Raw genomic sequence first — 54,658 nt, forward strand, 5'->3', positions numbered from 1 at the left:
GGAACAGCCAAAGCGTTGCGCTCTTTCATGGCAATAGGCATCAGGATAACGCTCAACATCTTCGAGCAGTGCCCGGGCGCTGATTTTGCGGGTTTTCCGTTGTTTTGGCGGGACTTGGGGAACCGGCGGGCGTCTCCAAAGCGTGATGGTGGAGATGGCGATGCCGAATTCTTTTGCGGCTCTACGAATCGTCCATCCTTGACGGAGTTTTTTGAGCACGAGTTGTTTGAAGTCTTGTGAATAGGCCATGGTGGAATTGTGTCGAATAATATGTTTATTTGCTATAAAAACCCTGAAGTGCAGACTTCAGGGTTTTTGCCGTTTAAACCATCTCTGTGTTTTTTATTTTCAAGCTTATTATATTTAACACAAAACAATCTTGTTTCTGATTTATTGGTTAATTATAATAATTCTTAATTGGTATTGATGAATATCAAAACAAATTTTCAAAAAAGAAGTTTTCAAAAAAGCAGTTGCCAAGCTGCCGATTTCCGAACCACTGCCCGTTATTTCAACAAAGCCGCATTCAGACGGCCTTTCCAAGCAGCTTCTTATGCTGCGTCTACGTTCGGGCTTACTTTTCCCTACGCAACCTTTATGCCTGCATCTTGCTTTGTCAGGCGGTTTTGCCGTATTTCGGGAAAACCTGCGGGCGATTTTCGGAGATCGGAATATGAATCCCACCAGCCACAAACTTACCGCCATTGCCGCCGGTATTGCCCTTGCTTTAAGCAGCAACCCGATTGCCGCTGAAACTTGGGAACCGGCCAAAACCGACAGCCGTGTCGAATTGGGTACGGTGGAAGTGAAAGGCCGCCGAGTCAACGCCCCGAAAGACAGCGGCAACAACTACACCGTGCGCGGCAGCAAGCAGGCGGCCAAGCTGGATTTGGAGCTGAAAGAAACGCCGCAGAGCATCAGCGTGATTACCCAGCAGCAGATGCAGGACCAAGGCTTGCAGGATGTGCAGCAGATTATGGAAGAAACCCCGGGCGTAACCGTGTTGCAGGATTCGCTTACCGGCATGGGCGATGCCACCTATTATTCGCGCGGTTTCGAAATCCAAAACTATCAGGTAGACGGCGTGATGGGCAACGCCAATATTCTCGGCGGCCGTCAGTTTGTGGGCATGCAGGACAGCTTTCTTTACGACCGCGCCGAAGTGGTACGCGGTTCGACGGGCTTAACCACGGGCACCGGCGACCCTGCCGCCAGCGTGAACTTTATCCGCAAACGCCCGCTGGCCGAAAGCAAAGGCGAGCTGAATCTGAAATACGGTTCATGGGCGAGCCGCCGCGTGGAGCTTGACCACAACCAAGTGCTGAACAAAAGCGGCACCCTGCGCGGCCGCATCGTCGGCACATTCAGCACGGGCAACAGCTTTCTTGACAGGGTAAAGCGCAACGGCCACACCTACGCCGCTTCATTGGAATGGCAGCCCACCGAAAAAGACACGGTTACGGTAGGCTTCAGCAACCAATACCGCCATACCAAAGGTGCGCCGAAGCGGGGGGTGGCAAGGCATGCGACTGTAACCAAAACAATTGATTCTACTATTTGGAAGCCTGCTTCTTATTGGTGTGAAAATCCGATTCCTGGTACAGATTGTGAAGAATATTCTTATATGCGTCCTACACCTGATGGTGGTTATATTTGGGGAGATTCGGAACAAAAAACTTACCATACCGTTACTATGCCGCGAAATTTTAATAATGCTGCACAATGGGCATATCTACAGGCTAGAACCCGTAACTTCTTTCTTGATTGGCAGCATCGCTTCAATAATCATTTGAATGTAAATGCCGCGTATAGCCAAACCAATTCCAGTCTCGATCATCTTTATGCCGATATAGGCAGCAATGGTTATTTTCCACAGCCCGAAGTGGATGGGGCTACATTTGATTTCGGCCGCAATAAGGAACGCCAGCGTACGCAGGCTTTCGATCTTAATTTTGATGGCCGTTTCAAATTGTTTGGCCAAGATCAACAGATTATCATCGGCTACAACGATATACGTTCCAAAACGAAGATATATGCTTACGATGATTATTATTCCTCTGATTTTGGGGGGGGGAGTTTTTCTCTCGATTGCCGACCTACTTTAGATTATATTGATTACTCTGGTGAAAACGGCCCATTTGATCCGGTAACAGGTGCTATCAACTGGGTAAAGGGCGAAGACAATAAAAGTTATTTCTATCAATGTGTTCCCCCCAGTATGTTTAACAACGGCGATATTCCGCGCACTGTCAATAATCCTGCATGGACTTTGCCGATTTCTTACGGCGGACGTTTGGTGGGCGAAAGTGTAAATCGTCATTCTTACCAGCGCGGCCCTTATTTTGCGATGAAGCTCAAACCTGCCTCATGGCTTACCGTGATTGCAGGTGGCCGTTGGGCACACTATTTGGCTTATAAGAACGGTTGGAGTAAAACATGGGCGAAAGGTAATCAATTGAAAGACTATTTGTTGCTGGATGATGTTCCTAATAATTCTTTCCCAACAATCGATAACAATGGTTTCCGCTCGTCAGAAGGCCGTCTGAAAAAATTCGTTCCCTACGGTGGCCTGATTTTTCAACTCAATAAAAACATCAATGCATATGCCAGCTACACCGGTATCCTGCGCGACAATGATGTAGTCAAACTCTATCCGCACAACTACCGCAAAGGTGGCGGCTGGATGCCGCCTTTGGAAGGCAATTCCAAAGAATTCGGTTTGAAAGGCGCATTTTATAAAGGCCGTCTGAATGCCGCCGTATCTTATTTCCATATGAAACAGAAAAATTACCCCTCGCTAGAACCTACGGGTTTGCGTTGTGATAAATGGCTGCCTAACGGCGAGTGTGGTGATGATCGCGGCGGCGATGTCGAATTTAGTCCTGTGGGTGGCTACACCAGTAAGGGTTGGGATATCAACCTTGCAGGGCAGCTTACTCCGAAATGGCGTATCAGTGCAGGTTATGTCAACCAGAAAATGATTCAGCCCTTTCCTGATAAGATGAGTTACAATGACCGTGGAGATAATTTAAATCTGGATTTTCAAGGCACCTACACCGCCCCGCGCCACAGCTTTAAGCTGTTTACCAGCTACGACTTTACTCCCAAATTCACTGCTGGTATTGGTGTACGTTGGAGTAGCCGTATCAAACCGAAACCTTTTGTAACAGGTCCGGATGGTTACGTTTTAGACAAGTCGGCAGTATATCACCAACCCTCGTTTGCCGTATGGCATGCGATGGCGCGCTGGAACTTCCGCAAAAACGCCAGCCTGGGCGTGAGCGTGAACAACCTGTTCGACAAAAAATATTGGAGCAACGACAGGGGCAATTTCTACGGCGCACCGAGAAATGCGACCGTGAATTTGAAGATGAAATGGTAAGGCCGTCTGAAATCGAAAGGGGAATCTGCCCTATTTGAAGCCCCGCTATTTCTGTGCATAACGGGAATAGTGGGATAGAGATTTTGAAATAATTATTTTTGAGAATTATCTTGACAATAATTCTTAATTATAGTTATTATTATGTATAAAAATAAACCTGATAAAATCATGCAGGTCGTAAAAATATTGCTTAGATAAAATTTCAACCCTGCATGAATGCAAACGGACACACGCTCTCACAATACCGCCAAAGCGGTAACTCACTACACAAACTCCGCTGTCGAACAAAACATCTGCCTGTTTGCAGGCAAAAAAATTTGGCCTACCGCCCGCCTTTCCAAAACTGAGCGGTAAGCCAAATGTAAAGACGGTGCATCCTTGATGCACTTTAACTAAAACGTATTGGAGTTTACCCTATGAAAACCAAATCCAAATTTGCCGTTGCGGCAATCGCCTTGTTTGTTTCCCAAGCTGCGTTGGCTGTGAATTGGAATGTCGATTTGAACAGCAAATCCCCAATCGACAATAAAAACGACGACCAGTATTTCGGATCGTTTACTTACGGTGGTCAAACTTATGGTCCGAAAACCGCAATAGCGGGTGAGAATAAGCGGAAAGTTACCCGTACCACGGTTAATTTGGCCATTTTTAAAGAAGGCCAGCTTTACAACCCGCCGCAAGCGAATCCGCAGAACAACGACAAAACCAAATTGGGCAATAACGGTTCGGCAGGTGTCAATACTAATGTTACCTACCGAATTTACCGTCAGAAGCATTCCGGCCTGATTGCCAATGTAACCAAAGACCGTAACAACGATACCGCCTACAAAAACCGCAATTTCGTGAAACACATTGTCGGCGACAGCACCAAGCTGGCGGCTTTACCTGCATCGGGTATCTACAAATATAAAGGCACGGCGTTTACCAATTTCCCCAAAGGTCATTTCAATTATCAAATTGATACGGCTAAGAAAGTCGGCCACGGCAGCTTTACGCTGCAAAGTATCTTGGTGCCGGGGGCTTGGCTCAAAACCAAAGACAATAAATTCTTAGATATTGCTGCAACACTACATACCGGTAAGATTACAGCTCAAAAAGACGGTACTTTGGGCGTGAGAAACGGAAATGTAACCGTAAATGGTGTTGCGGGTGCAAGCTTCAAAAATGTTGCGGATGCAAAAAAAGCTTATGCGGCTGTTGTGGCTAACCACAAAACTGCCAATTACGGCAGAGTCAACCCCAAATACAACATCAATCTCTATGGCCCGAAAGCCGAAGAAGTGGCGGGTTGGGTAAACGGTATGCCTGACCGCATCGGCGGCGTGGCGATTATCGGCAAACGTTAAGCCGTTATCACATGAGCGGGTTGCCTGTGCAATCCGCTTTTTTCTTAAGGCAGGCGGATTTTTTCAGACGGCCTGTTGCTGCGTCAGGCATCGGATGCCGTCTGAAAACAGCCTGCGCCTTGCCACCAATTATTCAGGTTACTTTCCCATGTATTCCAAACTATTCACCGCGCTGCTGGCCGGAGCAGCGTGTCAGGCTGCGTTCGCCGCACCGCCGGATTCTCCCCTGAAAGCCGCGCCTGTGCCCGAGCAGGATTTTGTTTTTCCGAACCGGTTCGATACGGAACGGCAGCAGCTGCTTGAGCGTAATTCGGAGCTGCGCAAAAAAACCGCCAAGCCGGACGACGAAAACGCGCCGCTGCCCGAGATGGGCGATGCGGATTTGAAAAACAATCTGGAACTCACCCACCACATTATCAACACCGCAATGATACGCGAAGATTGGCCGACCCTGCAACGGATTATGGCCTTTTACCGCGAAATTCCCAATCACGACCCGACGATGTACGATTTCGTGCAGGGCGCGCTGCTGCGTTCGCAGGGGAAACACGGCAAAGCGGTCAAGCTGTACCGCAATATGCTGGAAAAACAGCCCGACTTGAGTTATGTGCGGCTGGATTACGCGGGAATGTTGTTTGAAAACCGCGCTTACCGCGATGCCAGAAAACAGTTTGAGCGGGTGAAAAAAGAAGACATCGAACCGGAAGCGGCGGCTCAGGCCGAAGGCTATCTGATGGCGATTCGGGAAATGAACCCCTTGCAGGTAAAAATCCGTGCAGGCTGGCAATACAGCAATAATGTCAACAATGCCACGTCCAACGATTATTTCCTGTGGCCGTTTATGGAAGACGACGACAACGTCTATTATGACATCCTGCCGCGCGAAGTAACCAGCATGCCGCGCAGCGGCCACGGTTACAGCTACGGCGCGGAAGTGCAGAAAGACTTCAACATCAAAGGCAGCCACAATCTGAGTGCGGGCTTCAATGCAGACGGCGTGCATTACCCTTCTTCGCAGAGCGACAACGAATTCGGGCTGTCGTTAAACCCGGGCTACAAATTCCAAAACATCGACACCACGTTTGAAATCAACCCGATTATCCGCGCCGATTGGCAGGGCAACCGCCTTTACAGCCGCAATCTGGGTGCGAATGTCGCCGTCAGCCGTTGGATTTCGCCGAAAACGCAGCTTGCCGCATCCTATTTCGGCATCAAGAAAAAATACCACGACGAATCCTACGCAGGCTACGACAGCATCACGCACGGCGCCTCGACCACCGCGTTCCGCGCGCTCACCGACAAACTGTTCGCTTACGGCAGCGCAGGCTGGCAGAACGAAAAAACCGAAGACAGCGAAGAAACGTCCAACCGCCGCAGCGCAGGGCTGGGCATGGTTTATCAGGCCGACAACGGCATAGGCGTCCGCACCGATGCGCGTTTCGTCCACCGCCGCTTCAAAAATCCCGCATCGCTCTATGCCGGAGTCCGCCGCCGCGACAGGGAAATGTATTTCGACGTTTCGGTTTGGAAAGACAAATGGCTGCCCGGCGGCATCACGCCCAAGCTGGAATTCGGCTACACGAAAGTGAAAAGCAACATTTACGCCTTCCCGAGAGACAAAAAGCAGATTGCGGTAACGTTTGAAAAAGCGTTTTGACTCACGGATAAGGCCGTCTGAAAACCGTTCTGAACCAAGCAGGGCGGGTACGGCTTGTTTTTCAGACGGCCTTGAAACGGTTTGGGACGGGTGGCTTGGTCAGGCCGTCTGAAAACCCGCCGCCGTAAAATCCAAGCCTTCCTTGTATCCGCTCCTGAATCAGGCGATAATCGGGCGGTTATCCGACGACTCACACAAAAAGGTATCCGTTATGGCTTCACAACTGGCAAACGCCATCCGTTTCCTCTCCGCCGACGCGGTTCAAAAAGCGAATTCCGGCCACCCGGGCGCGCCGATGGGCATGGCCGAAATGGCCGAGGTGTTGTGGACGAAATTCCTCAACCACAACCCCGCCAACCCGAAATTCTACAACCGCGACCGTTTCGTGCTGTCGAACGGCCATGCATCGATGCTGATTTACAGCCTGCTGCACCTTACCGGCTACAACGTTTCCATCGACGACCTGAAAAACTTCCGCCAGCTGCACAGCAAAACCCCCGGCCATCCCGAATACGGCTACACCGACGGCGTGGAAACCACCACCGGCCCGTTGGGGCAGGGCATCGCCAACGCGGTGGGCATGGCCTTGGCCGAAAAAATCCTCGCCGCCGAGTTCAATAAAGACGGCCTGAACATCGTCGACCACCACACCTACGTTTTCATGGGCGACGGCTGCATGATGGAAGGCGTGGCGCAGGAAGCCTGCTCGCTGGCCGGCACGCTGGGTTTGGGCAAGCTGGTGGTGCTTTACGACGACAACAATATTTCCATCGACGGCAAAGTGGACGGCTGGTTTACCGAAAACGTGCCGATGCGCTTCGAAGCGATGGGCTGGCATGTGGTGCCGAACGTCAACGGCCACGACACCGCCGCGATTCAGACGGCCATCGAAGCGGCCAAAGCCGAAACGGGCAAACCCTCGCTTATCTGCTGCAAAACCTTAATCGGCAAAGGCGCGGCCAATAAAGAAGGCAGCCACAAAACCCACGGCGCGCCTTTGGGCGAAGACGAAATCGAAGCCACCCGCAAGCATTTGGGTTGGAATTACGGCGCGTTCGAAATCCCGCAGGAAATCTACGACGCGTGGAGCGCGAAAGAAAAAGGCGCGAAACTCGAAGCCGAATGGAATGCGCTGTTCGCACAATATCAAGCCAAATTCCCGGGCGAAGCCGCCGAATTCGTACGCCGCATGGACAAAAAGCTGCCTGAAAACTTCGATACCTACGTTCAGACGGCCTTGAAAGAAGTGTGCGCCAAAGCCGAAAAAATCGCCACCCGCAAAGCCAGCCAGAACAGCATCGAAATTCTCGCCAAAGTGCTGCCCGAATTCGTGGGCGGTTCGGCCGACCTCACGCCGTCGAACCTGACCGACTGGTCGGACAGCAAAACCGTTACCCGCGAAAACGGCGGCAACTACATCAGCTACGGCGTGCGCGAATTCGGCATGGGCGCCATCATGAACGGCATGTCGCTGCACGGCGGCGTGCGTCCGTTCGGCGCAACCTTCCTGATGTTCAGCGAATACGAGCGCAACGCCCTGCGCATGGCCGCGCTGATGAAAACCAACCCGATATTCGTGTTTACGCACGACTCCATCGGCCTCGGCGAAGACGGCCCCACCCACCAGCCCGTCGAACAAACCGCCACCCTGCGCCTGATTCCCAATATGGACGTATGGCGCCCGTGCGACACCGCCGAAAGCCTGGTGGCCTGGGCGGAAGCCGTGAAAGCCGCCGACCGGCCGTCCACCCTGATTTTCAGTCGCCAAAACCTGCCGTTCGTGCCGCGCAGCGGCGAGCAGCTTGAAAACATCAAACGCGGCGGCTACGTCGTGAGCGCGGCGGATAAGGCGCAGGCCGTGATTATCGCCACCGGCTCCGAAGTCGAGCTGGCGTTGAACGCGCAAAAAGCCTTGGCCGAACAAGGTATTGCCGTGAACGTGGTATCAATGCCGTCCACCAACGTGTTCGACCGCCAAGATGCCGCCTACAAAGCCGCCGTGCTGCCCGATGGCCTGCCGCGCGTGGCCGTGGAGGCGGGCGTGTCCGACGGCTGGTACAAATACGTCGGTTTGCAGGGAAAAGTGGTCGGCCTCGACCGCTTCGGCGAATCCGCTCCCGCCGAAGAGCTGTTCAAAGCGTTCGGCTTTACCGTGGAAAATGTGGCGGCTGCGGTGAAAGCGGTTTTGTAAATCCGAACGGATTGTGATGCAGGGCCGTCTGAAATTCAGACGGCCTTCTGATTTTTCGGATGCGGGTATTGAAAGGGCATCCGTCGGAAATCCATTCTGAATCTTGACGCACCCGCATACAGCCTTTTCCGTGCCGCCGTGCAATTATCTGTACCGTCAGGGCGGGGCGGCTTGCTATAATCCGCACCGGAATGCGGTGCCGTCTGAAAAAAACAGGCCGTCTGCGCCGAAGCATTTCAGACGGCGTTACGGTTCCGAACCGGACGATACAAGGCAGCATCGGGCATCACAGCGGGGAGAAACCGCCGTGATGTTTGGGAAGGCGGGAAATCCGGTTTTAACCGCAAAAACTTTTTCATTCGTGTGCCGGTGAAAATGAACGATGGATTCCGCCCGCGCGGGAATGACGGTTGGGAACGGTGCCGCACGAACCGACACGCCGTGCAAAGCCGCCGACACACCCGCACAACACAAACCGACACGCCGTACAAATACAATCAAAACAAATTGGGAGCAAACCATGTCCGTTAACCGGGATATGAAAAAAACAAGAATACTGTTCACATCTTTTCTGGTAGCGTTTGCCGCAACGGCGGCATTTCTGCCCGTCGGACGCTATTTCTATTTCATCGCCGCCGCCGTGGCCGTGCAGCTGCTGTATTTGTGGCAGGTGTTCGACTTGCAAGACAGCGATCCCGTTCGCCGTCTGAAAATCAGCCTGTGCGTGATGGTCGGCGCGGCTGCGGCGGTTACGCTGCTCGCCGCGTTTGAAACATGGCAGGACAACCGTTACAACGGCTACCAAGTGCCTTACGAATCGCTGCGCACCGCCAGCGGGCTGATACCCGAAAAACCCGAAGGCAAACGGCTGCCCCTGATGCGGGACAACGGCGGAATGCTGCTGCTCAGCTGTTCGGCCAATGCCGATTCCCCCTGCGAAAAAGTGTATGCCTATTCGGGCAAAAACGCCGATGTGCGCTACCAGCCTGCCGAATCGGTGCTGCTGCGCGACGTGGTTTATGAAATCCGCGTCGACGGCAAAGCGGTTTATTCTTATCAGGAACAGTCGGCGCACGTTGCCAAACCCGTTCGGGAAACCCGTTTTGCATTGATGCTGACGCTGCTGCTGTATCTGCCGGCAACGGTTTGGTTCGCCGTCCGCTACCGTGCGGCGGCACGTCTGACCACAGCCGTAAAAGGCGGGAACACCGCGCTTGGGATGTCGCTGCGGCAACGGTTGTGAGTGTCGGCATTTTTATGGAAAAGGCCGTCTGAAAACTTTTCAGACGGCCTTTATTTGGGAACAGGCTTAGGAGCGAACAGGTTATCCGGTTTGAATTAAGGACAAAAGAAGCGGTTTCAGACGGCCTTAATGTTTGGTTTAAGTTGGGGTTGGTACAGACATTCGGACGGCAGGATTACCGTAGGTACGGTTAGCCGCCCCAAGCGGCGTAACCGTACGCAAAACGGAACGGCCGTCTGAAAATTGCCGTCCGTCAGGCAGGTTCATCCAGCCATGGCGGTGATAAAGGCCGTCTGAAAAGTTTTTTCAGACGGCTTTAATGTTAGGTTTGGGTTAGACGCGGGTACGGTCATTAGGACGGCAGGATTACCGTAGGTACGGTTAGCCGCCCCAAGCGGCGTAACCGTACGCAGGACGGAACGGCCGTCTGAAAATTACCGTCCGTCAGGCAGGTTCATCCAGCCATGGCGGTAATAAGGCCGTCTGAAAAGTTTTTTCAGACGGCCTTAATGTTAGGTTTGGGTTAGGCGCGGGTACGGTCATTAGGACAGCAGGATTACCGTAGGTACGGTTAGCCGCCCTAAGCGGCGTAACCGTACGGAAGCAGGGCGAAGGGTGTAAGTCGCTGCAAACCGTACATCAACACTGTAACCATGCCGTCTGAAAAACGGTTTTTGGGCATCTGGTTATGCTGCGTACAGTTACGCCGCTTAGGGCGGCTAACCGTACTTACGTTTTTTATTACAGCAAGCAAATGCCGTCTGAAAATTTGTTTCAGACGGCATTTGCTGTTTTACGAACGGCGGTTAGGCGGGGCGGTTCAGCTTTGTTTGTCCAGCCAGCGTTCGGCGTCCAGCGCGGCTTGGCAGCCCGATGCCGCGCTGGTAATCGCTTGGCGGTAGGTGTGGTCTTTCACGTCGCCTGCCGCCCAAACGCCTTCGATGTTGGTGGCGCCGACGTTGTCGCCGCTGCCGCCTTTGGTTTTCAGGTAGCCGGTTTCGTCCATGTCGAGCTGGCCTTTGAACAGGTCGGTGTTCGGTTTGTGGCCGATGGCGATGAACACGCCGTTCACGGCGATTTCTTCGGCGGAGCCGTCGTTGTTTTTCAGGCGTGCGCCGATTACGCCGCTGTCGTCGCCGAGGATTTCGTCGAGTACGGCATTGGTTTTCAGGATGATTTTGCCTTCGGCCACGCGCTGCATGAGTTTGTCGACCATGATTTTTTCGGCGCGGAAGGTGTCGCGGCGGTGGATCAGGGTAACGGTTTGGGCGATGTTGGCCAGATACAGGGCTTCTTCGACGGCGGTGTTGCCGCCGCCGACCACGGCTACGGCTTGGTTTTTATAGAAAAAGCCGTCGCAGGTGGCGCAGGCAGATACGCCTTTGCCCGAGAATTTTTCTTCGGAGGGCAGGCCGAGGTATTTGGCGGATGCGCCGGTGGCGACAATCAGCGCGTCGCAGGTGTATTCGCCCATGTCGCCGATGAGTTTGAACGGGCGGCTTTGCAGTTCGGCGGTGTGGATTTGGTCGAACACGATTTCTGTGCCGAAGCGTTCGGCGTGGGCGAGAAAGCGCGCCATCAGTTCGGGACCCTGTACGCCGTCGGCATCGGCGGGCCAGTTGTCCACTTCGGTGGTGGTCATCAGCTGGCCGCCCTGCTGGATGCCGGTGATGATGACGGGGTTGAGGTTGGCGCGGGCGGCGTACACGGCGGCGGTGTAGCCTGCAGGGCCGGAACCGAGGATGATGAGTTTGTGGTGTTTGTTCATGATGTTTCCTTAAGATGCGTTTTCAGACGGCCTGCCTGCGGTAAGGCCGTCTGAAAAACGATTGCGGATGTCGTTTGTCCAAACGATGTATGGACACGGAAAACCGCGGAGCGTCAGCGTCGGCGGCCGAAACCGCGGGAGGGGCGGTAGTTGGACGGCGAGCGGGTGGTTTGGCGGTATTGCTGCTGGCGCGCGTTTTGCTGCTGCTGTGCGCGCTGCTGGGCGGGAACGCTGCGGGTGTTCAGCTGCTGGCTGGTGCGGGCGTTCGGGCGGGCCGATTGGAAATAGTTGGTGCGGGCGCGCTGGGCAACCGGGCTGTTTTGGTTTTTGGCCTGCATGAATTTGCTGGACAAGGCGTTGCCGATAAACGCGCCAGCCGCCGCACCGACCAGACTTTGCAGCAGCCAGCTTCCCGTGGATTGGTCGTAAATGTACTGCTGGCCGTCGGTGCCGGTTACGGGCTGGCCGTTGCCGTTGTTGGCCAGGGCATCGGCGGGAATGGTGTCTTTCACCGCGCTGGCGGCGAGCTGGTAAACGGTGTTGTCGGCAGGCTGCCCGCCGTTTTGCTGGGCAAGCTGCTGTTGCAGCGCTTCAATCTGTTTCTGCTGCTGTTCGATTTGGGCTTGGGTGTTGTCTTTACAGGCGGCCAGCGCGAAGGCGGACAGAGCGGTAAGGGCAATCAGTTTGCTGTTCATTGGGTGTCCATGTGGGTGGTTGGGAAAAGGTTTCAGACGGCCTGACGGTGCGGGCCGCCGGAACGGTGTTTAATATGGCGGACAAGCGGCGGATTTTCAACCGTTTTATAGGGTATCGTGCCGTTTTTTCGGACAAAGCCGTGGCGCGGATGGGCCGGTTCGGCGTGAGTCTGCGGTAGCGGCAGGTCTCAGCCGAATATCGGTCGTCACGCCGCATCCGCCCGAAAAAATGATGGCAGGCAAACGGCAATCAGGCGCGTTGTCCGCATCAAAGCTGGATGCTGCCCTGCACGGTGATGCTGACTTCTTCCGTGCCCGGCTGTGTGGTCTCGGGGGTGGGTACGTCTGCCGCTTTGGCAAGGGAGGCGACTTCTGCCGCTGCTGCTGCGCTGCGCATGCGTGCAGCGGCGGGCTGGGTGGTGTTGTGGCCGATATGGCCGAAATTCAGGCGCACGATTTTATAACCCTTTTTACCGAGTTCGGCGGCCAAAACGTCGGCTCGCTGGCGGAAGCGGCGCAGGGCGGTTTTGCTGACTTCGTCAACGGCGGCCTGACGCTGCTGTTGGGAAATGGAAAACGACATGTTTTCAAGGGAGGCATCGCGGGTGCTGTCGGCAATCAGGCGGTTGAGCGCTTCAAAATCGCGGCTTTCGATTTGCAGCGTGGCACTTTCTTCCCAGCCGTTTTTGATGTCTTTGCCGTTTTTGTATTCGTAGCGCGGCGAGGCGTTGCGGTAGAGCAGTTCGGTTTTGAAACCCGCCTGCTGCGCACGTTTGCTGACGCTGTCGTATTTGCGGACGAATTCGCGGCTGACGTCTTCGCGTTTTTTGCCTTCGGCGAAGATGCGCATCTGCACGGTCATGGTGTCGCGCTTGATTTCGACGCCTGCGGTTTCGGCAAACTCGATGACGTTGTAGTTGAGCCGTTCGGCATGAGCAAAGGGCAGGACGGTGCAGAGTAGGGCGGCGGCAAGGGTTTTTCGGTTCATGGGGAAATCCGTTTACGGTGGTTGGGGGAAATGGGGCGATTATACCGCCAAACGGCATAAAGGCCGTCTGAAAAGTATTTTTCAGACGGCCTGCGGTTTGGGGAACAGTGTTACCGGCCATGCCCTCTTTGGCTGTTTATTTCAACCAGTCTTCCTGCCGCATATGGAAGTCGATGCTTTCAATCAGTTTTTCCAAATCGTATTCGGCTTTCGACGCGCGCAGGCTGTCGGCAAGGCTTTGCAGCGACAGCATCAGCAGCCGCTGCTGTTCCAGTGCGCGGGCTTCGTCGCTGAAGATTTTGACGTTGTCGGGCAGCTCGAACGGGATGCCGGTGCCGTCGGCGGGAACAAACGGCTCGGGCCGCAGCAGTCCTGCGGGCACGGGCAGGGCGGAACAATAGCTGCCGTCGTTGACCGGCATCCATGTGCCGCGGCTTTCGTGCAGCATAAAGCGGCCTTCCAGTCCGAACAGGTGGTTGAAGCGTTTCATCGTTTCCAAGGCGTTTCCGGCGCAGGCCGTGTAATGCCGCCCGCCGTTGCCGTGCAGGCGCGTGATCCAATTGCGGTTCAACGGATTGTATGCCCGTGCGGACGGTGCGTCCAGCCGCCTTTGCCGCAGCAAAAATTAAGGTTTCTCAGAAACTGCGGGTTTGTTATAATCAAGCTGTGTTAAAAATCAGCGCAGCAATGCAAAATTACTGCAATTTCAACCCGCCAAAACGAGAGGAAAACCAAATGTTTCCGGAATACCGCGATTTAATTTCCAAACTGAAACAAGAAGATGCGCACTTCGCCCGCCTGTTCGACAAGCACAACGAGCTTGACGACAAAATTACCGGCCTGGAAAACAACCCCGTTACCAGCGGCTTGGCCGAAATCGAAGAGCTGAAAAAAGAAAAACTGCATCTGAAAGACGAGCTGTACACCATTCTGCGTAAAGCTTCGGCCGAATAAGCATCCGGTTTGCCGCACGTCAAAGGCCGTCTGAAAATCTGTTTCAGACGGCCTTTTCCCGCATCTGCGGACACCGTATAATTCAGGCCGTCCGAGAGCCGAAAAAACAGGGAAACCGACATGAACCTTACCGTTATCGACCATCCGCTCGTCAAGCACAAACTCACGCTGATGCGCGAAGCGGATTGCAGCACCTACAAATTCCGCACCCTGACCACCGAACTCGCCCGCCTGATGGCCTATGAGGCCAGCCGCGATTTCGAAACCGAAAAATACCTGATAGACGGCTGGTGCGGCCAAATCGAAGGCGACCGCATCAAGGGCAAAACGCTGACCGTCGTCCCGATTCTGCGTGCCGGTTTGGGCATGCTCGACGGCGTGCTCGACCTGATTCCCACCGCGAAAATCAGCGTTGTGGGTTTGCAGCGCGACGAAGAAACGCTCAAGCCCGTTTCCTATTTCGAAAAATTCGTCGACAGCATGGAAGAGCGCCCCGCGCTGATTATCGACCCCATGCTTGCCACCGGCGGTTCGATGGTTGCGACCATCGATTTGCTGAAAGCAAAAGGCTGCCGCAGTATCAAGGCGTTGGTGCTTGTTGCCGCACCCGAAGGCGTGAAAGTAGTGAACGACGCGCATCCTGACGTTACCGTCTATGCTGCCGCGCTCGACAGCCATCTCAACGAACACGGCTATATCATTCCGGGTTTGGGTGATGCGGGTGACAAGATTTTCGGTACGAAGTAACCCTGCCAGCCGTTTGGCCGGAAGGCCGTCTGAAACCCGCCGTTTGCCGACCGTTTTTTCAGACGGTTTTTGCGGGTACACAGGAAAGAAACGATGAATATCCCGTCCAAAGCCCTTATCCCTGCCGTTTTGCTGCTGGCCTTGTCCGCTGTGCCGCCCGCCCACGCGCGCGGCCATAAAAGTACACCGTTGGCGTTTGAAGAACTGCCGCCCGTTTGCCAAAAATATTTCAAGCGCGCCGAAGCCTGCTACGCCAAAGCAGGGGAAAAAGCATCGCTTTATCATGCCGGCAATACCAAAATGCTGTACCAGTCGCTGCCCGCCGCCACGCCGCAACAGCGCACGGAAATGTGTGCCATTGCTGCCGCATCGTTTACAGACAAAGCCAAGGCTTTGAAGTGCGAATAGCGTAAAAATCCCTGAGGCCGTCTGAAAACGCAGGGCTGCCGCTGCGCCGCCGGACGTAAGGGCGGTTCAAACAAACGGTGCGGGTTGTCCAATCAAGCCGCCTGTTTTTTCAGACGGCCTGTATGGTCTTGCGGAAATGGCCGGATGCCGCCGTGCAGAAGTTCCGCCTTTGCCGCGTTTCGGCCGCACCCGTTTTCCGGGCTAAGTCCGGATAATCATACGGCCTGCTTCTCCCCACCACCCGATACACACAGAAAGAACACATCATGAGTTTCCAAGACAATCTTGCCGCCATGCCCGACGTGGCCCATTTGAGCGGCCTGAACGTGCGTAACGCCCAAGGCGAAACGCTGCACCACATCCCCGCCGTTCAGGGCAAGCTCGGCTCGCTCAAACTCTACAACGCATTGGCCGCCGAATTCGGCGGAAAGCTCGATGCACGCGCCGCCGAACGCGGTTTGCTGCTGTTTGCCGAACACGTTGCCGATGCCGAGGCGAATCCGGGCAAACATCCGAACATCGACCTGCTGTTCAAAGTGAAAAACGAAGGGCTGGAACTCCTGCTCGAGCCTGTCGAGGCATAAGGACAGGGCACATCGGGAAGCCGTTGTGCCGTTTATCGGGCAGCCGTTCCGCGCCGTACCGTTCGGGATGCGGCGGGCAGAAAGGCCGTCTGAAACCGTTTCGGCAGCCCGCACCCTCGTTCATAAATCATGACTGCACACGCACACCGCATCAACCACCAGCCCGCCTTCCTGCTGACCGCCGCTCCGTGGCGCGAAAGCAGCCTGTGGCTGGAAATGTTCAGCCGCGACCACGGTCGCGTTGCCCTGCTTGCCCGCAGCGCGCGCAAACGCCAGAGCGAACTGCGCGGCGTGCTGGTGCCGTGTGTTCCTGTCAGCGCGTCGTGGTACGGCAGCGGCGAACTTAAAACCCTGCACCGCGCCGAATGGTTGGGCGGTTGGCCGCAGCCGCAGGGCAGGGCACTGTTCAGCGCGTTGTATGCCAACGAACTCGTGTTGAAGCTCACCGCCCGCGAAGACCCGCATCCTGCGCTTTACGATGCGCTGCATAAGCTGATGCGCGCCATTGCCGTTTCAGACGGCCATACCGCCGATTTGCGCCTGTTTGAATGGGCATTGCTGACCGAACTGGGCTTTGCGCCCGACTTGCGGTACGACGGCAGCGGCAATCCGATTGCCGCCGGCAGGCAGTATTGGCTGCGCCCCGAACACGCCGCCGAACCGCTCGATACCGCCGTTCTGCGTCCCGACAGCCACGGCATCGCCGTCAGCGGCGAAACGCTCGTGCAGTTGCGCGAAGCACATTTTACCGAACCTGCCGCTTTGCAGCAGGCCTTGCGGCTGAACCGGATGCTGCTCGATTTCCTGCTGCCCGAAGGCATCAAGTCGCGGCAGGTGTTGCAGCAGATGCAGGCGTTTCAAGGGATATGAACTGCTGTTGCGGGGAATTGCACGGCATGAAGACCGTCTGAAAATATATGGCGGCAGACGGTCTGACGGGAAAATAGAAACGTGCCAAGGGCGCACCGTCAGACAGGCCGCCGCTGCATTGCTCTGTTTGGCAGGCTATCCCAAACTTTTTTCAGACGGCCTTGTCCTGCGGCAGGCCGTCTGAAAACCACCGTAACAAACACAGCCGATCATGACTAAAGACTGTGTTCGGATATTGTGCTGATACTTGGTTTTTCGCCGTTTCCGCGCAGGGAATCCATCTTTAGATAGTTGCAAGGATAGTTACAAGACCTTGTTTAAAAAAGATACTGGATTTCGGGTTTTGGATTCCCGCCTGAGTGGGAACGACGGAAGTTTAGGCGAATCCGTCTTGCCAATATGCTGTGTTTAATCGGAAAACAGTCTAATCAAAAGGAACAAAAAATGCTTTTAGGCGTAAACATCGACCACGTTGCCACCCTGCGCAATGCGCGCGGCACGGCGTATCCCAGCCCGCTTGAAGCGGCCATGATTGCCGAAACCCACGGCGCCGACCTGATTACCCTGCATCTGCGCGAAGACCGCCGCCACATCAAAGACGCCGATGTGTTCGCCATCCGTCAGGCGGTGCGCACACGGATGAACCTTGAAATGGCGCTGACCGAAGAAATGTTGGCCAATGCCTTGGAGGTGATGCCGCACGATGTCTGCATTGTGCCCGAGCGGCGCGAAGAGGTAACCACCGAAGGCGGCTTGGACGTGCTTGCGCAGCAGAACAAAATCGCCGACTACACCCGCATCCTGACCGAAGCGGGTATCCGCGTTTCGCTCTTTATCGATGCCGAAGAAGCGCAAATCCAAGCCGCCCGTGATGTGGGTGCGCCCGTTATCGAAATCCACACGGGCGCGTATGCCGATGCGGAAACCCACGCCGCCCGCCAAGCCCAACTGCGCCGCATCGAAGAAGGCGCGTATTTCGCCAACGATTTGGGCTTGACCGTGAACGCGGGCCACGGCCTGACCATACATAATGTAACCCCGATCGCCCAAATCCTGTCCATCCGCGAACTCAACATCGGCCATTCCCTGATGGCGCAGGCCATATTCCTGGGACTGCCCGAAGCCATCCGCCAGATGAAGCAGGTGATGTATCAGGCACGCACTTTGGCGTGATGTGCGGCAAACAAAAAACAAGGCCGTCTGAAAACTTTTCAGACGGCCTTGTTTTTCGGCATTTGGCCGTATTCCGTGTTCAGACCGCTCCGCGGTGGCGGATGTGTACATGGCTGCCGCGCGTGGTGTGGCCTTCGTGGTCGTAATTGTCTTTGAAGCCTTTCAGGATGACTTCGATATTGTTTTCTTTGGCATAGATGTTGGCGAAGTCTTCGACCAGTTCCAATACGTCGATGGCGATGTAGGTGGAACGTTCGGCGTTGATGATTACGGTGGAGTCGGGACGGATGTTTTTCAGCGTTTTCTTAATCGCCGCTTTGTTGAGAAACGACACTTCCTCCGATAAAGCCAGCTCCACCACTTTGGCATCGGCCAACTGTTCGCGGCTGAGATAGTAGGCGCGTTTCATGTTGCCCTGAAGGATGAACAGGATACTGATGGCCAAGCCAAGACCCACGCCTTTGAGCAGGTCGAGTGCGACGACGGCGGCAAGCGTGGCGGCAAAGGGAATGAACTGGTAAACGCCTTTGTGCCAGAAGTGCATGATGGTGGCCGGTTTGGCCAGTTTGTAGCCCACCAGAATCAGCACGGCGGCGAGCGTGGCCAGCGGAATCATGTTCAGCACCACCGGAATCGCCAACACGCACACCAACAGCAGGATGCCGTGGATGACCGCAGCGGTTTTATGGGTTGCGCCCGCATTGGCGTTGGCGGAAGAGCGCACCACGACCGACGTAATCGGCAGGCCGCCCATCAGTCCGCTGACGATGTTGCCCAAGCCTTGGGCGCGCAATTCGCGGTTGGTGTCGGTAATGCGGCGACGAACGTCGAGACGGTCGGCCGCTTCGATGCTGAGCAGGGTTTCAATCGAAGCGACCACTGCCATGGTAATGCCCGTTATCCACACCAGGCTGTTGCCGAAACCCGAAAAATCGGGCAGGGTCAGCATGCCTTGGATTTCGCTCCAGTTGTCCGGTACGGGAAGCTGCACCAATTGGCTTGTAGGAATTTCCAGGCTGCTGCCCGAAGCCTTGAACCATGCGTTCAGACCGATGCCGGCGGCCACGGCAATCAGCGCGGCGGGCAGCATTTTGATTCTTTTCAACGCAGGTACCGCATCCCAACCCAGCAGAATCGCGACGGATACGACGGTAACGACCATCGAGCCGGTATGGACGCTGCCGAGCATGGCGGAAAATTCGTCGATGCCCTTGCTGCTGCCCAGCGCATAGGGGAGCTGTTTGGTGATGATGATGATGCCGATGCCCGCCAGCATGCCTTCAATTACGGCGGTGGGGATGTATTCGGCAATACTGCCCGCACGCAGGAAGCCCAATACAAGCTGGATCGCGCCCGAAATCAATACCGAACACAGAAACAGCTCGAACGCGCCGAGCTGCGTAACCGCCGCCAAAACAATCGCCGCCAAACCTGCGGCAGGGCCGGAAACGCTGATGTGCGACGTGCTGAATGTGCCGATGACGATGCCGCCGACCACGCCGGCGATGATGCCCGAAAGCGGCGGTGCGCCGGAAGCCAGTGCGATGCCCAGGCAAAGCGGCAACGCCACCAGAAACACCACCAAACCGGCGGCGAAGTTTGATTTTAACAGCGCGGAAAAGGGCTGCTTTTTCATTGCATTCATTTTTTGTTATCCGAATCTTGTATGTGTGTGTATGTAGGTGTGCTTGTGTGCTGCAGACGGTCATGCCGTTCGCAGCGGGGGTCAACATTCAGGCAGGGGCTTTTTCGCGTTGACCACCCATTCGTTGTCGGTAACGTCGTAGATTTTATGGATGTCTCCGGCCAGCGAAGTCAGATCCAGATGCAGATCTTTCAGACGGCCTGTATGCAGGTCGAACACCCAGCCGTGCACGATCGGGTAATGGTCTTCGCGGAAACGTTCCTGCACGCAGGGCATCTTGATGACGTTCAGGCATTGTTCCTGAATGTTCAGCTCGACCAAACGGTCGTAACGCACCTTATCGTCGGCGATGGCATCCAATTCTTCCTGATGGATGCGGTACACATCGCGGATGCCGCGCAGCCACGGGTTCATCATGCCGAAATCCTGCGGACGCATCGCAGCCTGCACGCCGCCGCAGTGGTAGTGGCCGCACACGATGATGTGTTTGACTTTCAGATGGGTAACGGCATATTCGATGGCGGAGGTTACATTCATATCGATGCCGTTGACCTGATTGGCCACATTGCGGTGCACAAACACCATGCCCGGGTCGAGGCCCATCAACTCCTCGGCAGTAACGCGGCTGTCTGAGCAGCCGATGTAGAGATATTCGGGCGTTTGTTCTTTGGCCAACCTGCCGAAATATTCGGGGTCTTGCCGCTGTTTCTGGCTCACCCATTTTTCATTGTTTTCAAAGATGAATTGGTATGAATCGTCCATGATTTGGATCCTTTTTGATGTGTGTGTTGTTAAAATGTGTGTAGCAGCGATAGTTTCTTGGGAAACTATGGTGACTAAAAAGCGCGCATTTTAACGGCTGTAATTCAAATAAAAATCTAAAAAAAATAAAAAAACTAAAAAATGTGAAAAAACATTCTAACCCTTTCGGAATAAAAAGCTGCATTTCCAATCGGCACCGATACTTAGGTTTTTTGCATTGTTTTCATGATTTAAAAATATTTGATGTTGCCGTTTCCATGCCGGACGGCGTATCCGGTAAAACGGTTTTTCCGCCGCCGCCGTTTCTGCGCAAGCGGGAATCTGTGCGTATGGTAAGGCGGCTTTGTTGCAGGATTTTTACGCCGCCGTTTCCGTTCGGGAAAAATCCGCATCCGCCTTTGCACTTTGCTGCATACCGACAAAACGGGTTTCTCTGATTGCCGTCGTTCCTGCGCAGGGGGGGGCATCCATGCTTGAAATCCGCTGTTTTTTGAACAAATGCTTGTGAATGCCGCAACCGGATTCCCGTTTGCGCAGAAACGGCGAAAAACCAAGTATCAACACAACATCCGACCCGCTGCAAAAGAATAAGGCCGTCTGAAAATTTTTCAGACGGCCTGCGGTATGGCGGAACCTTATTTCTGGTTTTTCTCGATGATTTCCTTCAACTGCGGCATCGGGCTGTAACCGCTTTGTATGCGACCGTTGGGGAATATGATGGCGGGTGTGCCTTGGAAGCCGAGCTGTTCGCCCAAAGACGTGGTTTCGGCCACGGGGTTGTCGCATTGGGCCGAACCTGCGGGCATTTTGCCTTCGCGCATCCAGTCCGTCCACGCTTTGGTGCGGTTGGGCTGACACCAAATCAGCTCGGCTTTGCGCGCCGCATCGGGGTGGATGCTGACCAGCGGCATCATGAAATTGTAGATGGTGATGTCGGTCATTTTGGCGAACTCGTGCTCCAAGCGTTTGCAGAAGGGGCAGTCGGGGTCGGAGAACACGGCTACTTTCAGTTTGCCGTTGCCGCGCACTTCCTTGATGGCTTTGTCCAGCGGCAGGGTGTTGAAATCGACCTTGTTTAGTTCGGCCTTGCGCTCTTCGGTGATGCTCTTGCGCTGTTTGATGTCGAGCAGTTCGCCCATAATCATGTATTGGGCTTTGGCGTCAGTGTAGATGACTTCGTTGCCGCTGACGACCACTTCGTACAGGCCGTTGAGCGGTGTGGTGTTGACGCTCTGCACTTTGAGATTCTGATCGGCATAGGCTTTTTCCAGCTCGGCGGTAATGGTTTTGGCCACATCGCCGCCTGCAGCCTGTGCGGAAGACGCGGGTTTGGCCGCACTGCCGTTGGCGGTGGTTTGGCCGCAGGCCATCAGCGCGAGTACGGCCAGCGGGATTAAGGTATTGCGTAACTTGTGTTTCATCGGTTTCCTTGGATGTGTCTTTAAAATTCAAAGCCGTGATTGTAGCAAACATCGGGATAGTGCGAACCGTTATTTCGTCTCACGGATCAGGCGTTTCGGCTACCGTAACCGCCGTTGCGCCGGCAAGTGGTGGGGTTGGAAGGCCGTCTGAAAAGCCGATTTTCAGACGGCCTTTGCGGTAGAATACGAACCATGATTTACCATACCGTCGCCCTTAATACGCCGCTTTCAGACGGCCTGCTCACTTACGCCCACCCCGATGCGCTGCCTGCGGGGACACGGGTGGCCGTGCCGTTCCGCAATAAACCGGTGGTGGGCGTGGTGTGGGCCAACGCCGTGACACCCGACATCGATGAATCGAAAATCCTGCCCGTTCAGACGGCCTTTACCGGCGAGCCGCCGCTGCCCGAAAGCTGGCGGGCGCTGCTTGATTTTGTGTCGCGCTATTACCACTATCCGCTCGGTCAGGCGGTGTCCGCCGCGCTGCCTTTGGGTTTGAAAGAACCGAAAACGGCCGCCGTTCCGCAGCCGCCGCTGCTGTTCCGGTTGAACGGGGCGGGCAAAACGCAGGAACCGCCGCCGGAGCGGTTTCACAAAAAATATGCGCTGTGGCAGGCGCTGGCGGTTTCAGACGGCCTGACGCTGCCGGCCTTGAAAGCGGTGAACACGCAGGCGGCGAAACTGTTGGACGAATGGACGGCGGAGGGTTGGATTGAAACCCGAACGGCAGGTTGTGTTGCGGAAAACGAAGCGCGGCGGGCCGAAAGCGGCGGACAACCTGTGCCGGCGTCGGACAGGCCGTCTGAAACGCAAAACGGATCGCCGTCGTCCCTTCCTGCCGTGCAGCCTGCTGCAAACATGCTGAACGATGAACAGCGGGCTGCGTCGGAACAGATTCAGACGGCCTTCGGTACGTTTCAAACGTTCTTGCTGTACGGCATCACGGGCAGCGGCAAAACCGAAGTCTATTTCGACGCGATGGCGGAAGTGTTGGCGCAGGGGCGGCAGGTGCTGTTTCTGCTGCCCGAAATCAACCTGACGCCGCAGCTTTTGAAACGGGTGGAGGCGCGGTTTGCAGGCGTGCCGACGGCGGTGCTGCACAGCAAAACGGCGGCGGGCAAACGAACACAGGATTATCTGCGTGCGATGCTGGGGCAGGCGAAGCTGGTCATCGGCACGCGGCTGGCGGTGTTTACGCCGCTGCCCGATGCGGGCCTGATTGTGGTGGACGAGGAACACGATACGTCGTTCAAGCAGGACAGCGAGCTGCGCTACCATGCGCGTGATTTGGCGGTGTGGCGGGCGAAACAGGCGGGCTGCCCGATTGTGCTCGGCAGCGCCACGCCGAGTTTGGAAAGCTGGCACAAGGCGCAGACGGGCGCGTACCGTTTGCTGGAGCTGACCCGCCGCGCCCACGCCGCTGCGCAGCCGCCGCAGGTGGAAATCCTGAACGTAGGCCGTCTGAAACTGGACAACGGCTTTTCGCCGCAGGCCCTGCAACTGCTGAAGAAGAATTACGAACAGGGCGGCATGTCGCTGGTTTATCTCAACCGCCGCGGCTTTGCGCCCGCGCTGTTTTGCGGCGACTGCGGCCATACGTTCGGCTGCCCGCGCTGTTCCGCCAAAATGGTGCTGCACCGGCGTGTGCGCCAACTGCGCTGCCACCATTGCGATTTCAGACGGCCTGTGCCGTTCAAATGCCCCGACTGCGGCAATCAGGATCTGACCGCCGTCGGGCAGGGAACGCAGCGCGTGGAAGAAACGCTGCTCGAGCTGCTGCCGCAGGCGAAAGTGGTTCGGGTGGATCGCGACAGCACGTCGAATAAAAACGATTGGGCGGATTTGTACGGCCGCATCGCGGAAAACGGCATTGATGTTTTGGTCGGCACGCAGATGCTGGCCAAAGGACATGACTTTGCGCGGCTGAGTCTGGTGATTGTGCTGAACGCCGACGGCAGTCTGTACAGCAGCGATTTCCGTGCGCCGGAACGTTTGTTTGCCGAGCTGATGCAGGTGTCGGGCAGGGCGGGGCGTGCGGAACGCGCGGGCAGGGTGCTGATTCAGACCCAGCTTCCCGACCATCCCGTGTTCGCCGCCGTGAAGGCGCAAAACTACCGCCTGTTTGCCGACCGCGAGCTGGCCGAACGGCAGATGTTCGCCATGCCGCCCTGCGGTTTTCAGACGGCCGTCCGTGCCGACGCGCCCGAAATGCAGGCCGCGGCGGATTTTCTCAACGGCGTCAAAACCGCCGTCGAACCGCTGCTGCCCGAGAGCGTGTCGGCGTTCGGTGCCGTGCCGATGCTGATGGCGCGGCTGGCGGAACGCGAGCGCGCGCAGGTGTTTCTGGAAAGCGCGTCGCGCAAAGACCTGCACCGCGCCGTCAGCCTGTGGGTGCAGGTGCTGAAGCAGAATAAAGATGCGAAAATCCGCTGGAGCGTGGATGTGGATCCGGCGGAAATGTGAACCGTCAGGCCGTCTGAAAACGCCGCCGCCCGTTTTCAGACGGCCTTAACGCTTCTATCCTGCGGGTGAATCCCGTATCATCACCGCCGTCCGTAAAAACATTGGAGCCGCCCATGTACACCGAATCCGTATTACCCGTTTTGAAAAACCTGCAAAACCAGATCTGCGCCGCGCTCGAAGCGCAGGACGGCGCATCGGTTTTCGAGGCCGACCAATGGCAGAGCGCATTGGGCAGCGGCGAGAGCCGCGTGTTGAAAAACGGCGCCGTATTCGAGCAGGCAGGCGTGAATTTTTCGCACGTCAAAGGCAGCGCTATGCCTGCCGCCGCCACTGCCCACCGTCCCGAACTGGCGGGCGCGCCGTTTGAAGCGATGGGCGTGTCGCTGGTGGTGCATCCGAAAAACCCCTATGTGCCCACCAGCCATGCCAACGTGCGCTTTTTCATTGCCCGTCCCGAAGGGCGGGAACCCGTCTGGTGGTTCGGCGGCGGCTTCGATCTGACGCCGTTCTACCCCTACGAAGCCGATATCCTGCATTGGCACCGCACCGCCGCCGAACTCTGCAAACCGTTCGGCGAGGATGTTTACCCAGAATTTAAAAAATGGTGCGACGACTATTTCTACCTCAAACACCGCGGCGAAACACGCGGCGTCGGCGGGCTGTTTTTCGACGACCTGAACCGCTGGGATTTCGACACCTGTCTGGCATTCATCAAAAAAGTCGGCGAAGGCTATACCGATGCCTACATCCCCATCGCCGCCTTGCGCAAAAACACCGTTTACGGCGAACGCGAACGCCAATTCCAGCTTTACCGCCGCGGCCGCTACGTCGAATTCAACCTGGTGTGGGACAGGGGTACGCTGTTCGGCCTGCAAAGCGGTGGCCGCACCGAAAGCATCCTGATGTCGATGCCGCCGCTGGTGCGTTTCGAATACGGTTACGAACCGCAGGAAGGCAGCGCCGAAGCACGGTTGAACGGATTTTTAAAACCGCGCGACTGGCTGGCGGAATGGCCGGAACGCTAAACCGTCGGCGTTGTCCTGCACAGGCCGTCTGAAAAAGCCGGTAACCGTGTTCGGCACCGTTGATTTTGCTGCCGCCGTTGCAACTGTTTTCCCAAAATGCCGGCGCATTTGCCTTTCAGATGGCCTGCAATGCTAAAATCGGCTTTTCTTTTAGCTGTGTCCGGATAATGCGTTGATAAGCAACCGGCAAGGCCGATTTCCCCAGACCGTCATTCCCGCGCAGGCGGGAATCCATGTCTGAAATCCGGTATCTTATTTAAAACAAGCGCTTGTGAATGTCGAATGTGGATTCCCGCCTGCGCGGGAATGACGGAAGTGGGAGCAACCGGTTTTGCCGGTTGCCAACCGACACAATATCCAAACACGGCCAATTAAATTAAGAGGGATACAAAGCGGCAAGCCGAAGCCGACGAAGTAGATTTCTTATTGTTCGTTTACGATACAACCTTGAACCTTTCACCCGATACTCCGATGAACCGCTATCCGTCCGCCGACAGCAAAATCCGTTTGGCCACCCGACTGGCTTTCGCCTGCATCGCTTTGATGCTGCTGTTTTTTCTGGCGGCTGCGGTTTTGATGTTGGTGCCGCTCGGCCTGACGGCCGGACAGCAGCAGAAGGCGGTATCCGCGCTGCTTTACCTGTTGGCGGTGTTTACCGCGGCGGGCGGCGCGTTTTCCGTATGCGTCAGCCTGCTGCGCCGCAAAGCCGCACGGACAAACGGTTTGGAAAAACGAAAATGAAGCACATCATCCTCGAAGAAATCCGCCTGCAAAACAGCCGCACCGCACTCACGCTGGTTTACGGCGGCGAACACAAAAGCCTGCCCGCCGAGTTCCTGCGCGTTTATTCGCCCAGCGCCGAAGTGCGCGGCCATGCGCCCGGACAGGAAGTTCTGCAGACCGGCAAAGCCGACGTAACCATTATGGGGCTGGAACCCGTCGGCCAATACGCGCTGAAAATCACATTTTCAGACGGCCACGACAGCGGCCTGTACGACTGGGATTATCTCTACAAGCTCGCCTGCGGATACGATACAATGTGGGCGGATTATCTGGGCCGTCTCGAAGAAGCGGGCGCATCGCGCATCGCCGCGCCCGCAGATGCTGCCGACCGAAACGTACCGGCGCATTCCTGCGGCGGCGGTTGCGGAAAACACTAGACTGTTTCAGACGGCCCGAACAAGGATTTTTATGAAACAACCGCTACCCGTCCTGATTGCCGTTGCATTCGCCGCCGTATCGGCCGGCTGTGCGGGTACGGAACACCCTTCCGCCCGGCCGGACACCTGCAAACCCGCAGGTTCGCCGGTCTGCCGCGCCGAAGCCGTTATCGGCGAAGCGGTGCAGAAGGTCAACCGATCGATTGAAGAAAACCGCGAAGTCGAATAATTTCAGACGGCCTGTGATGGAAAAGGCCGTCTGAAAAAACCACCCTTACCGAAAAAGAAAGCCAAGCCATGAGCGACAACCAAACCCACTTCGGTTTCAAAACCGTCAACGAAAACGAAAAGGCCGGCAAAGTGGCCGAAGTATTCCATTCCGTAGCCAAAAACTACGACATCATGAACGACGTGATGTCGGGCGGGCTGCACCGCGTTTGGAAACACTTCACCATCAACACCGCCAACCTGCGCAAGGGCGACAAAGTACTCGACATCGCGGGCGGTACGGGCGATTTGTCGCGCGGCTGGGCGAAACGCGTCGGCAAAGAAGGCGAAGTGTGGCTCACCGACATCAACTCGTCCATGCTGACCGTCGGCCGAGACCGCCTGCTCAACGAAGGCATGATTCTGCCTGTTTCCCTTGCCGATGCGGAAAAACTGCCGTTTCCCGACAATTATTTCAATCTCGTTTCCGTTGCCTTCGGTTTGCGCAACATGACCCGCAAAGATGCCGCGCTGAAAGAAATGTACCGCGTACTCAAGCCCGGCGGCACATTACTGGTGTTGGAATTCTCCAAAGTGTACAAGCCCTTGGAAGGCGCGTATGACCTGTATTCCTTCAAACTGCTGCCGCTGATGGGCAAATTCATCGCCAAAGACGCCGACAGCTACCAGTATCTCGCCGAAAGCATCCGCATGCACCCCGATCAGGAAACGCTGAAACAGATGATGCTCGATGCAGGTTTCGACAGCGTGGACTATCACAACATGAGCGCAGGCATCGTTGCACTGCACAAAGGCGTGAAATATTGATTGGATTGGTGGTAAAAGACAGGAAAAGGCCGTCTGAAAAACAGTTTTCAGACGGCCTTTTGTTGGACTTTCAGATGGCCTTTTGTTGGACGGCGGAACGGTTTGAGGGGGCTAATGTTTAGCCGACCGAGAGTGGCTGAAGAGTTTTACCTACATTGGTCAGTCAGGCCAAGATGCAGTTTCAACACACAGCCGCCCGAAGGCGGCTGAATTCCCGCCGCGTTCTTCCAATTCGAAAGCTCCTGTTTCAACATACAGCCGCTAAAAGACGGCTGAAAACGTACAAACGGAGTCGGGGAATACCCAACCACGTTTCCACACGTTTTTTCAAAAAACCGTGTTTGATGGTGTACCAGTAACGCTGATGCCGTCATTCCCGCGCAGGCGGGAATCCATCGTCAATATTCACAAGCACATGAATTAAAATATGTTTCTTACAAATTAAAGCAGGATTCCTGCCTGCACTGGGGCAATTACTAACGGTATCTCGCTAATCAGCACGCCGTGCAAACATGGCTTTTTAAACAAATTAAACAAAAAGCCAATTCAACATCAAGTTCAAACCCGATGCCGTCTGAAAACCGCTTTTCAGACGGCATCCTTTATGCATTGCCGTTCTGTTTCGCTTCCAACATTTCCCATAATTCCAGCTTTTCCAGCAGCAGCGTTTCGATTTCTTCCGCACGCGCCTGCAATGCGCCGGCTTCTTCGTAGTCTTTGAAAATATCAGGGTCGGAAAGCTGCGTGTTGATGGCGGCCTGTTCGCTTTCCAGCGCGGCGATTTCGTCGGGCAGGGCATCGAGTTCGCGCTGTTCTTTGTAGGAAAGTTTGACCGTGCGGTTGGCTTTGGGCTTGGTGTTTTTGTCGGTTTCGTTTTCAGACGGCCTGTCGGCTTTCGGCGTTGAGGCCGTCTGAAAAGTCTGCTCGCGTTTTTTCGCATCGAGATAGTCTTCGTAGCCGCCGATGTATTCTTTCAGACGGCCTTCTCCTTCGAAAACAATGCTTTGTGTAATCACGTTGTCGAGAAACATACGGTCGTGGCTCACCAGAAACACCGTGCCCTGATAGTCGCGCAACAGTTCTTCCAGCAGTTCCTGCGTGTCGATGTCGAGGTCGTTGGTGGGTTCGTCGAGCACGAGAATGTTGGCCGGTTTGGTAAACAGCTTCGCCAGCAACAGACGGTTGCGTTCGCCGCCGGAGAGTGATGAAACGGGGCTTTGCGCGCGGGCAGGGTGGAACAGGAAATCTTCCAGGTAGCTCATCACATGGCGTTTTTTGCCGCCCACTTCCACATAATCGTTGCCCTGGCCTAGCGTGTAGAACACGGTGTCGTTTTCGTTCAGCGCGCTGCGGAACTGGTCGAAATAGGCGACTTCCTGCTTGCTGCCCAGGCGGATGCGGCCGTAGGTGGGTTGCAGTTCGCCCAAAATCAGCTTTAAAAACGTGGTCTTACCGATACCGTTCGGGCCGATTAAGCCGATTTTGTCGCCGCGCTGGATGATGGCGGAGAATTTGTCCATGATGACTTTATCGCCGTAGCGGAAGCTCGCGTGTTCGAGTTCGGCGATGATTTTGCCGCTTTTTTCGCCCGTATCGAGTTTGAACGACACCTGACCCTGCACTTCGCGGCGTGCGGCGCGCTGGCGGCGCAGCTCTTCCAAACGCCGCACGCGGCCTTCGTTTCGCGTGCGGCGCGCTTCGATGCCTTTGCGTATCCACGCTTCTTCCTGCGCGTGAAATTTGTCGAACAGGCGGTTGTGTTCGGCTTCCACCGCCAATTCCTGTTCCTTTTTCTCGCTGTATTTCGAGAACGAACCGGGGTAGGAGCGCAGCGTGCCGCGGTCGAGTTCGACGATGCGCGTGGCGGTGTTATCCAAAAAACGGCGGTCGTGGGTAATCACCACCATGCTGCCTTCAAAGGCTTTGAGCAGGTTTTCCAGCCAGATAATCGCGTCGATGTCGAGATGGTTGGTCGGCTCGTCGAGCAGCAACACATCGGGTTTCTGCACCCAAGCCTGCGCCAGCGCGACACGTTTTTTCTGGCCGCCCGACAAATTGCCGATAAGTTCGTTTTCGGGCAGGCCGAGTTCGCTGATGGTCTGGCGGATGGCCGCGTCAAACTGCCAGCCGTTTTGCGCTTCGATTTGGTTTTGCAACTCGTTGAGTTCTTTGATTAACGTGTCGTCCGAACCGCTTTCGAGTGCGTGGCTGACCTGATGGTAGCGGCGCAACACGTCGCGCAGCCCGCCCAAACCTTCGGATACCGCGTCGAACACGGTGAGGCCGTCTGAAAAAAAACTTTCCTGCGGCACATACACCACTTTCAGGCCGCTCTGCATCACAATCTGCCCGTCGTCGAGCTTCTGCACGCCGGCCAAAATCTTCAGGAACGAAGATTTGCCCGCGCCGTTGCGCCCGATTAAGCCGACTTTTTCGCCGCTGTCCAAGCGGAAAGAAGCACGGTCCAAAAGGGCGACGTGGCCGACGGCGAAAGAGGCGTTTTCTACTTGCAGGATGTTCATGGCGGGCGGTTTCGGAAAAGGTTGGGAAAGAATCGGAAGGGGCGTATTTTAACCGAATTTGCGGGCGGTAACGTACAGGCCGTCTGAAAGCGCGGCGGGCTTTCAGACGGCCTGTGCCGTTCGGGCGGGTTATTCCTGATAAAACTCAATCGGCAAACCGTCGGGATCGGGGAAGAAGAAAAACGTTTTGCCGGTGTATTCGTCGGTGCGGATGTTTTCGCACGCCACGCCCAATGCGGTCAGGCGTTCGCGCTGTGCGGCAACGTCGTCAACCGCAAACGCCAGATGGCGCAGTCCGCAGGCTTCGGGGCGGGAAGGGCGCGGCGGCGGATCGGGAAAGGAAAAAAGTTCCAGCACATAATGGCTGCCAATGCCCAAATCCAGTTTGTAGGACTGGCGTTCGGCGCGGTAATGTTCCGCCAAAACGGTCAGGCCGAGTATGCGGGTGTAGAAGTCTTTGCTGGTTGCGTAGTTTGAGCAAATTAAGGCGATGTGGTGCAGGCGCATGGCTGAATTCGGAAAAGTTGTCGGGTTTACAGATACTTGCGCATCAGTTCGCATTTGATTTTGACCGACTCGTTCAACGGCAGCACCGCAGAACCGAGCGATTGGTAGCCGAACAGGTGGTAGAAACCGACGGAATTCATCGATGCGTAGAGCTTCAGGAAACTCAAGCCGGCCTTGGCTGCCAGTTCTTCGGCGCGTTGCAGCAGGGCCGTCCCCAAGCCCTGATTGTGGGAAAACGGATGCACATACAGCGCATCAAGCTGGGCTTCGGTGTAATCGAGCTGGAAAAAGCCCTGAATGCTGCCCTTGTATTCGACCACCCACAAGGCTTTGGTTTTGTCGTGCATGGCTTCGAAATAAATGTCGGGGCTGAGCAGCGCTTCCCACGCTTTCAGCACTTCTTCGTTGTAGCTGCGGATGCAGGTAAACTGAACCGCGTGGCGGTGGGAATTGTAGATGAATTTGGCGTCGTTCTCGCGGGCGGGACGCAATACGGTAAGCAGGCTCATGATGTTTTCTTTTATCTAAGTGTTGGGTGTAAGACAGTTATTTTTGGTTGTGTTCTGAATTTTGTGTTGATAAATTCCCAAAATTAAGTTGACTCTAACTGTTAACTGTTGCCGTCATTTTCACGCAGGCGGGGAATCTATTTGTTGAAAGCTTAAGAAATCGTTGAAAAAATTTCTGAAATATTGAGATAAATTCTCGTCTGCGCAGAAATGACGAACTAAAAGCATCCGCAGCTTATTTTAATCCTTTCCTTCGCTTATCCATTTCTTCCAGCTGGCGATACATAATGTCATCCTGTATCACAGTGACATTGGCTCCCGATTTTTTGTACCACATATTTGCTTTTTCTACATTAGGTTTAACGCCATCGCCGCTGGAATAAGCTGCGCCGACTAACTGTTGCGCTACTTTATCGCCGGCTTCTGCGGCTTTGAGAAACCATTTAAATGCCTCTTTGCTATTAGGTTTTACCCCCTCTCCTTTGTAATACATCACACCTACCATACGCATGGAGTCAGCTTTACCGTGCGAAGCAGCTTTGCGATACCATTTCATGGCTTCCCGATAATCTTGCTTCACACCTTTACCTGTGGCATATGCGGCTGCGTAATTGTGCTGGGCAATGGGATTGCCTTTATCGACCAATGGTTTCCAGATTTTCAACGCGCGTTTGTAATCTCCAGCATTAAAAGCTTCCACGCCCTGTTGACCCAGTTGCACCTCTTCCTGAGTCATGGAATATGCTTGCGTTATTGGACTGGCAAGTAATAAGCCGGATAACAAGGTAGAAAAAAATAAGTTTTTGATATTCAAAATAATACTCCTTAGAAGATTTAAGATTAACCGCTCGTATAGGTTGGATTAAATATGGGTTTTCAGGTTGGCTGAAAATAAAAAATAAATCAACAAAAAATGTCGGATTTTAAATCCGACTAGGTTCATAGATTTTCAGATGGCATTTTAGCTCAAATGCCGTCTGAAAACAGAAAATGATTGTAAAAGCAGGCAGGTACGGTATGGTATGGTATTGTTTTGACGATCAGTCTGAAAATTACACAAATATTTTTCCAAGTGAATTTCCGTAACCTGCGCTGTGTGCCGATTTCAAGTTCTAGGCAGAATACATTTCCATGCCGTCTGAAAAACAAGTTCTTTTTCAGACGGCATGAGTTTGAATCGAGCGCGGTTTTGTGTTCGGTAATCAGCCGAATCAAGCTTTTTTCAGACTCTTGTGCAGCTTTTGCGCCTTGCCGAACGCTGTGTCGGCATCGTCTGCCAAAGTAACGAAATGCCCCATTTTGCGGCCTTTTCGGGCGGCTTTTTTGCCGTAGAGGTGCAGGAACGAAGCCGTGTCGCTTTGTAGCGGCAGCCAGTCGGGTTCGCTGCCGTCGCCGCCCCAAACGTCGCCCAGGATATTCGCCATGCAGCAGGCCGAAAGCAGGCGGGTGTCGGCGGGGGACAGGCCGCACATGATGCGTACCTGCTGTTGGAACTGGCTTGCGGCGCACGCGTCGATGGTGTGGTGGCCGCTGTTGTGCGGACGCGGCGCGATTTCGTTGACGACCAGTTCGTGCGTGTCGCCGACGACGAACATTTCCACCGCCAACACGCCCACATAATCCAGTTCGTCGGCCAGACGACGCGCCATCTGCCGTGCTTGCTGCTGAATATCCGCACTTAAGCGCGCCGGCACGATGGAGTAGGCGAGAATGCCGTTTTCGTGAATGTTTTCGGCAGGGTCGAAAGTTTGCACGTTTTCGCTGTTCAGACGGCAGACCACCACCGAAATCTCGCCGCGCAAATCGACCATTTTTTCCAATACGCAGTCCACGCCGCCGTGTTCGGCAAAGGCCGTCTGAAGTTCGGCCAAGGTTTTCACGCGGATTTGGCCTTTGCCGTCGTAGCCCAGCGTGGCGGTTTTCAAAATGCCGGGCAGAAGTTCCGCGCTCGCGTCGCTGATGTCTTCGGGCTTGCAGACGGCCTGATACGGCGCGGTTTGCAGGCCGGCTTTTTGAATCCATGCCTTTTCCTGAATGCGGTTTTGGGCAACGGCCACGCAATCGCCGCTCGGCGACACGCGGGTGTGTTGCGCCAAAAAACGCATCGCATCGGCATTCACGTTTTCAAATTCGGTGGTTACGGCGGCGCATTTCGCCAACTCGTCCAGCGCGGTTTGGTCGTCGAACGGCGCGCACAAGTGGCGGTCGGCGAATTCCGCCGTCGGCGCGTTCGGGTCGGGGTCGAGCACGGTAACACGGTAGCCCATGGTTTTGGCGGCAACGGCAAACATACGGCCGAGCTGGCCGCCGCCGAGTATGCCGAGATTGGCAGGGGGGAGGATGGGGATGTTTTGCATGTTTTGTTTCTTTTCGGATTTTGGTTAGGAGGCCGTCTGAAAAATTTTTCAGACGGCCTGAACTGCGGTTATTTGTTTTGGTTACAGCTTTCGGGTTCCTTTGTTATTTGTTATATGAACACCGCCATTCCCGCGCAGGCGGGAATCCAGGCCTTTGGGCTTTTGTCATTTTATGGGTTTCAGAAAATCAGCGTTCTGGATTCCCGCCTGCGCGGGAATGACGGGGTTTATGTTTCTAAATATTCTTTCGGCCTGGCAAATTCTTTCGGTCTGGGAGTGAGAGTTTTCAGACGGCCTGAACGGGTGGCATTTAAACTGCAACAACAATATCCGGAACATTTCTTTCAGGCGGCATTGTCTTTGAAATCAAAAGGTTTAAAATCAAAAGGCCGTCTGAAAACTTCCACCTTCCTAGATAATTCCTGCCAACCCTACCTATCCAACCCTTCCTGAACCATCTGTGCCGCCCGCAATACCGCGCGGGCTTTGTTTTGGGTTTCCTGCCATTCGGCTTCTTCCTCCGAGTCGGCCACGATGCCGCCGCCGCTTTGCACATAGAGTGTGCCGTTTTTAATCACGGCGGTGCGGATGGCGATGGCCAAGTCCATATCGTTGTTAAAGCTCCAGCAGCCGACGGCGCCGCCGTAGATGCAGCGTTTGGCCGGCTCCAGCTCTTCGATGATTTCCAGCGCACGCACTTTTGGGGCGCCGGAAAGGGTGCCGGCGGGGAAGGTGGCGGCGAGGATGTCCATATTGTTGGTGTCGGCTTTCAGACGGCCTTCCACGTTGGATACGATGTGCATCACGTGCGAATAGCGCTCGATAACCATTTTGTCGGTTACTTTCACTTCGCCGGTGTTGCTGACGCGGCCGACGTCGTTGCGGCCCAAATCAATCAGCATGACGTGTTCGGCGATTTCTTTGGCGTCGCTCAGTAAATCCTGTTCGTTGGCGAGGTCTTCGGCAGGGGTTTTGCCGCGCAGACGGGTGCCGGCGATGGGGCGGACGATAACGGTGTCGCGTTCGCGGCGCACGAGGATTTCGGGCGAGGAGCCGACGATGTGGAAGTCGCCGAAATCGTAGTAGAACATATACGGCGAGGGGTTGAGCGTGCGCAGGGCGCGGTAGAGCGAGAGCGGGTTGTCGGCAAACGGCAGTTTCATGCGCTGGCTGGGGACGACCTGCATGCAGTCGCCGTCGAGGATGTATTCGCGGATGCGGCGCACGTATTCTTTGTAGCGCGCTTCGCCGGTTTCGTGCTGCGGTTCGGTTTTTGCGCTGCCGAGCGAGAGCGGGATAACCGCGCTTTGGCGCAGTTGCACGCGCAAGTCTTCCAGCCGCGCGCGCGCCTGTTCGTAGCCGTCTGAAACGCTCGGGTCGGCATAGACGATCAGGTAGATTTTGCCGCTTAAATTATCGACTACGGCCAACTCCTGCGAGAGCATGAGCAGGATGTCGGGCGTGCCGATGGTGTCGGGCTTGCCGCTGTTTTGGAAGCGGTGGGCGAAATGTTCGAAATGGTAGATGGTTTCGTAGCCGAAATAGCCGACCAGCCCGCCGGTAAAGCGCGGCAGGCCGGGGATTTCGGGCGTTTTGAAACGTTGGTGGAACTGTTCGATAAAGTGAAGGGGATTGCCGTCGTATTGTTCGGTAATCTCGCCGTTTTGGTAGAGATCGACGTGCCGTCCGCTTGATTTCAGATAGGTGGTGCAGGGCAGGCCGATAAAGGAATAGCGGCCGAAACGTTCGCCGCCCACCACGGACTCGAGCAGGTAGGTAAACGGCTTGTTTGCCAGCTTGAGATAGAGCGACAGCGGCGTGTCGAGGTCGGCCAGCAGCTCCTGAACCAGCGGAATGCGGTTGTAGCCTGCGGCGGCTTGGGCTTGGAATTCTTGTTTGGTAATCATGTTTCAGACGGCCTTTGATGCTTGGAACGTGATGGTTTCAGAGTATAACAGTTTTGATGTGGCGGCGGTGCGGCAGGGGACAGGCCGTCTGAAAAAGGTGCTTTGGTTTCCGCTGTTTAGGCGGTTTCGGTGAGTCTGTGTGGATTGCTGTGCGAAGCAGGAGAATGGGGTTTTGTTGGATGAGAAAGCCGTTTATCTGAAAAACGGTGCGCCTGTTTTCAAAATCGCCGTAAAATTTGAAAATAAAAATAAAAGGCTATATCATCGGCCGCTGGAATTTACAGCGGCCGTTTTCAGACGGCCTTTATCGATATGGATGGAAAAATAATGAAAAAACAATATATTTATACCAAAAGCCTGATGGCGTTGGCCGTAATGGCGGCATTCTCACCGGCTTGGGCGGACGACGCGCCCAAGGCAGGAGAAACTGTGGAACTCGAAACCGTTAACGTGGTCGGCAGTGCGGGCAAAATCGACGGCGTGAAATTCAAGTCCGCCCAGTCCAATTCGGTTATCCGCCGCGACAAGCTCGACGAAACCGCCGCCGTGAAAGTGGAAGACGCGCTGAAATACGAATCCGGCGTGCGCACCGGCATGTACGGTTACGACACCAAGCAGGAATGGATTAAAGTGCGCGGGTTTGACGCATCCGTTTCCATCGACGGCTCGCCCGTTACCCAAAACGGCTTTTTTACCACCGTTCCCAATACCTACGGCCTTGAGCGCGTCGAGCTGATTAAAGGCGCGGATTCGCTGACCTACGGTTCTTCCGAAACCGGCGGCCTAGTCAATATGGTTACCAAACGCCCGGCCAGAGAGCGTCAGGGCGAAATCGGCGTAAACGTCGGCACACAGGGCCAGCGCGGCATTTTCGCCGACTACAGCGCGCCCGTGCCCGCCGCCAATAATGTGTATTACCGCATCGTCGGCAACGTGTTCCGCAAAGAAGGCAATACCAACGGCAAAACCAACAACTATTACATCGCCCCCAGCGTAACTTGGGATTTGGGCGAAAAAACCAGCCTGACCGCACTGGCATCGTTCAGCCGCCAACACGGTGTACCGACCAGCGTGCACCTGCCTGCCAAAGGCGCGCTGTTTCCGACTGCCGCCGGCAGGATTCCGGCTGGGACGCACTACGGCGAACCGGATGCCGATTATTTGAAACGCAACCAATATTCCGCAGGCTACGAGTTCAAACACGGCTTCGGCAAAGGGTGGAACTTTACCCAAAACTACCGCCACAATCAGATTGATTTGGACTGGCTGGGTACGTTTGCATGGGATTCAGACGGCAACCGTACCGTTTCCCGCGGATACAGCCACACAGACGGCCGTATGAAAACCCACACCATCGACAACCGTCTGAGCAAAGAATGGAAGGGCGGCAACTGGAAAAACACCCTGCTCGGCGGCGTGGACTATCTGCACAGCGATACCAAAGGCGTGAACAACGGTTTCGGCGCGGTCAGCCCCATTGATATGTTTGCCCCTGTTTACGGCAACGGCGGCATCGTGAAAAACGCCACGCCCTACACGCAGAAACAGAAACAGCTCGGCTTCTACCTGCGCAACCAGCTCACATGGGGCGGCCTGGTCGCCAACGCGGGCATCCGCCACGACAAAGCCAAAGCCGATTCGCTGTCTAACGGCACAGCCAGCAAATACGACATCAACCACACGTCGTACCAAGGCAGCCTGATGTACAACTTCAAAAACGGCATTTCGCCCTACGCCAGCTATTCCGAATCCTTCAAGCCCATCACGGGCGCGGATGCGGCGGGCAACGGCTACAAACCCTACGAAGGCCGCCAATACGAAGCCGGCGTGAAATACCGCCCCACCTTTATGGATGCCCGCTTTTCCGCAGCCTATTTCGATTTGGAAGAGAAAAACGCTTTGGTGGCCGATGCCAGCGCAGTCCAGCGCCAAATCGGCAAGCGGCGCGGCAAAGGTGCGGAGTTCCAAGCCGATGCTTATTTCACCGACAACCTGAGCGCGGCATTGTCGTACACCTACACCGATTCCAAGCAGGACTTAAGCTACAACAAAACCGTCCGCTCCGCCCTGATTCCGAAACATCAGGCATCCGCCCAAGTGAAATACGCCTTCAACAGCGGCGCACTCAACGGCCTGACACTCGGCACGGGCGTGCGTTACGTCGGCAGCACGACAGACGAACAATACTGGCCGGGCTACAAAATCCCGTCCTACACCTTGGTCGATATGATGGCGCACTACAAATTCGGCAAACGTTGGAACGCGCAGGTCAACGTCAACAACCTGACCAACAAAAAACACCTCGGCGGTTGCGACTACTACTGCTACTACGGTGCCGAACGCAGCGTGTTGGGCAGCGTCAGCTACAAGTTCTAAACACAGGGTCGATGCAAACAGGCCGTCTGAAAAGATTTTCAGACGGCCTGTTTTGTCAGTATCGCCGATGATGAAACGGTTAGGGCACGACCATATGGCAGATAAATTCGGCCAAACGATTTTTCAGACGGCCCGTACCGGTTTTGCGTTACAATATCCGCCCGCAAACCCCGTTTGAAGCAAGATGAAAGAACACAAAGCCCGCAAGCGGTTCGGGCAGAATTTTTTGCAGGACACGCGCATCATCGCCGACATCGTTAACGCCGTGCGTCCGCAGGCCGGTGATGTCGTTATCGAAATCGGCCCCGGTTTGGCGGCGATTACCGAGCCTCTGGCGAAAAAATTGGACAAACTGCACGTTTGCGAAATCGACCGCGACATCGTAGGCCGTCTGAAAACCCTGCCGTTTGCCGACAAACTCGTGATTCACGAAGGCGACGTGCTGCAATTCGATTTCAGAAGCGTGGCGGGCAAAAAGAAAATCGTCGGCAACCTGCCGTACAACATTTCCACGCCGTTGCTGTTCAAACTGGCCGACATCGCCGACGAGGTCATCGATATGCACTTTATGCTGCAAAAAGAAGTGGTCGAGCGCATGGTGGCCGAGCCGAAAACCAACGACTACGGGCGGCTGGGCGTGATGCTGCAATACTTTTTCGATATGGAAAGCCTGATTGACGTGCCGCCCGAATCGTTTGACCCCGCGCCGAAAGTCGATTCCGCCGTTGTGCGCATGATTCCGGTGAAGCACCGCATCGGCGAAGCCGACGATTTCGAGCATTTCGCCAAACTCGTGAAACTCGCGTTCCACCAACGCCGCAAAACCATCCGCAATAATCTGAAAGAGTTGGCCGACGATGCGGATTTGCAAGCCGTCGGTATCAATCCGCAAGACCGCGCCGAACACATCGCGTCGGAAAAATATGTGGAGCTGAGCAATTATCTGGTGAAGAAGGCCGTCTGAAACGGAGCAGGTCAATGGAAAGCAATCTGCACAAAACCGAACGTTTAATCCGCGAAATCAACCGCATCCACGCGCAGTATTCGCAGGATTATTTCGAAACCGGCAAAGTCGAAAAAATCAACCTGAGCCATACGTTGCGGAGTGTGCCGACCGAGCATATTCTGTCTTACCGCCTGAATTTGCACGAAGCGATTAACGATTATTTGGCATTTGCCGATACGCGCGGCATCGATTTTTTTTACCGCGTGAAAACCGCCGAAAGCATACGCGACAAAATCAGCCGTTATCTCGCGCGTGAAAACCAATATCCGGTGAACAATATTCTCAACGATATTTTCGGCGCACGCCTGATTTGGCCGTCTGAAACCGTGTCGGAAATTTTGGAAAAACTCGACGACTGGAAAACCGGATACGGCTTGAAAAACTGGTATTTGCGCGACGTCGGCGGCTATATCGGTATACACGTCTATTTTAAAAACAGCAGCAATTTCTACTATCCGTGGGAATTGCAGATTTGGGATGAAAAAGACGTCAAAGCCAATATCGAAAACCACATGGCGTACAAACGTGACTTTGTGCGCCGACACGATTCCAACCTAAACCGCCAAACGGATACATAAAAGGCCGTCTGAAACATGATTAAATTCAAAAACGTACACAAACATTTCAAAGACCTGCACGTCATCAACGGCGTGAATCTCGAAGTGAAGCAGGGCGAGGTGGTGGTGGTTTGCGGGCCGTCGGGCAGCGGCAAATCCACGCTAATCCGCACGGTCAATCAACTTGAAACCATCGAAAGCGGCGAAATCTGGGTGGACGGCATCAATGTCGCCGACCCGAAAACCGATTTGAACAAACTGCGCGCCGAAGTCGGTTTCGTGTTCCAGAGTTTCAACCTTTATCCGCATCTGAACGTGTTGGAAAACATCATCCTGTCGCCGATGAAAGTGAAAGGGCAGAGCCGCGAGCAGGCGGAGAAAAAGGCGATGGAGCTGTTGGAACGCGTCGGATTGGCGCATAAAAAAGACGCGATGCCGAGCCAGCTTTCGGGCGGCCAGCAGCAGCGCGTGGCGATTGCGCGCGGTTTGGCGATGGAGCCGCGCGTGATGCTGTTTGACGAGCCGACTTCCGCGCTCGACCCCGAAATGGTGGGCGAGGTGTTGAAAGTGATGAAGGATTTGGCCGAAAGCGGCATGACCATGATGTGCGTGACCCACGAAATGGGGTTTGCGCGCGAAGTGGCCGACCGCGTGATTTTTCTCGACCACGGCCAGATTCTCGAAGAAGCCGCGCCGGAAGATTTTTTCAGTAATCCGAAAACCGAACGCGCGCAGCAGTTTTTACAGCAAGTCATGACCCATTAACAACAGGCCGTCTGAAATTTTTTCAGACGGCCTGCCGCAACGCAATAAAGGATAAACGATGTACTTTATCGACCGCACCGCCGTGGTGCTCAAGCCCACCGCGCAATTTCTCGACTGGCTCAAATCCACCGACGGCGATATGCCCGATATTACGCTGGAGCAGCTGCGCGCCAATTGTTCGACCTTTCTTGTGCCGCAGTTCGACGAACCCGAAGAAGTGGTGGCGTATTTCGACGAACGCTATCAGGAGATTTTCGCCGCCGAAATTTCAAGCTGGGACATCGATAAGGAGAAATGGCCACAGGATATGGGTTTGAAAGCGTTTTGGGAGTTTTTCGACATCGAAATCCACGATACCGTATTGGATATGGAAGAGGGCGAACTTGACGCTTCGCCCGTATTCGACAACATGAGATAAAACCGTGCAGGCTTTTCAGACGGCCTTCAGGCCGTCCCGTCTCGGCTTGGGCATTGCCGTACTGCTGCATTCGGCGGCATTGGCCGTCTGCCTGATTTGTTTTTACGGTACGGCACGGCCGGCGGGTGCGGCGGCGCTGCTGTTCAGTTTTGCCCACGCCTGCCGCACGCTTGCGCTCAAACGTCAGGATGCGGTGCGTAGAATCACCGTCGGTCCGCAGGGAAAAGCGGTTTTGCAGTTTGACGGCGGTCGTGAAACGCCTGCGGTTTTGCAGCCGCAAAGTGTGGTTTTGCGGTATGCGCTGTTTTTGGTGTGGGATGCCGGCGGTAAAACCGTCCGTCAGGCCGTTTTGCCCGATATGGCGGATAAGGCAGGTTGGCGCAGGCTGACGGTGTGGGCAAGGTGGAACGGCTGACAGGCGTTTGTTTTCCGTTTCACACGGTGCGGTTTTATCGGTTTGTACAAGCGGCAGAAGGCCGTCTGAAAAGTTTTCAGACGGCCTGTGTTTTTGTATTTTATCGGCTGTATCGTCCGTCGTTTCCCGTATGATTTGATTTCCTGCATCAACCTGTAATCCGACTGTTTGGAAAAATCCGGCCGTATAAGCGGCAACCCTGTTCAGTTTTCCGTATTCATGGAAATCCGGGGCGGTTGCCGTTCTGTTATGGCATGGTGCGGTTTTGTCGGTTTGCATATGCGGCAGAAGGCCGTCTGAAAAGTTTTCAGACGGCCTTTTTGCTGTCTGTAACGGATGATGGTTAAAGATTCCAGACTTCGTTCAGGCATCCGGTCAGAAGCTGCACGACGGGGTCGTTTTCGTGTTCGTTGAGGTAAACGAAGTGCATCGGCAGGGTTTGGCGGTATTCGTCGAGAACGGCAAGGGGCTTGCCTGCGGCGGCAGCGGCTTCGGCTTTGGAAGCGGGTACGATGGCAACGCCCGTGCCTGCGCAGACAAGGTCGATGATGGTTTGCGGATAGTCGCAGATGATTTGGTGTTTGGGTTTGATTTTGTGCCGCCGCCAAAACTGCTGCATGTTTTTGCGGCTGCCGGACACGCCCGACATTTCAATCCATGCGCAGCGGTTGAGCGCGCTGCCGTCGCGGCTCAGGGTTTCGGCTTCGGATGCGGGGCAGATCAGGGTGTAGTGGATGTCTTCGAGCCAGATGCTGTTGAGGCTGCGCTGGGTAACGGGGCCGAGGAAAAAGCCGCCGTGGATCTGTTTGGACAGGATGCGTTCTTCGATTTCGCCGCTCATGCCGTATTGGATGTGCAGCAGGATGTCGGGTTCGCGCTGCAGGACGGCACGGGTCAGGCGGGTGGTTTTGTCGGGATCGACGGGATGAATCAGTCCGATTTCGGCATGGGTGATGCGGTGGGCGGACAGGGTTTTGGCGAAACAGTCGAGCCGGTGGTGATGTTGCAGCAGGGCTTCGGCTTCGGGCAGGAAGACTTGTCCGGCGGGGGTAAGCGTCATGCCGCTGCTGGTACGCGTAAACAGGGCGGTGTCGAGCTTCTGTTCGAGCGATTTGATTTGGGCGGAGACGGCGGGCTGCGACAGGTGCAGGCGTTCGGCGGCTTGGGTGAGATTGCCGGTGTAGGCGACGGCGGCGAAGGTTTTGAGTTGGTTGTGATCCATGTGTTTTTCTTTTTGGGCCGTCTGAAATTCAGACGGCCTGTGTCGGGAGTGGGTGTGTGGATGGGGTTGTAACACATTTGTAGGCCGTCTGAAAGGTTTCGGGGCGGAAACGGCGGTTTTCCTGAAGCGGTTTCGGAGATGTGCGGATGGGGCGGGCAGCGCGGTTTTTTGATGAAACATCTGCCGAATCAATCGGTTTGCACCGCCGTATCAGGAAAACGGATGCCGTCTATCAGAAAATAAAATTAGCGCATCGGGCGCATTTTCTTTTTAATGGCCGCACGCCTGCGCCCTTTGCGGCGTACAGGCGGCGAAAGCCAAGTTTATAAGGATAATAGGAGAAGAAAAAATGGATACGCAAACTGCCAAGAAGGTGTTGGAACATCCCGAGTTCCGACGCATGGCTCATCAGAAGGCACTTATCGGCTGGAGTTTTTCGGCCGTGGTGTTTGTGCTGTATGTGGCCTTTATCTGGCTTATCGGTACATCGCCGGAAGTGTTTGCCAAACCTGTTTCAGACGGCATCACGACATGGGGCATTTATGCCGGCCTGTTTGTGATTGTGTTTTCCATTGCCATTACCGGCGTGTATGTTCGCATCGCCAACGGTAAGTTTGAAAAAATGACTCAGGATGTGGTGAAGGAAGTCATGGGAGAGGGCAAATGAAGAAATTTCTGACAGGATTGGTGCTGGCGGCAGCGGCGGCAAACGCATGGGCGGATGCCATCGGCGGAGAAGTGCAGAAACAGCCGCTGAATGTTTCCGCGATTGTGATGTTTCTGCTGTTTGTGGGCGGCACGCTCTTCATTACCAAGTGGGCGGCCAAGCAGAACAAGTCCACCAAAGACTTCTACACCGGCGGCGGCGGGATTTCCGGCTATCAAAACGGTTTGGCGATTGCGGGCGACTATATGTCTGCGGCTTCGTTTCTGGGCATTTCCGCCATGGTGTTCACCACCGGTTACGACGGCCTGATTTATTCGACGGGCTGGTTGGTGGGGTGGCCGATTGTGCTGTTTTTGGTGGCGGAACGTCTGCGTAATCTAGGCAAATTCACCTTTTCCGACGTGGTGGCCTACCGTTTGGCGCAAAAACCCGTGCGCGTGATGGCGGCCAGCGGTTCGCTGCTGGTGGTTATCCTGTATCTGATTGCGCAGGTGGTCGGAGCGGGCAAGCTTATCCAATTGCTGTTCGGCATGAATTACTTTTCCGCCGTCGTGATTGTGGGCGTGTTGATGGTGGTGTATGTGTTGTTCGGAGGTATGCTCGCGACCACTTGGGTGCAGATGATTAAGGCTGTGCTGTTGCTCTCGGGTGCGACGTTTATGGCCGTGATGATTCTCTACCACACCGGTTTCAGCCTTGAAACCATGTTTGTCAAAGCCACCGAAATCCATGAAAAAGGCGGAGCCATCATGGCACCGGGCGGTTTGGTGTCCAATCCGGTCGACGCGCTCTCTCTGGGCTTGGCGTTGATGTTTGGTACGGCCGGACTGCCGCACATCCTGATGCGTTTCTTCACCGTGCCCGATGCCAAAGAAGCGCGCAAATCGGTATTCGTGGCCACAGGGCTTATCGGCTACTTCTACATCTTGACCTTCGTTATCGGTTTCGGCGCGATTATCTTCGTTACCAAAGACAACCCGCAGTTTTTCACCACTATGATGAAAGAAGGCAAGTCCGTGGTCGAAATGATTGGCGGCACCAATATGGCGGCGGTACACCTTTCCAACGCGCTCGGCGGCAACCTGTTTTTGGGCTTTATTTCCGCCGTTGCATTCGCCACCATTCTGGCCGTGGTTGCCGGACTGACACTTTCGGGCGCATCCGCCGTGAGCCACGACCTGTATTCTTCGGTATTGCGCAAAGGCAAGGCCACGCAACGCGAAGAAATGCGCGTATCCCGCTTGGCCACGCTGGTACTCGGCATTCTCGCCGTAGTGTTCGGCATCGCCTTTGAAAACCAGAACGTTGCGTTTATGGTCGGTCTCGCCTTCGCACTGGCCGCATCTTCAAACTTCCCGATTCTGGCCCTGTCGATGTTTTGGAAAGGGCTGACCACACGCGGTGCGGTAATCGGCGGCTTCTTGGGGCTTTTGTCCGCCGCACTGTTGATTGTGATCGGCCCGACCGTATGGGTGAAGGTGCTGCATTTTGAAGAACCCATCTTCCCGTACAGCAACCCCGGATTGTTTACCATTCCGCTGGCCTTTATTTCGGCATGGTTCTTCTCCGTTACCGACAAATCCGCACGCGCGGCAGAAGACAAAGCGGGCTTTGAAGCGCAATACGTCCGTTCCATGACCGGTATCGGCGCAGCGGATGCCAGCGACCATTAAATGACAGATTATGGACAGGTAAGGCCGTCTGAAATTTCAGACGGCCTTGTTTTTATCGGCGGTTGGTCGGAGTTCATGGTTGGTGTTCACAAACGCGGGAATGACGGTTGTGAGGTTTGTAGGTACGGTTAGCCGCTGCAAGCGGTGTAACCGTACGAATGATGGTTGAAATGCCGTCTGAAACCTTTGGGCGTTGCATGCGGTTACGCCCCGACTGTACCTGAGATATTGTTTAATTTCAGGCTTTACCTGCCGGACATCGATTCCTTCGGTATTGTTATCTGTGAAAGAGAGAATCCGCGATTACGCATACGCCAACAAGTTTTCTTTCCATTAAAGCCGGATTCCCGCCTGCGCGGGAATGACGGTTGTCGGTGGTATTTTCCTGCCGCCGAACCTGCAGAAGCGGAACCGGGAAAGCCGCCGCATCACGTTTCAGGTTTGTCTGCCACATCTTTGTCGCTTACCCCGCACACGGCCAGCAGGGGGGAGAGCAGTTCGCGCACCATGTTTTCAAACAGCGCACCGTTCAGCGGGCTTTCGTCGTCGCGGCCGAATACTTGGGCGTTTTCGGCGTAGTCTTTTTCGCCCGTAGCCATTTTTCCGCCTTCGTAGGCTTTGTATGCGGCTTTGAGTGCGGCCTGCCAGTCCTGCTTTTTGTTGAACTCGGCTGCGGCGGCAAGTGCGGTTTTGGGAAAAAACGGCAGCGGACGGCTTTGGCCGATGCGGTAGTATTGCAGCCATTTGCCGAGCAGGTCGGCGGCGGTTTCCTGTCGGACGGGGGGATAGGTTGCCGTCTCTTGTCCGAGAATATGCGTGGTGCAGTCGGGCGTTTCAGACGGCCTTGCCGCGCAGTAAATCAGGTGTTCGAGCATCTGCACGGTGGTTTCGGGCGCGCTTTTTTTGTTGCTGTGCCGCACGATGATGCGGCCGTGTTTGTGCAGACGGGTAATGCTGCCGGCCAGCGTGCCGTGCGGCGTTGCGATGCGGAACGCGGCGGGCGGCAGTTCGGGGCTGTCGAGCAGCCCGCCGTCGAGCTGTTTGGCGGCCGTCTGAAAACGCTGCTGCCAGAGTGCGCCGATTTCGCCTGCGGGCAGCAGGCTGCGGGCGGAGATGCGCTGTTCTGTCGTGCGGAAATCTTCGCGGCGGCGGCGGGCTTCGGTGTAGGCGGCGCTGACGGCAGCAGTTTGGCCGGCATCAGGTTCGAACGGTTCGGCGGAATCGGCCGTTTCGCCGAAATATGGGCGGCTCCAGCCCAAAGCCTGCCTGAGCCAGGCACGCACGGGGCTGCGCCAGAAGGCAAGAAAGTCTTGTGCGTCAATTTCGTTGTGAACGGCGGTTTCGTCCGCAGCGGCCAACGGTTCGCTGAAAAAGGGTTCGGGCGCGGCGGCGGGCGTGTTCAAGGCTTGGGCATAGTCGCTGCGGCTGCTGCGGAGGCCGTCTGAAAAACCGCTGCCGTCGAAATAGCGGCGCGAGAACGCCTGCAAAGGATGCCGGACAACATGCTGTTCGAAGACTTTTTCAGACGGCATCCCCGTCATGCCGGCCAGCGTGTCGATGAGTTCGCCCAACAGCGAAGAAGGGGCGAGCGGTTCGTCGTTGCGGACGCTGCGGCCGATATAGGAGAGATACAGGATTTCGCGGGCGCTGACGAGCGCTTCGAGAAACAGGTAGCGGTCGTCGTCGCGGCGGGCGCGGTCGCCTTTTTTCGGATGGCGGGCAATCAGGTCGAAGGAAGAGGCGCGGGTGTCGCGGGGAAAACGGCCGTCGTTCAGCCCGAGCAGGCAGATCACCTTGAACGGCAGGCTGCGCATCGGCACCATGCTGCAAAACGTGATGCCGCCGCGCAGGAAGCCCGCTTCGCTTTCGCTGCCGAGAAAACGGCGGATGTGGCGCACGGCCACGGGATAGGGCAGCGTGCCGCCGAATCCCGCCGCATCCGCCTGCTGCCGCCATTGCGCCAGTGCCTGTCCGAGCTGCTGAACGGCCTGCGGTTCGCCGTCGGTGTGGAAAAAACCGGCCAGCAGGCTGTGTACGCGGGCGCACCAGCCTTCGGTGTCCGTGTCGCAACGCCATTCGTTTGCGGTGCGGGCAAGGGCGTGCACGAAAGCGGCGAAGCGGGCGAGCGTGCCGGTTTGGTTGAAATCGGCCTGCCACGCGCCCACGCCCTGCCACAGCGCGCCGTCGTCGGGCAGCATCCAGCCCAGCACCATGCGGTCGAGCGCCTGCCGCCAGGTAAACAGCGCGTTGCCGCCGCGCGCGGTTTCGTCCAAACCCCAGCGCACGTTCAACGCCGCCGCCGCATCGCGGAGCAGCGGCAAGTCGTCGCGCGTGAGGCCGAAGCGTTCCAGAATCAGGCCGTGTTCGAGCAGCGGCAGGATTTTGTCGACTTCAAAACGGCTTTCCAGCGCATCGAGAAGCTGTTCCAGCGCGTAAAACAGCGGCTGGCGGCGGCTCAGGCGCACGTCGGACACGGAATAGGGCAGGGCCTGCGCGCCGCCCTGCGACTGTCCGAACACGGCCTCGATAAACGGCGCATACGGTTCGATGTCTGGCGTGAGCACGGCAATGTCGTGCGGCTGCCAATCGGGATGTTCCGCCAGTATGCCGAGCAGCCGGTCTTTCAAAACCTGTAATTCGCGCAGTGGGCTATGCGCCGAAACGATGTGCACCGATTGGTCGAAACCGATGACGGGATAATCGGGCGTTTGCGGTGTTTTCAGACGGCGTATGTCGTGCTGGAGGCGGTGCAGCAGCGTATCGTTGCCGTCGTCTTCGGCGTAAATCTGGACGTTGTGTCCGATTTCGGTTTCGGTGAGCGCATCGAAAAAATCGCGCCCCTGCTTGCCTAAAGAAGCCAGCAGCGGATGGCCGCTGTCGGCTTCGCTGCCGCCGTTTTTCAGAATCTGCGCCGGTTCGATGACATTGCCCCAGTATTCCGCGCTCGGGTTCAGCGCAAATACGACCACGTCGCAATGTTCCGCCAGTGCCTGCAACAGTTGCAGGTACATCGGCGCCATGGTGGAGATGCCGAACACGAACAGCCGTTCGGGCAGTTTTTCGCGTTTCAGACGGCCCAACAGCATTTCCCACAAGGCCACGCGGTGCGGCGCGGTTTGGCTGCCGTCGTCGAGAAAGCGCCACAAAGCCGCCTGCCAGATTTCGTCCCTGCCCAAATCCAGCAGCCGTCCGGCCTGCCACGCATCAATCCACTCGGGGCGGTACACGAGATACTGGTCGAAAATATCTGCCAGTTCGCCCGCAAGCTGGTAGGCGGCGGTTGCCGAACCGTTCAGGTAATCCGCCAAAGCCGTGCGAACGGGTGCCAACGCCGGTGCCGTCTGAAATTCCGGAGTGCCGAACAGCTGCACCAGCCGCCAGCGTAATACTTCCGCCGAAAACGGATTGATTTCGGGAATGCCGTCGATAAAGTCCTGCATCAGCCGCCAGGCCAGGCCCGCAGGCAGGCTGAACTTCAAATTCGCCGCCACACCCGTTTCCCGCGCCAGATAAGCGTTCAGATACCGCCGCATTCCCTGGCTCTGTACCACGATTTCTTCCGGTGCAAACGGGTTCTCCAAAGGCACGGCAGACACCGCCGCCGCAAAACGCGCGGCCAGCGATTCGAGTTTGTCGGACTGGTAGAGGTGGAGCATGGGAGACGGACGTGAAATGATGAGTGGCGGAATTATACCGTAGGGCTCGGTATGGGCGGTAAGGCGCGGTGATACATCGGCCGGCGGTAAAACGGGCGGCAGGCCGTCTGAAAAAAGTTTCAGACGGCCTGTCCGTGTTATAGCTTGTGTGCCATATCCGGCATGGAGTCCGGTGAGGCCGACCGTCATTTCCGTGCAGGCGGGTATCCGGATTCGGATGCCGGAAATCTTTTGGATTGATGTGTTTGTGGATATTGACGATGGATGCCCGCCTGTGCGGGAACGTCGGCCGTTAGCGGTAGCGCGTCGGCAGTTGGTACAAACCAGGCCGTCTGAATCCGGGTTTACAACGCCTTCAGCATCGCCGTTACCGTTTCCGCCGAATGTACGGCGGCGGTTTTCAGGAATTCGTCGAAGCTGATGTCGGCCTTCTCGTCGGCGGAGTCGGAGATGGCGCGGATAAGCACAAACGGCGTTTGCAGCCGTGCACAGGTTTGGGCGATGGCGGCGGCTTCCATTTCCACCGCTTGAATATCGGGGAAGTTGCGGCGGATTTCGGCGGCGGTTTCGCTGCTGTGGACGAATTGGTCGCCGCTGCCGATCAAGCCTTGATAAACGGCGGCACCGTCGAATGCGGCGGCGCGGAACGCGGTTTCCACCAGCATCGCGTCGCTCTCGAACAGAGGCGGCTGGCCGGGAAGCTGTCCGTAGCGGTAGCCGAAAGCGGTAACGTCGGCATCGTGGTGGACGGCGTGCGTGCCGATGACCACGTCGCCCACTTTCAAGCCGCCCGCCAAACCGCCCGCGCTGCCTGTGTTGACGACGTAATCGGGACGGAAGCGGAAAACCACCCAAGCCGTCGCCACGGCGGCATTGACCTTGCCGATGCCGCTCAATACCAGCACGACCCTGTGGCCGCAATATAGCCCGCTCCATGCGGACAGCGTGCCGAACGTTTCGGTTTCGGCCTGTTCCAAGCGCGATTTCAGCAGCTCGATTTCCTGTTCCATCGCGCCGATAACGGCAATGGTTTTGACTGCGGACATGATGTTCTCCCGAAAGAATACAGATTGCCGCGATTATAACAGGCCGTCTGAAATTTTCAGACGGCCTTTGCGGATGCCGCAAATGCAACACCGACGGCGGCGGCAACGCTGCTGCGTTCACGCGTTTTTCATAAATTTTGTTATAATCACAGCCAACCGTTAACACATTTGACCGAAACCATGACAAACAGCACCCCCCCGAGCGCGAAAGAAGAAATCCATACCTGGCTGCGCCACATGAACAAATTCAAAGGTTCCGACCTGTTCGTTACCACCAATTTCCCGCCGGCCATGAAAGTGGACGGCAAAATCACGCCGATTACCGACGAGCCGCTCACGGCCGAACGCTGCATGGAAATCGCGTTTTCCATCATGACCCCCAAACAGATTGACGAATTTTCGTCCACCAACGAATGCAACTTTGCCATCAGTCTGCCCGATACCAGCCGCTTCCGCGTCAACGCCATGGTGCAGCGCGGCGCAACGGCTTTGGTGTTCCGTTCGATTACCAGCAAAATCCCCAACTTCGACAGCCTCAACCTGCCCGTCGTTTTGAAAGACGTGGTCATGCGCAAACGCGGGTTGGTGATTTTCGTCGGCGGTACGGGTTCGGGCAAATCCACTTCGCTGGCCGCAATGGTCGACCACCGCAACGAAAACTGCCAAGACCACATCATCACCATCGAAGATCCGATTGAATTCGTCCACCAGCACAAAAAAAGCATCATCACCCAGCGCGAAGTGGGCGTGGACACGGAAAACTGGTTTGCCGCGCTCAAAAACACCCTGCGCCAAGCGCCCGACGTTATCCTGATCGGCGAAATCCGCGACCGCGAAACCATGGATTACGCGCTTGCCTTCGCGGAAACCGGCCACCTGTGTCTGGCCACGCTGCACGCCAACAACTCCAACCAGGCACTCGACCGCATCATCAACTTCTTCCCCGAAGAGCGCCGCGTGCAACTGCTGACCGACCTGTCGCTCAACCTGCAGGCCTTTATTTCGCAGCGGCTTATCCCGCGCGAAGGCGGCCGCGGCCGCGTAGCCGCAGTGGAAATCCTGCTCAATTCCCCGCTGATTTCCGAGCTGATTCACAAAGGCGAAATCCACGGCATCAAAGAAATCATGAAAAAATCGCAGTCGATGGGTATGCAGACTTTCGACCAGGCGCTGTACACCCTCTACGAAAACGGCGACATCAGCTTTCAGGATGCCGTTAAAAACGCCGACTCGCCCCACGATCTGCGCCTCGACATCCAACTGCGCAGCCGACGCGCACAAAACGCAGGGCCGGATTTGGAACTGATTTAAACGGGCAAAATCTTCGGCAAGGCAGACAAGGAATAAAGGCCGTCTGAAAACCGGTATGGATTTCAGACGGCCTTTTGCTGTGAGCGGAAATTTGTGAATGGAAATTTAAGATACAAAGCGGCAAAGTACGGAGAGCGCATATGAATGGTACGGCGGGCCGAAGCCGGCGAAGTTTTATTTCCCTATTATGATTGTTGCCAATGATAAAAACATTTATAATTCGACCTTTTTTCAAACACAACAAGAAAGCAGCAAGCAATGAACGAAGTCCAACAGCAGCCTCAGCATGCCGAAGTAGTCAGCCTGAAAGAATGGCTGATTTCCTCTTTGATTATGATTGTACCGATTGTGAATTTAATCATGATTCTGGTGTGGGCATTCAGCAGCAATACCAATCCGAACAAGGCCAATTTTTTCAAAGCACAATTGATTCTGATGGTTATCGGTATTGTGTTGTCGGTTATTGTCATGATTGCCATTGCCGTATTGATGCCGCAAACGGCAATGGTGCCTGCTCCGCAGTAAACCCATATCCGCATCCGTACCGAAAGGCCGTCTGAAAATTTCAGACGGCCTTTGCTGTTATAATGCCGCTTTCCCATTTCCATTCCGTTTGAACGCCATGACCGATTCCATCCGCCTGCCCGCAGCCACGCTCAAACCTTCAACCGTCGCCTTGCCCGGCTCGAAAAGCATCAGCAACCGTACGCTGCTTTTGGCCGCGCTCTCCGACAACGTTTGCGAAATCCGTTCGCTGTTGAAATCCGACGATACCGACAGAATGCTCGAAGCGCTGGCCAAGCTGGGCGTGAAGATTGAAACCGCCGGCGAGGGCCGTCTGAAAGTGCACGGTACGGGCGGACGGTTTCCCAACCGCGAAGCCGATCTCTTTCTCGGCAATGCGGGTACGGCATTCCGCCCGCTGACCGCGGTATTGGCGGTGCTCGGCGGCAATTACCACCTGCACGGCGTACCGCGCATGCACGAACGGCCCATCGGCGATTTGGTCGATGCGTTGCGGCAGGCAGGGGCGGACATCGAATATCTGGGTAACGAACACTATCCGCCGCTGCAAATCAATCACCGTACCGACAACGGCGCGCGCGTGGTTCCGGTTAAGGGTAACGTATCCAGCCAATTCCTGACTGCGCTGCTGATGGCGCTGCCGCTGACGGGGCAGGCGTTCGACATCGAAGTGGCGGGCGAGCTGATTTCCAAGCCCTACATCGACATCACGCTGAAACTGATGGCGCAGTTCGGCGTGGATGTGGAGAACGACGGCTACCGCGTGTTCCGCATTCCCGCGGGGGCGCGCTACCGTGCGCCGGAAGTCCTGCATGTGGAAGGCGACGCATCGAGCGCATCGTATTTTCTGGCCGCAGGCCTGCTGTCGGGCGAACCCGTGCGCGTAACCGGTTTGGGCAGGAACGCCATTCAGGGCGATGTCGCCTTTGCGCACGAATTGGAAAAAATCGGCGCAACCGTGGTGTGGGGCGACAACTTTATCGAAGTTTCCCGAGCGGCGGGGCAGAAAATCCTGCCTTTCGATTTGGATGCCAACCACATTCCCGATGCGGCGATGACGTTGGCCGTGGTGGCCTTGGCAAGCGGCGCGCCGTGCACCATCCGTAATATCGGTTCCTGGCGGGTCAAAGAAACCGACCGCATCGCAGCGATGGCTGCGGAGCTGCGCAAGGTCGGCGCAACCGTTGCCGAAGAGCCGGAAGCCATCCATATCTCGCCGCCCGATGCGCTGACCGCCGACGCGGTAATCGATACCTACGACGATCACCGTATGGCGATGTGCTTTTCGCTGGTGTCGCTGTTGGGCGTGCCGGTCGTCATCAACGATCCGAAATGTACGCACAAAACCTTTCCCGATTATTTCGACGTGTTCGCGTCGTTACGGGCATCGTGAAACGGCAGGCCGTCTGAAAACTTTTCAGACGGCCTTTGCTTTACAGGCCGGTGGATGCCCCCGTTTTGTTTCACCCTATTTCACGCTTGATTACAGGAGAAAGTAAAAATGAATTGGTTTCTGCATTCGCTTAAAAACATTTTCAATTTCCGCACCCGCGCACGGCGTATGGAATACGGCGTATTTATTTTGGTGGAAGCTGTTTTAAGCGGAATTTTAGGTTTCATACTGTATGCCTTGGAGGAGACGCAAACCGTTTCGGTGCAGACCGTTTTTTGGGCCGCCCTGCTGGTTGCCCTTCCGTATACCGTCATCGTGCGTTTGGCATCCGTCAGCCTGACGGCACGCCGTCTGCACGACATGGGGCGTTCGGGCTGGTGGCAGCTTATCCTGCTGCCGCTTTATGTTTCCTGGATATTGTCTGCCGTTTTTGCCGAAGAAGAGCTGGGCGTACTGTTTCCGCAGGCACAGTGGTTTTTCAGAGCGGTGGTCGTCATCGCGCTGGTATTCGCGGCGGTTTTGCTGTTTACAGACGGCCAACGCCGAACCAACCGTTTCGGCGAAGATCCGAAAGCACTTTCTCCGCACCATCCCGTTTGAACAGCCGAACCGGACAAATCGCCAACGCGGTTCGCGCCAACCGCACGGATGTGTCATTTGCACACAAAACGGTTGGCCGCATACCGGTTCCGTTTTCCCTCGGTTTTCCGCCGCCAACCGCATCAAGGCCGTCTGAAACAGGTTTTCAGACGGTCTCGTTTTGATGTTTTTTACATACGTTTTCCGACCCCTGAAAAACCATAGTGCTATAATTTCAATACACAATTCCAATAAAAACTTTACGGAAAACATCATGTCCCCCATCACCGTTACTTCATACAACATGCACAAAGGCATGTCCGCGCTCAACCGCAAAGTACAGCTCGACAGCATGGCCGACGCGCTGCACAGGCTCAATTCCGACGTTCTGTTTTTGCAGGAAGTGCAGGGAGAACACCGCCGCAGGCGCAACCGTTTCGCCGATTTTCCCAAAGAGCCGCATTACGACGTGCTCGGCAACCGCCTGTCCTACAACAGCAGTTACGGCCGAAACGCCGTCTACCGCGAACGCGACCACGGCAACGCGATTCTCAGCCACCTGCCCATCGATACCCGCCACAATCTCGACATCAGCGTCAACCGGCTCGAACAGCGCGGCCTCCTGCATAGCGAAGTTCTGCCTGACGACTGGGAGTCGCCGCTGGTCTGCGTGTGCGCCCATCTCAATCTGCGCGAACCCGACCGTGCCAAACAGTACCGCGCGATTTACGATTACGTTGCCCGCCACGTTTCTCCCGAAAGCCCGCTGATTATCGCCGGCGATTTCAACGATTGGCGCGAAAAATCCGCCGCTTCGCTCGGCCGTGCGCTGAAACTCGACGAAGCCTTTGTCGATGCCAAAGGCCGCCGTCCGAAAACCTTCCCCGCGCGCCTGCCCGTTTTGAGTCTCGATCGCGTCTATACCCGCAATCTGGAAGTGTTGGATGCAAAAATCCACAACAGCGCGCATTGGCAGAAACTCTCCGACCATCTGCCGCTCAGCGTCAGGGTCAGGCCGAAAAAGCCGTAAGCGGGTAGGATTTTTTGCCCCTACACAGCTTGGGGAGCCGCTTCTGCCAAAAAGGAAACAGGCCGTCTGAAAACTTTTCAGACGGCCTTGTTTTTGTTTAGGCATTTATACGGCATGTCGGTTTATGGAACGGATTGATACCGCGATATTGTCGGAATCCTGTCATGGTTGCGCAGGCGGGAATCCGGAATGAATCCGCAAGCGGAATGAATTCATGAATTCCTAAGATCTTTGCAGCCAACGCCGGATTCCGTTTGAGTGGGAATGATGGGATCTCTTATCAACGCATACCGTTCAAACACAGCTTGTGTTTTTCGGTGTATCTATGCAGACAGACAGGCCGTCTGAAAATATTTTTCAGACGGCCTGTTTTGATGGTTTTAAAAACAAGGGATTATTTTTCTTTTGCCTGCCAACTGTCTTTCAGCGTAACCGTTCGGTTGAACACGGGCGCGTCGGGGGTGTGGTCTTTGCGGTCGGCAACGAAATAGCCCAGCCGTTCGAACTGCCAGCGGCTTTCGGCGGGCAGGGTTTTGGCGACGGGTTCGGCAAAGGCGGTGATTTCGCGCACGGATTCGGGGTTGAGAAAATCGGTAAACGGCAGGTATTCGCCGTCTTGGCCGCGCACGGCATCGGGACGCTCGACCGTAAACAGGCGGTCGTACAGGCGCACTTTGATTTCGGCGGCGTGTTCGGCGGA

General features: G+C 55.5%; 50 protein-coding genes and 1 pseudogene. 31 read left to right on the top strand and 20 right to left on the bottom strand.

The genetic code is table 11. From position 1 onward, the window contains the following. Positions 1 to 249 (bottom strand): IS630 transposase-related protein (locus ACEYDX_RS00520; RefSeq protein WP_373740089.1); only part of this gene is annotated, 249 nt, incomplete at its 3' end. 141 nt (positions 250 to 390) lie between these two features. Continuing rightward, the gene (locus ACEYDX_RS00525; protein WP_373740090.1) at positions 391 to 771 is read right to left on the bottom strand and encodes a hypothetical protein; all 381 of its coding nucleotides are present in this window, start codon (positions 769 to 771) and stop codon (positions 391 to 393) included. Between the two features lie 28 nt (positions 772 to 799). Between ACEYDX_RS00525 and ACEYDX_RS00530 the strand changes: the two genes are divergently transcribed. The 5 genes from ACEYDX_RS00530 to ACEYDX_RS00550 all read left to right on the top strand — a co-directional run bounded on the left by ACEYDX_RS00530 (position 800) and on the right by ACEYDX_RS00550 (position 9,819). Further along, positions 800 to 3,382 carry a TonB-dependent siderophore receptor gene (locus ACEYDX_RS00530; protein ID WP_373740137.1) on the top strand — a complete coding sequence of 861 codons (2,583 nt, stop codon included), beginning with the start codon at positions 800 to 802 and terminating at the stop codon, positions 3,380 to 3,382. 416 nt (positions 3,383 to 3,798) lie between these two features. Next, positions 3,799 to 4,728: a factor H binding protein domain-containing protein gene (locus tag ACEYDX_RS00535; RefSeq protein ID WP_373740091.1), complete on the top strand. Its 930-nt coding sequence runs from the start codon at positions 3,799 to 3,801 to the stop codon at positions 4,726 to 4,728. 148 nt (positions 4,729 to 4,876) lie between these two features. Continuing rightward, positions 4,877 to 6,385, top strand: a complete 1,509-nt coding sequence (locus tag ACEYDX_RS00540) for a surface lipoprotein assembly modifier (protein ID WP_373740092.1) — start codon at positions 4,877 to 4,879, stop codon at positions 6,383 to 6,385. A 211-nt stretch (positions 6,386 to 6,596) separates the two neighbouring features. Continuing rightward, positions 6,597 to 8,576, top strand: a complete 1,980-nt coding sequence (gene tkt / locus ACEYDX_RS00545; RefSeq protein WP_373740093.1) for a transketolase — start codon at positions 6,597 to 6,599, stop codon at positions 8,574 to 8,576. Between the two features lie 538 nt (positions 8,577 to 9,114). After that, the gene (locus ACEYDX_RS00550) at positions 9,115 to 9,819 is read left to right on the top strand and encodes a hypothetical protein (protein ID WP_373740094.1); all 705 of its coding nucleotides are present in this window, start codon (positions 9,115 to 9,117) and stop codon (positions 9,817 to 9,819) included. An 820-nt stretch (positions 9,820 to 10,639) separates the two neighbouring features. On the opposite strand, the gene trxB is transcribed toward ACEYDX_RS00550, so the two are convergent. The 4 genes from trxB to ACEYDX_RS00570 all read right to left on the bottom strand — a co-directional run bounded on the left by trxB (position 10,640) and on the right by ACEYDX_RS00570 (position 13,841). Continuing rightward, the gene (trxB, locus tag ACEYDX_RS00555) at positions 10,640 to 11,587 is read right to left on the bottom strand and encodes a thioredoxin-disulfide reductase (RefSeq protein WP_373740095.1); all 948 of its coding nucleotides are present in this window, start codon (positions 11,585 to 11,587) and stop codon (positions 10,640 to 10,642) included. 113 nt (positions 11,588 to 11,700) lie between these two features. Further along, complete coding sequence (locus tag ACEYDX_RS00560; RefSeq protein ID WP_373740096.1) at positions 11,701 to 12,282, bottom strand: hypothetical protein; 582 nt, start codon at positions 12,280 to 12,282, stop codon at positions 11,701 to 11,703. 268 nt (positions 12,283 to 12,550) lie between these two features. Beyond that, positions 12,551 to 13,270, bottom strand: a complete 720-nt coding sequence (locus ACEYDX_RS00565) for an SIMPL domain-containing protein (protein ID WP_373740097.1) — start codon at positions 13,268 to 13,270, stop codon at positions 12,551 to 12,553. 136 nt (positions 13,271 to 13,406) lie between these two features. Next, positions 13,407 to 13,841 (bottom strand): hypothetical protein, encoded by a 435-nt coding sequence (locus ACEYDX_RS00570; protein ID WP_373740098.1) that lies wholly within the window; start codon positions 13,839 to 13,841, stop codon positions 13,407 to 13,409. Positions 13,842 to 14,005: 164 nt separating this feature from the next. On the opposite strand from ACEYDX_RS00570, the gene ACEYDX_RS00575 reads away from it, so the two are divergent. The 6 genes from ACEYDX_RS00575 (at position 14,006) to pdxJ (ending at position 18,006) form a co-directional block, all read left to right on the top strand. Then, positions 14,006 to 14,224, top strand: coding sequence for a YdcH family protein (locus ACEYDX_RS00575; protein ID WP_373740099.1), 219 nt, complete (start codon positions 14,006 to 14,008; stop codon positions 14,222 to 14,224). 120 nt (positions 14,225 to 14,344) lie between these two features. Next, a complete protein-coding gene (upp, locus tag ACEYDX_RS00580; RefSeq protein ID WP_373740100.1) occupies positions 14,345 to 14,971 on the top strand; it encodes a uracil phosphoribosyltransferase in 627 nt (208 codons plus the stop codon). A 93-nt stretch (positions 14,972 to 15,064) separates the two neighbouring features. Further along, entirely contained in the window at positions 15,065 to 15,379 is a 315-nt protein-coding gene (locus ACEYDX_RS00585; RefSeq protein WP_373740101.1) for a hypothetical protein, read from the top strand. Positions 15,380 to 15,645: 266 nt separating this feature from the next. After that, positions 15,646 to 15,963 (top strand): DUF2322 family protein, encoded by a 318-nt coding sequence (locus ACEYDX_RS00590; protein WP_373740102.1) that lies wholly within the window; start codon positions 15,646 to 15,648, stop codon positions 15,961 to 15,963. A gap of 129 nt (positions 15,964 to 16,092) precedes the next feature. Then, on the top strand, positions 16,093 to 16,833 hold the full coding sequence (gene recO / locus ACEYDX_RS00595) for a DNA repair protein RecO (RefSeq protein ID WP_373740103.1): 741 nt from the start codon (positions 16,093 to 16,095) through the stop codon (positions 16,831 to 16,833). 444 nt (positions 16,834 to 17,277) lie between these two features. Next, complete coding sequence (pdxJ, locus tag ACEYDX_RS00600; RefSeq protein ID WP_373740104.1) at positions 17,278 to 18,006, top strand: pyridoxine 5'-phosphate synthase; 729 nt, start codon at positions 17,278 to 17,280, stop codon at positions 18,004 to 18,006. A gap of 79 nt (positions 18,007 to 18,085) precedes the next feature. Here the strand turns inward: pdxJ and ACEYDX_RS00605 are convergent, their stop codons facing one another. The 4 genes from ACEYDX_RS00605 to ACEYDX_RS00620 form a co-directional block, all read right to left on the bottom strand. Beyond that, complete coding sequence (locus ACEYDX_RS00605; RefSeq protein WP_373740105.1) at positions 18,086 to 19,651, bottom strand: SulP family inorganic anion transporter; 1,566 nt, start codon at positions 19,649 to 19,651, stop codon at positions 18,086 to 18,088. Positions 19,652 to 19,732: 81 nt separating this feature from the next. Then, a complete protein-coding gene (locus tag ACEYDX_RS00610; RefSeq protein WP_373740106.1) occupies positions 19,733 to 20,413 on the bottom strand; it encodes a carbonic anhydrase in 681 nt (226 codons plus the stop codon). 223 nt (positions 20,414 to 20,636) lie between these two features. Then, positions 20,637 to 20,996, bottom strand: coding sequence for a hypothetical protein (locus tag ACEYDX_RS00615; protein ID WP_373740107.1), 360 nt, complete (start codon positions 20,994 to 20,996; stop codon positions 20,637 to 20,639). 52 nt (positions 20,997 to 21,048) lie between these two features. Then, on the bottom strand, positions 21,049 to 21,834 hold the full coding sequence (locus ACEYDX_RS00620; protein ID WP_373740108.1) for a DsbC family protein: 786 nt from the start codon (positions 21,832 to 21,834) through the stop codon (positions 21,049 to 21,051). A 192-nt stretch (positions 21,835 to 22,026) separates the two neighbouring features. Here ACEYDX_RS00620 and ACEYDX_RS00625 point away from each other — a divergent pair, with 192 nt between their 5' ends. From ACEYDX_RS00625 to ubiE, 6 genes are all read left to right on the top strand, one after another. After that, positions 22,027 to 24,297 carry a primosomal protein N' gene (locus ACEYDX_RS00625; RefSeq protein WP_373740109.1) on the top strand — a complete coding sequence of 757 codons (2,271 nt, stop codon included), beginning with the start codon at positions 22,027 to 22,029 and terminating at the stop codon, positions 24,295 to 24,297. A gap of 113 nt (positions 24,298 to 24,410) precedes the next feature. After that, positions 24,411 to 25,322, top strand: coding sequence for an oxygen-dependent coproporphyrinogen oxidase (gene hemF, locus ACEYDX_RS00630; protein ID WP_373740110.1), 912 nt, complete (start codon positions 24,411 to 24,413; stop codon positions 25,320 to 25,322). A gap of 447 nt (positions 25,323 to 25,769) precedes the next feature. Further along, the gene (locus tag ACEYDX_RS00635) at positions 25,770 to 26,063 is read left to right on the top strand and encodes a cytochrome b6 (protein ID WP_373740111.1); all 294 of its coding nucleotides are present in this window, start codon (positions 25,770 to 25,772) and stop codon (positions 26,061 to 26,063) included. Continuing rightward, entirely contained in the window at positions 26,060 to 26,482 is a 423-nt protein-coding gene (locus ACEYDX_RS00640) for a gamma-butyrobetaine hydroxylase-like domain-containing protein (protein ID WP_373740112.1), read from the top strand. Before ACEYDX_RS00635 ends, ACEYDX_RS00640 begins: the two co-directional genes overlap by 4 nt. 31 nt (positions 26,483 to 26,513) lie before the next feature. Continuing rightward, a complete protein-coding gene (locus ACEYDX_RS00645) occupies positions 26,514 to 26,711 on the top strand; it encodes a hypothetical protein (RefSeq protein ID WP_373740113.1) in 198 nt (65 codons plus the stop codon). A gap of 68 nt (positions 26,712 to 26,779) precedes the next feature. Continuing rightward, on the top strand, positions 26,780 to 27,517 hold the full coding sequence (ubiE, locus tag ACEYDX_RS00650; RefSeq protein WP_373740114.1) for a bifunctional demethylmenaquinone methyltransferase/2-methoxy-6-polyprenyl-1,4-benzoquinol methylase UbiE: 738 nt from the start codon (positions 26,780 to 26,782) through the stop codon (positions 27,515 to 27,517). Positions 27,518 to 28,119: 602 nt separating this feature from the next. Here the strand turns inward: ubiE and ACEYDX_RS00655 are convergent. The 5 genes from ACEYDX_RS00655 to ACEYDX_RS00675 all read right to left on the bottom strand — a co-directional run bounded on the left by ACEYDX_RS00655 (position 28,120) and on the right by ACEYDX_RS00675 (position 33,412). Further along, positions 28,120 to 30,039: an ATP-binding cassette domain-containing protein gene (locus ACEYDX_RS00655; protein WP_373740115.1), complete on the bottom strand. Its 1,920-nt coding sequence runs from the start codon at positions 30,037 to 30,039 to the stop codon at positions 28,120 to 28,122. A 129-nt stretch (positions 30,040 to 30,168) separates the two neighbouring features. Beyond that, entirely contained in the window at positions 30,169 to 30,546 is a 378-nt protein-coding gene (locus ACEYDX_RS00660) for a VOC family protein (RefSeq protein WP_373740116.1), read from the bottom strand. 26 nt (positions 30,547 to 30,572) lie between these two features. Beyond that, complete coding sequence (locus ACEYDX_RS00665; RefSeq protein WP_373740117.1) at positions 30,573 to 31,055, bottom strand: GNAT family N-acetyltransferase; 483 nt, start codon at positions 31,053 to 31,055, stop codon at positions 30,573 to 30,575. A 235-nt stretch (positions 31,056 to 31,290) separates the two neighbouring features. Beyond that, on the bottom strand, positions 31,291 to 31,869 hold the full coding sequence (locus tag ACEYDX_RS00670) for a tetratricopeptide repeat protein (RefSeq protein ID WP_373740118.1): 579 nt from the start codon (positions 31,867 to 31,869) through the stop codon (positions 31,291 to 31,293). Positions 31,870 to 32,266: 397 nt separating this feature from the next. After that, positions 32,267 to 33,412 carry a 5-(carboxyamino)imidazole ribonucleotide synthase gene (locus ACEYDX_RS00675; RefSeq protein WP_373740119.1) on the bottom strand — a complete coding sequence of 382 codons (1,146 nt, stop codon included), beginning with the start codon at positions 33,410 to 33,412 and terminating at the stop codon, positions 32,267 to 32,269. On the opposite strand from ACEYDX_RS00675, the gene ACEYDX_RS00680 reads away from it, so the two are divergent. Next, positions 33,407 to 33,865 (top strand): hypothetical protein, encoded by a 459-nt coding sequence (locus tag ACEYDX_RS00680; protein WP_373740120.1) that lies wholly within the window; start codon positions 33,407 to 33,409, stop codon positions 33,863 to 33,865. The two genes, ACEYDX_RS00675 and ACEYDX_RS00680, sit on opposite strands and share 6 nt — an antisense overlap. On the opposite strand, the gene trpE is transcribed toward ACEYDX_RS00680, so the two are convergent. After that, positions 33,844 to 35,319: an anthranilate synthase component I gene (trpE, locus tag ACEYDX_RS00685; protein WP_373740121.1), complete on the bottom strand. Its 1,476-nt coding sequence runs from the start codon at positions 35,317 to 35,319 to the stop codon at positions 33,844 to 33,846. The genes ACEYDX_RS00680 and trpE overlap by 22 nt on opposite strands. A gap of 327 nt (positions 35,320 to 35,646) precedes the next feature. On the opposite strand from trpE, the gene ACEYDX_RS00690 reads away from it, so the two are divergent. The 6 genes from ACEYDX_RS00690 (at position 35,647) to ACEYDX_RS00715 (ending at position 40,856) form a co-directional block, all read left to right on the top strand. Beyond that, entirely contained in the window at positions 35,647 to 37,695 is a 2,049-nt protein-coding gene (locus ACEYDX_RS00690) for a TonB-dependent siderophore receptor (RefSeq protein ID WP_373740122.1), read from the top strand. Between the two features lie 184 nt (positions 37,696 to 37,879). After that, positions 37,880 to 38,659, top strand: a complete 780-nt coding sequence (gene rsmA, locus ACEYDX_RS00695) for a 16S rRNA (adenine(1518)-N(6)/adenine(1519)-N(6))-dimethyltransferase RsmA (protein ID WP_373740123.1) — start codon at positions 37,880 to 37,882, stop codon at positions 38,657 to 38,659. Positions 38,660 to 38,673: 14 nt separating this feature from the next. Further along, positions 38,674 to 39,279: a GTP pyrophosphokinase gene (locus tag ACEYDX_RS00700; protein ID WP_373740124.1), complete on the top strand. Its 606-nt coding sequence runs from the start codon at positions 38,674 to 38,676 to the stop codon at positions 39,277 to 39,279. 15 nt (positions 39,280 to 39,294) lie between these two features. Beyond that, positions 39,295 to 40,023, top strand: a complete 729-nt coding sequence (locus ACEYDX_RS00705; protein ID WP_373740125.1) for an amino acid ABC transporter ATP-binding protein — start codon at positions 39,295 to 39,297, stop codon at positions 40,021 to 40,023. A 58-nt stretch (positions 40,024 to 40,081) separates the two neighbouring features. Beyond that, positions 40,082 to 40,441 carry a hypothetical protein gene (locus ACEYDX_RS00710; protein ID WP_373740126.1) on the top strand — a complete coding sequence of 120 codons (360 nt, stop codon included), beginning with the start codon at positions 40,082 to 40,084 and terminating at the stop codon, positions 40,439 to 40,441. 4 nt (positions 40,442 to 40,445) lie between these two features. After that, a complete protein-coding gene (locus tag ACEYDX_RS00715) occupies positions 40,446 to 40,856 on the top strand; it encodes a protein YgfX (protein WP_373740127.1) in 411 nt (136 codons plus the stop codon). Positions 40,857 to 41,199: 343 nt separating this feature from the next. On the opposite strand, the gene ACEYDX_RS00720 is transcribed toward ACEYDX_RS00715, so the two are convergent. Continuing rightward, positions 41,200 to 42,078, bottom strand: a complete 879-nt coding sequence (locus ACEYDX_RS00720) for a LysR family transcriptional regulator (RefSeq protein ID WP_373740138.1) — start codon at positions 42,076 to 42,078, stop codon at positions 41,200 to 41,202. Positions 42,079 to 42,427: 349 nt separating this feature from the next. Between ACEYDX_RS00720 and ACEYDX_RS00725 the strand changes: the two genes are divergently transcribed. After that, a complete protein-coding gene (locus ACEYDX_RS00725) occupies positions 42,428 to 42,745 on the top strand; it encodes a DUF485 domain-containing protein (protein WP_373740128.1) in 318 nt (105 codons plus the stop codon). Next, positions 42,742 to 44,418, top strand: a complete 1,677-nt coding sequence (locus tag ACEYDX_RS00730; protein ID WP_373740129.1) for a cation acetate symporter — start codon at positions 42,742 to 42,744, stop codon at positions 44,416 to 44,418. Before ACEYDX_RS00725 ends, ACEYDX_RS00730 begins: the two co-directional genes overlap by 4 nt. A 428-nt stretch (positions 44,419 to 44,846) precedes the next feature. Here ACEYDX_RS00730 and recC read toward each other — a convergent pair whose 3' ends face one another. Both recC and ACEYDX_RS00740 read right to left on the bottom strand, forming a co-directional pair. After that, positions 44,847 to 48,074: an exodeoxyribonuclease V subunit gamma gene (gene recC / locus ACEYDX_RS00735; protein ID WP_373740130.1), complete on the bottom strand. Its 3,228-nt coding sequence runs from the start codon at positions 48,072 to 48,074 to the stop codon at positions 44,847 to 44,849. A gap of 344 nt (positions 48,075 to 48,418) precedes the next feature. Next, positions 48,419 to 49,120, bottom strand: a complete 702-nt coding sequence (locus ACEYDX_RS00740) for a 5'-methylthioadenosine/adenosylhomocysteine nucleosidase (RefSeq protein WP_373740131.1) — start codon at positions 49,118 to 49,120, stop codon at positions 48,419 to 48,421. A gap of 180 nt (positions 49,121 to 49,300) precedes the next feature. Here ACEYDX_RS00740 and ACEYDX_RS00745 point away from each other — a divergent pair, with 180 nt between their 5' ends. The 5 genes from ACEYDX_RS00745 (at position 49,301) to ACEYDX_RS00765 (ending at position 53,958) form a co-directional block, all read left to right on the top strand. Beyond that, positions 49,301 to 50,431, top strand: coding sequence for a PilT/PilU family type 4a pilus ATPase (locus ACEYDX_RS00745; RefSeq protein ID WP_373740132.1), 1,131 nt, complete (start codon positions 49,301 to 49,303; stop codon positions 50,429 to 50,431). Positions 50,432 to 50,689: 258 nt separating this feature from the next. Continuing rightward, complete coding sequence (locus ACEYDX_RS00750) at positions 50,690 to 50,956, top strand: hypothetical protein (RefSeq protein ID WP_373740133.1); 267 nt, start codon at positions 50,690 to 50,692, stop codon at positions 50,954 to 50,956. A gap of 97 nt (positions 50,957 to 51,053) precedes the next feature. Then, positions 51,054 to 52,349, top strand: a complete 1,296-nt coding sequence (gene aroA, locus ACEYDX_RS00755; RefSeq protein WP_373740134.1) for a 3-phosphoshikimate 1-carboxyvinyltransferase — start codon at positions 51,054 to 51,056, stop codon at positions 52,347 to 52,349. A 108-nt stretch (positions 52,350 to 52,457) separates the two neighbouring features. Then, on the top strand, positions 52,458 to 52,949 hold the full coding sequence (locus tag ACEYDX_RS00760) for a DUF805 domain-containing protein (protein WP_373740135.1): 492 nt from the start codon (positions 52,458 to 52,460) through the stop codon (positions 52,947 to 52,949). Between the two features lie 253 nt (positions 52,950 to 53,202). Further along, the gene (locus tag ACEYDX_RS00765; protein WP_373740136.1) at positions 53,203 to 53,958 is read left to right on the top strand and encodes an endonuclease/exonuclease/phosphatase family protein; all 756 of its coding nucleotides are present in this window, start codon (positions 53,203 to 53,205) and stop codon (positions 53,956 to 53,958) included. Positions 53,959 to 54,352: 394 nt separating this feature from the next. Here ACEYDX_RS00765 and ACEYDX_RS00770 read toward each other — a convergent pair. Further along, positions 54,353 to 54,658: pseudogene (locus ACEYDX_RS00770) on the bottom strand (glutamine--tRNA ligase); the annotation flags it as partial.

The sequence above is a fragment of the Neisseria sp. genome (assembly GCF_041804105.1).
In the GTDB taxonomy this organism is placed as follows: domain Bacteria; phylum Pseudomonadota; class Gammaproteobacteria; order Burkholderiales; family Neisseriaceae; genus Neisseria.

Bases quoted from the DNA above. Each gene is read 5' to 3' on its own strand.
- ACEYDX_RS00660 (WP_373740116.1), bottom strand. From the start codon at position 30,546: ATGCGCCTGCACCACATCGCCTTAATTTGCTCAAACTACGCAACCAGC.
- ACEYDX_RS00720 (WP_373740138.1), bottom strand. From the start codon at position 42,078: ATGGATCACAACCAACTCAAAACCTTCGCCGCCGTCGCCTACACCGGC.
- ACEYDX_RS00640 (WP_373740112.1), top strand. From the start codon at position 26,060: ATGAAGCACATCATCCTCGAAGAAATCCGCCTGCAAAACAGCCGCACC.
- ACEYDX_RS00620 (WP_373740108.1), bottom strand. From the start codon at position 21,834: ATGAAACACAAGTTACGCAATACCTTAATCCCGCTGGCCGTACTCGCG.
- aroA (WP_373740134.1), top strand. From the start codon at position 51,054: ATGACCGATTCCATCCGCCTGCCCGCAGCCACGCTCAAACCTTCAACC.
- hemF (WP_373740110.1), top strand. From the start codon at position 24,411: ATGTACACCGAATCCGTATTACCCGTTTTGAAAAACCTGCAAAACCAG.
- rsmA (WP_373740123.1), top strand. From the start codon at position 37,880: ATGAAAGAACACAAAGCCCGCAAGCGGTTCGGGCAGAATTTTTTGCAG.
- ACEYDX_RS00590 (WP_373740102.1), top strand. From the start codon at position 15,646: ATGAGTTTCCAAGACAATCTTGCCGCCATGCCCGACGTGGCCCATTTG.
- recO (WP_373740103.1), top strand. From the start codon at position 16,093: ATGACTGCACACGCACACCGCATCAACCACCAGCCCGCCTTCCTGCTG.
- ACEYDX_RS00625 (WP_373740109.1), top strand. From the start codon at position 22,027: ATGATTTACCATACCGTCGCCCTTAATACGCCGCTTTCAGACGGCCTG.
- ACEYDX_RS00585 (WP_373740101.1), top strand. From the start codon at position 15,065: ATGAATATCCCGTCCAAAGCCCTTATCCCTGCCGTTTTGCTGCTGGCC.
- ACEYDX_RS00565 (WP_373740097.1), bottom strand. From the start codon at position 13,270: ATGAACCGAAAAACCCTTGCCGCCGCCCTACTCTGCACCGTCCTGCCC.
- ACEYDX_RS00645 (WP_373740113.1), top strand. From the start codon at position 26,514: ATGAAACAACCGCTACCCGTCCTGATTGCCGTTGCATTCGCCGCCGTA.
- ACEYDX_RS00690 (WP_373740122.1), top strand. From the start codon at position 35,647: ATGAAAAAACAATATATTTATACCAAAAGCCTGATGGCGTTGGCCGTA.
- ACEYDX_RS00560 (WP_373740096.1), bottom strand. From the start codon at position 12,282: ATGAACAGCAAACTGATTGCCCTTACCGCTCTGTCCGCCTTCGCGCTG.
- ACEYDX_RS00655 (WP_373740115.1), bottom strand. From the start codon at position 30,039: ATGAACATCCTGCAAGTAGAAAACGCCTCTTTCGCCGTCGGCCACGTC.
- tkt (WP_373740093.1), top strand. From the start codon at position 6,597: ATGGCTTCACAACTGGCAAACGCCATCCGTTTCCTCTCCGCCGACGCG.
- ACEYDX_RS00700 (WP_373740124.1), top strand. From the start codon at position 38,674: ATGGAAAGCAATCTGCACAAAACCGAACGTTTAATCCGCGAAATCAAC.
- ACEYDX_RS00665 (WP_373740117.1), bottom strand. From the start codon at position 31,055: ATGAGCCTGCTTACCGTATTGCGTCCCGCCCGCGAGAACGACGCCAAA.
- ACEYDX_RS00605 (WP_373740105.1), bottom strand. From the start codon at position 19,651: ATGAATGCAATGAAAAAGCAGCCCTTTTCCGCGCTGTTAAAATCAAAC.
- ACEYDX_RS00765 (WP_373740136.1), top strand. From the start codon at position 53,203: ATGTCCCCCATCACCGTTACTTCATACAACATGCACAAAGGCATGTCC.
- ACEYDX_RS00745 (WP_373740132.1), top strand. From the start codon at position 49,301: ATGACAAACAGCACCCCCCCGAGCGCGAAAGAAGAAATCCATACCTGG.
- ACEYDX_RS00705 (WP_373740125.1), top strand. From the start codon at position 39,295: ATGATTAAATTCAAAAACGTACACAAACATTTCAAAGACCTGCACGTC.
- ACEYDX_RS00750 (WP_373740133.1), top strand. From the start codon at position 50,690: ATGAACGAAGTCCAACAGCAGCCTCAGCATGCCGAAGTAGTCAGCCTG.
- ACEYDX_RS00675 (WP_373740119.1), bottom strand. From the start codon at position 33,412: ATGCAAAACATCCCCATCCTCCCCCCTGCCAATCTCGGCATACTCGGC.
- ACEYDX_RS00760 (WP_373740135.1), top strand. From the start codon at position 52,458: ATGAATTGGTTTCTGCATTCGCTTAAAAACATTTTCAATTTCCGCACC.
- ACEYDX_RS00540 (WP_373740092.1), top strand. From the start codon at position 4,877: ATGTATTCCAAACTATTCACCGCGCTGCTGGCCGGAGCAGCGTGTCAG.
- trpE (WP_373740121.1), bottom strand. From the start codon at position 35,319: ATGATTACCAAACAAGAATTCCAAGCCCAAGCCGCCGCAGGCTACAAC.
- ACEYDX_RS00740 (WP_373740131.1), bottom strand. From the start codon at position 49,120: ATGTCCGCAGTCAAAACCATTGCCGTTATCGGCGCGATGGAACAGGAA.
- ACEYDX_RS00575 (WP_373740099.1), top strand. From the start codon at position 14,006: ATGTTTCCGGAATACCGCGATTTAATTTCCAAACTGAAACAAGAAGAT.
- ACEYDX_RS00610 (WP_373740106.1), bottom strand. From the start codon at position 20,413: ATGGACGATTCATACCAATTCATCTTTGAAAACAATGAAAAATGGGTG.
- ACEYDX_RS00550 (WP_373740094.1), top strand. From the start codon at position 9,115: ATGAAAAAAACAAGAATACTGTTCACATCTTTTCTGGTAGCGTTTGCC.
- trxB (WP_373740095.1), bottom strand. From the start codon at position 11,587: ATGAACAAACACCACAAACTCATCATCCTCGGTTCCGGCCCTGCAGGC.
- ACEYDX_RS00535 (WP_373740091.1), top strand. From the start codon at position 3,799: ATGAAAACCAAATCCAAATTTGCCGTTGCGGCAATCGCCTTGTTTGTT.
- ACEYDX_RS00725 (WP_373740128.1), top strand. From the start codon at position 42,428: ATGGATACGCAAACTGCCAAGAAGGTGTTGGAACATCCCGAGTTCCGA.
- recC (WP_373740130.1), bottom strand. From the start codon at position 48,074: ATGCTCCACCTCTACCAGTCCGACAAACTCGAATCGCTGGCCGCGCGT.
- pdxJ (WP_373740104.1), top strand. From the start codon at position 17,278: ATGCTTTTAGGCGTAAACATCGACCACGTTGCCACCCTGCGCAATGCG.
- ACEYDX_RS00710 (WP_373740126.1), top strand. From the start codon at position 40,082: ATGTACTTTATCGACCGCACCGCCGTGGTGCTCAAGCCCACCGCGCAA.
- ACEYDX_RS00730 (WP_373740129.1), top strand. From the start codon at position 42,742: ATGAAGAAATTTCTGACAGGATTGGTGCTGGCGGCAGCGGCGGCAAAC.
- upp (WP_373740100.1), top strand. From the start codon at position 14,345: ATGAACCTTACCGTTATCGACCATCCGCTCGTCAAGCACAAACTCACG.
- ubiE (WP_373740114.1), top strand. From the start codon at position 26,780: ATGAGCGACAACCAAACCCACTTCGGTTTCAAAACCGTCAACGAAAAC.